Origin of the sequence: Dolichospermum sp. UHCC 0259, from assembly GCF_009711935.1 — a bacterium.
In the GTDB taxonomy this organism is placed as follows: domain Bacteria; phylum Cyanobacteriota; class Cyanobacteriia; order Cyanobacteriales; family Nostocaceae; genus Dolichospermum.
Genome location: NZ_VIKX01000169.1, coordinates 1 through 42211, shown reverse-complemented (window position 1 = coordinate 42211; position 42211 = coordinate 1). Strand labels below are relative to the sequence as shown.

Annotated in this window: 36 protein-coding genes; 26 read left to right on the top strand and 10 right to left on the bottom strand. The window is 38.0% G+C overall.

What is annotated here, in order from left to right:
• The first annotated feature begins 114 nt into the window (after positions 1 to 114).
• The 4 genes from ispF to FJR05_RS13330 are packed head-to-tail and all read left to right on the top strand — an operon-like array spanning position 115 to position 3642.
• Positions 115 to 597 carry a 2-C-methyl-D-erythritol 2,4-cyclodiphosphate synthase gene (ispF, locus tag FJR05_RS13345; RefSeq protein WP_174783692.1) on the top strand — a complete coding sequence of 161 codons (483 nt, stop codon included), beginning with the start codon at positions 115 to 117 and terminating at the stop codon, positions 595 to 597.
• A 26-nt stretch (positions 598 to 623) separates the two neighbouring features.
• A complete protein-coding gene (locus tag FJR05_RS13340; RefSeq protein WP_168644560.1) occupies positions 624 to 1169 on the top strand; it encodes a hypothetical protein in 546 nt (181 codons plus the stop codon).
• A 44-nt stretch (positions 1170 to 1213) separates the two neighbouring features.
• Positions 1214 to 1834: a PIN domain-containing protein gene (locus FJR05_RS13335; protein ID WP_168644559.1), complete on the top strand. Its 621-nt coding sequence runs from the start codon at positions 1214 to 1216 to the stop codon at positions 1832 to 1834.
• Positions 1835 to 1857: 23 nt separating this feature from the next.
• Positions 1858 to 3642, top strand: a complete 1785-nt coding sequence (locus tag FJR05_RS13330; protein ID WP_168644558.1) for an ABC transporter substrate-binding protein — start codon at positions 1858 to 1860, stop codon at positions 3640 to 3642.
• 302 nt (positions 3643 to 3944) lie between these two features.
• Here the strand turns inward: FJR05_RS13330 and FJR05_RS13325 are convergent, their stop codons facing one another.
• Together FJR05_RS13325 and FJR05_RS13320 are read right to left on the bottom strand one after the other, a co-directional pair.
• Positions 3945 to 4859 carry a mechanosensitive ion channel domain-containing protein gene (locus tag FJR05_RS13325; RefSeq protein ID WP_168644557.1) on the bottom strand — a complete coding sequence of 305 codons (915 nt, stop codon included), beginning with the start codon at positions 4857 to 4859 and terminating at the stop codon, positions 3945 to 3947.
• A gap of 36 nt (positions 4860 to 4895) precedes the next feature.
• Positions 4896 to 6575 (bottom strand): mechanosensitive ion channel family protein, encoded by a 1680-nt coding sequence (locus tag FJR05_RS13320; RefSeq protein ID WP_254446932.1) that lies wholly within the window; start codon positions 6573 to 6575, stop codon positions 4896 to 4898.
• 192 nt (positions 6576 to 6767) lie between these two features.
• Here FJR05_RS13320 and larB point away from each other — a divergent pair, with 192 nt between their 5' ends.
• The 3 genes from larB to argH all read left to right on the top strand — a co-directional run bounded on the left by larB (position 6768) and on the right by argH (position 9408).
• On the top strand, positions 6768 to 7553 hold the full coding sequence (gene larB / locus FJR05_RS13315; protein WP_168644555.1) for a nickel pincer cofactor biosynthesis protein LarB: 786 nt from the start codon (positions 6768 to 6770) through the stop codon (positions 7551 to 7553).
• 102 nt (positions 7554 to 7655) lie between these two features.
• Positions 7656 to 7868 (top strand): hypothetical protein, encoded by a 213-nt coding sequence (locus FJR05_RS13310; RefSeq protein ID WP_168644554.1) that lies wholly within the window; start codon positions 7656 to 7658, stop codon positions 7866 to 7868.
• A 151-nt stretch (positions 7869 to 8019) separates the two neighbouring features.
• Complete coding sequence (gene argH, locus FJR05_RS13305; protein WP_168644553.1) at positions 8020 to 9408, top strand: argininosuccinate lyase; 1389 nt, start codon at positions 8020 to 8022, stop codon at positions 9406 to 9408.
• Between the two features lie 110 nt (positions 9409 to 9518).
• On the opposite strand, the gene FJR05_RS13300 is transcribed toward argH, so the two are convergent.
• Positions 9519 to 9692: a hypothetical protein gene (locus tag FJR05_RS13300; protein ID WP_168465616.1), complete on the bottom strand. Its 174-nt coding sequence runs from the start codon at positions 9690 to 9692 to the stop codon at positions 9519 to 9521.
• A 548-nt stretch (positions 9693 to 10240) separates the two neighbouring features.
• Between FJR05_RS13300 and FJR05_RS13295 the strand changes: the two genes are divergently transcribed.
• Positions 10241 to 10801: a pentapeptide repeat-containing protein gene (locus tag FJR05_RS13295; RefSeq protein WP_168644552.1), complete on the top strand. Its 561-nt coding sequence runs from the start codon at positions 10241 to 10243 to the stop codon at positions 10799 to 10801.
• 726 nt (positions 10802 to 11527) lie between these two features.
• On the opposite strand, the gene FJR05_RS13290 is transcribed toward FJR05_RS13295, so the two are convergent.
• Positions 11528 to 13684: a polyribonucleotide nucleotidyltransferase gene (locus FJR05_RS13290; protein ID WP_168644551.1), complete on the bottom strand. Its 2157-nt coding sequence runs from the start codon at positions 13682 to 13684 to the stop codon at positions 11528 to 11530.
• Positions 13685 to 13969: 285 nt separating this feature from the next.
• On the opposite strand from FJR05_RS13290, the gene rpmI reads away from it, so the two are divergent.
• The 4 genes from rpmI (at position 13970) to FJR05_RS13270 (ending at position 16035) form a co-directional block, all read left to right on the top strand.
• On the top strand, positions 13970 to 14167 hold the full coding sequence (gene rpmI, locus FJR05_RS13285; RefSeq protein WP_168644550.1) for a 50S ribosomal protein L35: 198 nt from the start codon (positions 13970 to 13972) through the stop codon (positions 14165 to 14167).
• 20 nt (positions 14168 to 14187) lie between these two features.
• Complete coding sequence (rplT, locus tag FJR05_RS13280; RefSeq protein WP_015079973.1) at positions 14188 to 14544, top strand: 50S ribosomal protein L20; 357 nt, start codon at positions 14188 to 14190, stop codon at positions 14542 to 14544.
• 110 nt (positions 14545 to 14654) lie between these two features.
• Positions 14655 to 15437: a transporter substrate-binding domain-containing protein gene (locus tag FJR05_RS13275; RefSeq protein WP_168644549.1), complete on the top strand. Its 783-nt coding sequence runs from the start codon at positions 14655 to 14657 to the stop codon at positions 15435 to 15437.
• Between the two features lie 73 nt (positions 15438 to 15510).
• A complete protein-coding gene (locus tag FJR05_RS13270; protein ID WP_168644548.1) occupies positions 15511 to 16035 on the top strand; it encodes a tetratricopeptide repeat protein in 525 nt (174 codons plus the stop codon).
• Positions 16036 to 16285: 250 nt separating this feature from the next.
• On the opposite strand, the gene FJR05_RS13265 is transcribed toward FJR05_RS13270, so the two are convergent.
• The 4 genes from FJR05_RS13265 to FJR05_RS13250 form a co-directional block, all read right to left on the bottom strand.
• Positions 16286 to 17875: an HlyD family efflux transporter periplasmic adaptor subunit gene (locus FJR05_RS13265; protein ID WP_168644547.1), complete on the bottom strand. Its 1590-nt coding sequence runs from the start codon at positions 17873 to 17875 to the stop codon at positions 16286 to 16288.
• A gap of 119 nt (positions 17876 to 17994) precedes the next feature.
• A complete protein-coding gene (locus FJR05_RS13260; protein WP_168644546.1) occupies positions 17995 to 20988 on the bottom strand; it encodes a peptidase domain-containing ABC transporter in 2994 nt (997 codons plus the stop codon).
• A 56-nt stretch (positions 20989 to 21044) separates the two neighbouring features.
• On the bottom strand, positions 21045 to 21749 hold the full coding sequence (locus tag FJR05_RS13255) for a peptidylprolyl isomerase (RefSeq protein ID WP_168644563.1): 705 nt from the start codon (positions 21747 to 21749) through the stop codon (positions 21045 to 21047).
• Positions 21750 to 22288: 539 nt separating this feature from the next.
• Positions 22289 to 23053, bottom strand: coding sequence for a COP23 domain-containing protein (locus FJR05_RS13250; protein WP_168644545.1), 765 nt, complete (start codon positions 23051 to 23053; stop codon positions 22289 to 22291).
• Between the two features lie 731 nt (positions 23054 to 23784).
• Between FJR05_RS13250 and petC the strand changes: the two genes are divergently transcribed.
• The 4 genes from petC to FJR05_RS13230 all read left to right on the top strand — a co-directional run bounded on the left by petC (position 23785) and on the right by FJR05_RS13230 (position 26523).
• Positions 23785 to 24324: a cytochrome b6-f complex iron-sulfur subunit gene (petC, locus tag FJR05_RS13245; protein ID WP_168644544.1), complete on the top strand. Its 540-nt coding sequence runs from the start codon at positions 23785 to 23787 to the stop codon at positions 24322 to 24324.
• Between the two features lie 76 nt (positions 24325 to 24400).
• Positions 24401 to 24907 carry a rhodanese-like domain-containing protein gene (locus FJR05_RS13240; RefSeq protein ID WP_168644543.1) on the top strand — a complete coding sequence of 169 codons (507 nt, stop codon included), beginning with the start codon at positions 24401 to 24403 and terminating at the stop codon, positions 24905 to 24907.
• 82 nt (positions 24908 to 24989) lie between these two features.
• On the top strand, positions 24990 to 25790 hold the full coding sequence (locus tag FJR05_RS13235) for a type 1 glutamine amidotransferase (protein ID WP_174783691.1): 801 nt from the start codon (positions 24990 to 24992) through the stop codon (positions 25788 to 25790).
• 169 nt (positions 25791 to 25959) lie between these two features.
• Complete coding sequence (locus tag FJR05_RS13230; protein ID WP_168644542.1) at positions 25960 to 26523, top strand: GAF domain-containing protein; 564 nt, start codon at positions 25960 to 25962, stop codon at positions 26521 to 26523.
• A 37-nt stretch (positions 26524 to 26560) separates the two neighbouring features.
• Here FJR05_RS13230 and topA read toward each other — a convergent pair whose 3' ends face one another.
• On the bottom strand, positions 26561 to 28747 hold the full coding sequence (topA, locus tag FJR05_RS13225) for a type I DNA topoisomerase (RefSeq protein WP_168644541.1): 2187 nt from the start codon (positions 28745 to 28747) through the stop codon (positions 26561 to 26563).
• Between the two features lie 210 nt (positions 28748 to 28957).
• Here topA and cruG point away from each other — a divergent pair, with 210 nt between their 5' ends.
• The 5 genes from cruG to FJR05_RS13200 all read left to right on the top strand — a co-directional run bounded on the left by cruG (position 28958) and on the right by FJR05_RS13200 (position 36206).
• On the top strand, positions 28958 to 30160 hold the full coding sequence (gene cruG, locus FJR05_RS13220) for a 2'-O-glycosyltransferase CruG (protein WP_371416888.1): 1203 nt from the start codon (positions 28958 to 28960) through the stop codon (positions 30158 to 30160).
• 143 nt (positions 30161 to 30303) lie between these two features.
• Positions 30304 to 31797 (top strand): dolichyl-phosphate-mannose--protein mannosyltransferase, encoded by a 1494-nt coding sequence (locus tag FJR05_RS13215; RefSeq protein ID WP_168644540.1) that lies wholly within the window; start codon positions 30304 to 30306, stop codon positions 31795 to 31797.
• Between the two features lie 340 nt (positions 31798 to 32137).
• Positions 32138 to 34447, top strand: a complete 2310-nt coding sequence (locus FJR05_RS13210) for an ATP-binding protein (protein WP_168644539.1) — start codon at positions 32138 to 32140, stop codon at positions 34445 to 34447.
• Positions 34392 to 34838 carry a response regulator gene (locus FJR05_RS13205; RefSeq protein ID WP_168644538.1) on the top strand — a complete coding sequence of 149 codons (447 nt, stop codon included), beginning with the start codon at positions 34392 to 34394 and terminating at the stop codon, positions 34836 to 34838. Before FJR05_RS13210 ends, FJR05_RS13205 begins: the two co-directional genes overlap by 56 nt.
• A 204-nt stretch (positions 34839 to 35042) precedes the next feature.
• Positions 35043 to 36206, top strand: a complete 1164-nt coding sequence (locus tag FJR05_RS13200) for a hybrid sensor histidine kinase/response regulator (RefSeq protein WP_168644537.1) — start codon at positions 35043 to 35045, stop codon at positions 36204 to 36206.
• 39 nt (positions 36207 to 36245) lie between these two features.
• On the opposite strand, the gene FJR05_RS13195 is transcribed toward FJR05_RS13200, so the two are convergent.
• Positions 36246 to 37829 (bottom strand): B12-binding domain-containing radical SAM protein, encoded by a 1584-nt coding sequence (locus tag FJR05_RS13195; protein ID WP_168644536.1) that lies wholly within the window; start codon positions 37827 to 37829, stop codon positions 36246 to 36248.
• A 260-nt stretch (positions 37830 to 38089) separates the two neighbouring features.
• On the opposite strand from FJR05_RS13195, the gene FJR05_RS13190 reads away from it, so the two are divergent.
• From FJR05_RS13190 to FJR05_RS13170, 5 genes are all read left to right on the top strand, one after another.
• Positions 38090 to 38314, top strand: coding sequence for an addiction module protein (locus FJR05_RS13190; protein WP_168644535.1), 225 nt, complete (start codon positions 38090 to 38092; stop codon positions 38312 to 38314).
• Entirely contained in the window at positions 38307 to 38606 is a 300-nt protein-coding gene (locus FJR05_RS13185; protein WP_168644534.1) for a type II toxin-antitoxin system RelE/ParE family toxin, read from the top strand. The genes FJR05_RS13190 and FJR05_RS13185 overlap by 8 nt, the downstream gene beginning before the upstream one ends.
• Before the next feature lie 13 nt (positions 38607 to 38619).
• The gene (locus FJR05_RS13180) at positions 38620 to 38937 is read left to right on the top strand and encodes an RNA-binding protein (protein ID WP_168644533.1); all 318 of its coding nucleotides are present in this window, start codon (positions 38620 to 38622) and stop codon (positions 38935 to 38937) included.
• A 36-nt stretch (positions 38938 to 38973) separates the two neighbouring features.
• Entirely contained in the window at positions 38974 to 39249 is a 276-nt protein-coding gene (locus FJR05_RS13175; protein ID WP_371416887.1) for a DUF433 domain-containing protein, read from the top strand.
• 106 nt (positions 39250 to 39355) lie between these two features.
• Positions 39356 to 41935, top strand: coding sequence for an N-6 DNA methylase (locus FJR05_RS13170; RefSeq protein WP_168644531.1), 2580 nt, complete (start codon positions 39356 to 39358; stop codon positions 41933 to 41935).
• Positions 41936 to 42211 lie beyond the last annotated feature (276 nt).

The window sequence follows — 42211 nt, the reverse complement described above, 5'->3', positions numbered from 1 at the left end:
GGGGATTAGGGGGAGTAGGGGGAGTAGGGGAAGTAGGGGAGCAAGGGGGAGAAAGAATTTTTCTAATGACCAATGACCAATGCCCAATGCCCAATGACCAATGACTAAATAACTATGAACATCAGAATCGGTAACGGCTACGATATACACAGATTGGTGAGCGATCGCAATTTGATTTTAGGCGGTGTTCACATTCCCCATGCACTCGGCTTGTTAGGACACAGTGACGCTGATGTTCTTACTCATGCCATTATGGACGCGATGCTAGGAGCTTTATCTTTGGGGGATATTGGTCATTATTTTCCCCCGACAGATTCCCAATGGGCTGGGGCTGATAGTTTAGTATTATTACATCAAGTCCATCAACTAATTCGTGAACAAGGTTGGAAAATTGGCAATATTGATTCTGTAGTTGTTGCTGAACGTCCCAAATTAAAACCACATATTTCTAAAATGCGAGATAAATTAGCAGCAGTTTTAGAAGTTGAACCAAATCAAATTGGTGTCAAAGCTACAACTAATGAAAAACTCGGACCAACGGGGAGAGAAGAAGGGATTTGTGCTTATGCTGTAGTTTTGTTGGTAGCAGATGATTGATTCATAACTAATAGGAGAATAAGAGAATGTTTAGTTTAGACAAACCAGAAGAACTAATTAAAATCAGACTTATTTCTAGTATTTGGAATAATCAATTTGATTCACCAGAGAAAATAGAAAGTTTATTTCAACTATCTTCTCCAGATATTATTGTCTTAGATCAAAATCAGCAAATTGCATTATTAGTAGATATCACAACGCAAGAAATCCTGGAAAATCATGAAAATAATTTATCAAAAGTCAGCAACCTATATTTACAAAACTCTCAAGAAAGCCCGCGATTTGTTATGTTAGCAAATTTAACAGAAATTAATGTTTTTAAATCTAAAAATAATGTATTTTCTAAACCAGCTATATCATTAAATACAGGAAAAATTCTTAGCCATTATGATTCGGAATTTTGCGAAAAAACAATATTTAATTTCTACTTGAAAACCCTCATAGTATCTTGGTTAAGAGATTTGAATTATCACTGGAAATCAGAAATACCACCTGCTTCTGAAAAATTTGAAAAAATAGGTTTATTAGCAAAGCTAAAACATGGAGAAATATATTCACAAAATGATGAATAATAGTAGGTAATTTATATTTATTTACCAGTACCAGGAATATTAAAATGACCATACTTTATATAGAAACTAATTTTTTAATGACTATTGCTAAAGGACAGGATACACGAGCGGATAATTTGCTTTATAATCGTCCTAAGTCATTAAAAATATTTATACCCCATATTTGTTATATAGAAGCAATTACAGTTTATAAATTAGAGAAGCAGGAAAAACTTAATTTTAAAAGAGATATGGAACTAAAAATTAGAGAAATTGCTCGTGATCAAACTTCTAATTATGCTCCTCTATTAGTTCAACAGCTACAACAAGCTATCATTACTAATGATGGTTTACTTAATGACATTGAATCTCGCCTTGATAATGCTATTAATACTCGCATTAACATCATCAATGTAAATTTTAATAACCTTAAAAATATTTGTCAATCAGTGTTGACACAACCAGAAATATTACTAATTAAAAATGATATTATGGATAATATAATATTACAATCTATATTATATCATGCCCAATTATATCCTCAAGAAGATAAAGCATTTATTAGTAATAATAGTAAGGACTTTGGTAAATCTGAAGTCAAAGAAGTTTTACGCAATGCTGGAATTAAATATTTTACAATCACGCAGGATTTCCTCAATTGGTTTAATTCTCATTCATCAACTTAGATAACTGTTTAATTATTAAAACTATGACATTAACAAAAAAGATACTCAATTCCACAAAACGCCTTTTTTTATTAATAACTATTATTGCATTTGCAGCAATAGGACTTACCGCTTGTAACTCCACTAAATTAAAAACCAATGCGGCTCAAGTACCCCAATTAGTAACAAGCATTTTGAGTGATCCAAAAACATTTAATGCAGCGCTGAGTTCCGAATCACCAAATATTTTTGGTCTTACTTATGAAGGATTATTAACTCAAAATCCCATTGATGGCAAAATAGAAGGAGCATTAGCCGAATCATGGGAAATATCACCAGATAAAACCAAAATTACCTTTACCATGCGTGAAGGTCTAAAATGGTCAGATGGACAACCATTAACAGTTGATGATGTTGTCTTTACCTATAATGATATTTATTTAAATGAAAACATCCCCACAGATACTAGAGATGTTTTAAGAGTCGGGAAAGATCGCAAATTACCAACTGTCAAAAAAATAGACAATAGAAGGGTAGAATTTAGTGTCCCTGAACCATTTAGACCTTTTTTACTAAATACAGGAGCATCTATTTTACCTGCTCATATTTTAGAAAAATCAGTCAAAACAAAAAATAAAGATGGTAAAGTGGAATTTCTGAATAAATGGGGTGTTGATACTCCGACCGAAGAAATCATTGTTAATGGCCCTTATAAACTAGAAAGATATGATACGAGTCAACGGGTAATTTTTCGCCGTAACCCCTATTATTGGCGTAAAGATGCTCAAGGCAAACCCCAACCTTATATTGAACGAATAATTTGGCAAATTGTGGAATCAACAGATACTTCCTTACTCCAATTTCGTTCCGGTGATTTAGATTCTATTGGTGTTTCCCCGGATTATTTTTCTTTATTAAAAGTTCAGGAAAAACAAGGGAATTTTAAAATATATAATGGGGGTCCTAGTTCTAGCACTTCCTTTATTTCCTTTAACTTAAATAAGGGAAAAAGAAAAAATCAACCATTAGTTGATCCCATTAAATCTAAATGGTTTAATAATGTGCAATTTCGCCAAGCAGTAGCCTATGCTATTGATAGACAAACCATGTTGAATAATACTTTTCGTGGTTTAGGTACACCCCAAAATTCTCCTATTTCTGTTCAAAGTCCTTATTTTTTATCACCGGAAAAAGGCTTGAAAGTTTATAACTATAATCCTGAAAAAGCCAAAGAATTGCTAATAAAAGCTGGGTTTAAATATAATGCCAAAAATCTCTTAGTAGATGATCAAGGTAATGAAGTGAGATTTGCATTACTCACTAATGCAGGTAATAAGATTCGGGAGTCAATGGGTTCGCAAATTAAACAAGATTTAAGTAAAATTGGGATTCAAGTAGATTTTACGCCATTGGCTTGGAATACTTTTATAGATAAACTTTCTAATACTTTAGATTGGGATGCTTGTTTAATAGGTTTAACAGGGGGTTTAGAACCAAATGATGGGGCTAATGTGTGGTCTCCTGAAGGAGGACTACATATGTTTAATCAAAAACCACAAGCTGGACAAAAACCGATTGAAGGTTGGGAAGTTGCTGACTGGGAAAAGAAAATTCATGAACTTTATATTCAAGGCGCACAGGAGTTTGATGAGGCTAAATTAAAGAAAATTTATGGCGAAAGTCAACAATTAACACAGGAGTATTTACCTTTTATTTACTTGGTTAACTCATATTCTTTATCAGCAATCAGAAACCGTTTTCAAGGTATCCAATATTCTGCCCTTGGTGGTGCTTTTTGGAATATTCATGAAATTAAAGTTACGAAATAGGGAAATGGATATTACCTGAGTTCGGTGTTAGGAGTTCGGAGTTTCTCCTTCGGAGACGCTACGCGAACAGAGTTATGATTTTTTCAACGAGATCATAAGGGTTTGAGACTCATATTTGGGGCAGTTTTCCAAAAATTATCTTATGTCGAACTCAGGTGATATTGGCACATATTCTTCTGGGAAGTTAGGAATTTTTATAGCGGTTATCGGTTAAGTGAGATACAAAAACCCCACTCTCAACCCCCTCCCCGCTCTTCGAGAGGGGGCTATGATGTAGCGACTACAAAAGTTGGAGAACTTTTTTATGTGTTGTCCGTTAGTTTGACGTTAAATGCAGGTGTTTCTACTATGTGAATGGTGGTGGAAGCAATGCTTATACTTCCTTTTGTGTTGTCGAATTCGTCAAGAATTCGGCTAAAGATGACATCTTTTTTACCTCGACGTTGTTTGTAGTCCACTACATAACGCAGGGTAAATTCTAGCCAGTTGTCGTTAGCTGCTAGGGTGACAGCAGGTTCGATTCTGGCATCTTCAATTAAATATTTGTGTACCATATGTTGCCATTGTACCTGTGCTTGAGGCATATATTCCCCGACAACTTCGTTAGCTACCTGTTGCAGGATTTCTCTGGTTAAAGAGCGATCGCTCCCGTATTTTACTGGTACAGTAATTTCATCCCAGACAAAGGGAAAATCTGCTGAATAATTAAATACGGGTTCTTTAAACACAAAACTATTAGCAATTCTGACAATTCTGCCATTATAAAGATCAGCTTTTACCCAAGCACCGCACTCCATTAAAGTAGTCCGTAAAATACTAATATCTATAACATCTCCCATTATCCCACCCAGTAATACTCTATCTCCTGGTTTGTAAAATTGACCGAAGGAAATAGCTACCCAACCAGCAAAACTCCCAATTACTTCTTGTAATGCAAAGGCGACACCAGCACCAATTACCCCAAAAATTACTGTTAGTTTTCCCAGGCTATCACTAAATATCAAAACAATTAATAAAGCTATAATTGCATAACCAACAAAGGTAATGCCTTTGCGGATACGATAGCGTAAATCACTGTCTTGAACCTGACGCGGTAAAACTTGAGATAAAATTCGGAAAATAATGGCAACTATAATAATCCCTGAAGTTACTTCAATCAATTTGATAACTATAGCATCATCTAATAATTTTTGAATTGTCTTTAAAGCATTTTCCACAAGTTAATCCTTATTAAATAAACGGTTAATTTACATTCATAAATTTGGTGTATTTTTACTGTTATCAGGGTTGAAAAGGTTATTTAAAGAAGATAGCCGAAATCCTGGTGCTTTGTAATCTTCAGACAGATAGTTTTCTGGTATGGTGGTTTGATTACCGTCTCTGATCGCAGAATAATGAGGAGAAAGAATTTCAATCCCTGCTTCACTACATTTATCCTGAATATTTTGATGGAGTTCTGAATAAATGTTCGCCATTAGCATGGGTTTATTACTATAAGCATTTAATTCATAACTAACATAGAAATCATCTAAACTAGTTTGCAAAACAAAGGGAATAGGTTCAGTTAGTATATTATTTGTCGCTATTGCTGCATCAATTAAAACTTGATGAACTTTTCGCCAAGGCACATCATACCCAAGTGTGATTGTTGTATGTAATATTAGATAATAATTAGGGTCTTGAGATAGGGCTGTATAGTTGATAATTTGGCTAGTTAATACAGTTCCATTAGGAATAGTAATAATGACATTTTTGATGGTACGAATGCGCGTAACTAGCAGGGTTTTTTCTACTATATCACCTATAGCTTCACCAATTTTAATGCGATCGCCCATTTGGAAAGCACGGGTATAAATAAGAATAGTCCCCGCGACAACATTAGCTACAACAGCCGTTGAACCCAAGGAAAACAAAATCCCTAAAAATACTGATATACCTTGAAATGCTGGTGAACCAAATCCTGGTAAATAAGGAAATGCTAACACTAAGGCTAAAGCCACTATAATTAAAAATACCAGTTTATAGGTTGGCTCTGCCCAATCATTATAAAAGCCGGGAACGGATATAGTTCCATTTCCTAATTCTGTGAAAAGATAGCGAATAAATTTAAGACTATAGTAACTGATAAAAATAATTAATGCTAATGCAAATATATTGGGTAAATAATCTGCAAATGCTAACCAACTTTTATAAATTGTTGCTAGAAAATAACTAATAAGTCTAGAACTTATTTGTTTTGTCCAAGGAAAAAAACTCAAAACCAAAGAAATGTAAATATAGAAAATACTAATTACTAGAATTGTGCGGATAATTTTAACTAGCCTAGTCACAATATTACTGACTCTAGCTGCGGGTAAAAGTTCTATATTTTGAATTCTTAACTCAGGGATTCTAATTCCTGTCCAATTTTGTAATCTAGTAATAATTCTGGGATAAATTTGATTAAATACTTTTAAAAGTATTAATAAAACAAGGGTTGAAATAAAACTATAAATTATTCCTTTTAAAATATTGACTAGGCTACGTTCTTTTCGATATTGGATAATAGTATTTTTAATTATTTCTAAATATTCCTTGCCTAATATTTGTCTGGTTTGATTTGCAGCTTTAGCATCTTTATCTGTGAGTGTAAGTAACAGTTTATCCCCTACAACAATATTAGTGATATCCGCATTCTCTATAAGTTGTAGATTCTCTAGGGATGTTGATGGATCATTAGCAATTTTTTCTAGTCTATTGCTTACGGCTTCCGCTCTCTCTTGGGGAGAAAATGAACCCACATTCCTTTGAATTACAAATAGTGTGGTATCTCCTAACAATACAGGAGTTCCATCTATTTTATTCACAACGTCAGAATTTTGAGCAACAGGTGTGTCTCGATCTGGAACAGTTACAGTTTTATCTTGAGAGTAAGCTATAGATATGTTTATCATAAAAATAAAACATATTAGGCTAATCATAAACTTATGAAAAATATTTATATCCTTTGTTTTATTAATGTGTTTTTTCATGATTTGATTAAATTTATGGCTCTTCGTCAAGCCATGCTTGGTATAGTATCATAGATGTTAAAAATATAATCAGCCTAGAATAGATTTATAATTCATTTTTAATTCAAAATTGCAGTGACACAACCAGAAAATTTGCGATCGCTCTTAGAAGCCGTCGCCAATGGTAAAATAACCCCAGATATAGCCTTCGACTCCCTCAAAGACCTAGCCTATCAATCCGTAGGTGAGTTTGCCAAAATAGACCATCATCGTCAATTAAGAACCGGTTTTCCGGAAGTAATTTGGGGACCTGGTAAAACACCGGAACAAATTGCTCAAATCATGGAAGTCATGCGCCACCGCACTTCTGTCGTCATGGCTACCCGCATTGAACCACAAGTATATTCCGCCTTACAACCAAAAGTTAGAGGTATCCAATATTACGAACAAGCCCGAATTTGTGCCATTGTTCCCCCTGTAATTGAAGTCAGATTTCCCGGTAAAATTGGCATTCTTTCCGCTGGTACTGCCGATTTAGCCGTTGCCGAAGAAGCCGCTGTTACTGCGGAACTTTCCGGTTTTTTTGTACAGCGCCTCTGGGATGTAGGTGTGGCGGGAATTCATCGGTTATTAAGCAACCGTCATGTATTAGAATCAGCATCGGTTTTAATCGTTGTCGCGGGCATGGAAGGGGCTTTACCTAGTGTTGTAGCGGGTTTGGCAGATTGTCCCGTAATTGCTGTTCCTACCAGTATTGGCTATGGTGCAAGCTTTTCGGGTTTAGCACCTCTATTGACAATGCTTAACTCTTGTGCTGCTGGTATTGGTGTAGTTAATATAGATAATGGCTTTGGTGCAGCAGTTTTAGCTGGGCAAATTTTACGAACTTCAGAAAAATTACGTTTGGCGGCAGAAATATAGTAAAGTATGAAAGTAAATATTGCGTATAATTGCGGTAGCTTTTGATTTGATTAGTTACTTCAACTCTTGATAACAGGTAATAAACATTTTGGTAAAATTATTATGGAACATTTGAATGATTCACTATTGCCACTGCTAGGAAATTTACACGAACACATTACTCTTCTGGCTAATGTTGGTCATGTTAAAGACCCAGACCTGTTAGGTCAAGTACAAGCCTCTTGGAATCACTTTGTCAAAACTGGGCAAGTTTGGGCAATGTTGATTGGTATAATTGTGGGTTATCTGTTCAAAGGTTTTACTAGTTACGGTTAAAGTGATTTTAGATTTTAGATTTTGGATTAATTATTTAGATACTGAAGACCTTGTAATTTCGCTTATGAAACAACAAGATTTTTAACTCACATAGGGCGTATGATTCAAAATCTAACATCTACATATAATCTCTGCCTCTCCCTTCAGATTTATGACCGAAAAACAAACTTGGAGTCAGCGGTTTGAATCCGCGCTACATCCAGCGATCGCTCGTTTTAATGCTAGTATCAGTTTTGACATTGAACTTATCGAATATGATATTACCGGTTCTCAAGCCCATGCCAAAATGTTGGCGCATACAGGGATAATTTCCCGTGCAGAAGGGGAAGCACTGTTCAACGGTTTAGAACAAGTTCGTCAAGAATATCGTCAAGGACAATTCCAACCCGGTGTTGATGCTGAAGATGTCCATTTTGCCGTAGAAAAGCGCCTTACGGAAATTGTCGGAGATGTCGGTAAAAAACTTCACACCGCCCGTTCTCGCAATGACCAAGTAGGTACAGATACAAGATTATACCTCCGCGATCAAATTCAACAAATCCGCCAACAATTACGGGACTGGCAAACAGTCTTAGTTGATATAGCCGAAAAAAATGTTGAAACCCTCATTCCTGGTTATACCCACCTGCAACGCGCCCAACCAGTCAGTTTAGCCCACCATTTACTGGCCTACTTTCAGATGGCACAACGGGACTGGGAACGCTTAGAAGACGTTTATAGCCGAGTCAATATCTCTCCTTTGGGTTGTGGTGCTTTAGCGGGAACAACTTTTCCTATTGACCGCCACTATACAGCCAATTTATTACATTTTGACAATGTTTATGCTAACAGTTTGGACGGAGTGAGCGATCGGGACTTTGCCATAGAATTTCTCTGTGCTGCTAGTATTATCATGGTTCACCTCAGCCGTCTTTCTGAAGAAATAATCCTGTGGGCATCTGAAGAATTTCGCTTCATCACCCTTAAAGATAGCTGTGCCACAGGTTCTAGCATTATGCCCCAAAAGAAAAACCCCGACGTACCCGAATTAGTGCGCGGCAAAACCGGGCGAGTCTTTGGTCATCTGCAAGCCATGTTAGTAATTATGAAGGGTTTACCCCTGGCTTATAACAAAGACCTCCAGGAAGACAAAGAATGCATATTTGACAGCGTAAACACAGTCAAAGCCTGTTTAGAAGCAATGACAATTCTACTGCAAGAAGGTTTAGAATTTCGTCATCAGCGACTAGCAACAGCAGTTACAGAAGACTTTGCTAACGCTACCGATGTCGCAGATTATCTCGCCGCTAGGGGTGTACCCTTCCGCGAAGCTTATAACATTGTGGGCAAAGTCGTCAAAACCAGTATTGCCGCTGGTAAACTACTCAAAGACCTACAATTAGAAGAATGGCAACAAATCCATCCCGCATTTGCCGCCGATATTTATGAAGCCATAACTCCACGCCAAGTAGTTGCAGCCCGCAACAGCTATGGAGGTACAGGATTTGAACAAGTTAGACAAGCTCTTGTCAACGCCCGAACTCAAATCGGGGTGAAATAAAAGGAGCAAGGGGCAGTGAGCAGTAAGCAGGGAAAATTTTCTTCCTCCTGACTCCTGACTCCTGACTCCTGACTCCTACTATATGAAAGAGTTAAATTTAACCAGATACATTAATCAGCAGCGTCCATTGCTGCTGCGCCTGTTCCTTCTTCCTCTTCACTCTTGGGCGGTCTTTGTTGGAATCTTCTGCCCATTCTACCTGTGGTGGTCCGTTTACGAAACTTTCTGGCGTAGGCCTGGTTTCGTAGCGCCTTTTCTTTTTTCGGGTTACGGCGCTTTGCCATATTCACCTCATTAATAAACAACAAAAAATTGGCATCTAGGCCATATCAGCTACCGATATTATTGATATACTTTTTTAGCCTAGTGCAGCAATCAATACACTTTAAATAGCATACCATTATATCGCACTAAAAACTCTAATGTCAACCAGAATTTAGGTTGGTAATTGGTATTACCTGAGTTCGATGTAAGAAAATCAGCTATAAAATAAATAAGTTTTCAAAAGGGTTATCGCCAAAGTTCCAACTATAGGTGAGGTCGTTACCAGGGTCGGTGGCTGTGGATCTGAAGGCGCTGGTTGTTCCAAATTCGCTGTTATCGTAGGGGGTGGTGTCTATGAACCAGCCTGCGCCGTTAGCGTCGTTGTCTATGAGAAGCGTGCCGCCGTTGGGGCGACCTTGGGGTCGAATTGGGTGATTTGGGCTTCGGCTAGTTGTCCGGTGGGGAGGTCGGTGATTTGGAGGGTGATGTTGAAGGTTGGGTCGAAGAGAATGTTCCAGAGGGTTTGTGTGGTAGAGTTGATGGTAGTAATTGATTCGGGAGTTAAGTTATGGATGGAAACAAGAGACCCGAAATTTGTTTTATTGAAGAGTTCCTCAAGCTTTATGCTGCTGGAAGAAGGGATTTCTCTGGACTGAGCTTTAGCTATATTTACGGGGACTACTCTTTGCTGGAAGGAGCCGATCTCAGTGGAATTAACTTGGCTGGAGCTAACTTGGCTCAATGCGGTTTTATTGGTACTAATCTCAGCAATGCTTTCTTGGTTGGAATTGATGTTTCGGAAGGCTTTCTTTATGATTGTAACTTGAGTAGGGCTGATTTGCGAGGTGCTAATCTGATCAAGACTGGGTTGCATTCTGATTTGCGAAGTGCTGACTTGAGTTACGCAAACTTGACTAGGGCTAATTTGGCTGGTGCTATTGGTCCAGCCATCCTCAATCATACCAACCTGGCTGAAGCTGACCTCAGAAACACTGTTGGTTTTATGCACAACAATGGGTTGGAACTCCGTCAAGTCAGATATGGCAACATTGGTACTTTTTTCTGGAATACCATCATGCCCGATGGAAGTATCGAAACTGGACCTGTCTATATTGCTGACTGGCTGTGATAGGTTGTCAACATTATCTTGTGCTGCCATCAAAGGGGCAGTAGTGGAATGGCAATTCCTAGTAGATTGGGTTGAGGAACGTTCACGAAGTGTGCCGAAGGCATAACCCAAGATTAACGATATCTAAAAGAATTAATAACTATAAATTAACTATACAAATATTCCCATCATAATATATACTCACTTTAAAACAATATCTTGTCCAAATCGAAAAAAGTCTTAATTTATAGGTTGGTTTGTTCGCGTTAGCGTTGCCAAGCAAGGGAATGAAACCTAACGCATTTGTTGAGTTGCGAGATTCCTGCGGATCGCTTCGATATTGATACTGTTACCATAATTTTTACCTCTTGATAATTAGGGTCTGCTGAATAAACCTAGAACTGAGATATATCAAAAGTTTGAAGGTGAAAGGGGTGAATCAAGTGCAAGGAATAAGGGTTGAAATTAGCAAAAACCTATCACTTTACCAGATTCAATACTATTCTTCTCTTCTTCTAATTCTTCCTCCTGACTCCTGACTCCTAGCCCTCACAGACAACTTTTTAAGCAAACCCTAATTACGACATAAACTTACCTGTTGCCAAATTGGTTGTTAGCTTTTTTTGTATTGGTTTTATATAACTAACTTACTACCAAAATCACCGTAACGATGCCTACTAGCAAGGCATCGCGGATTTTAGATTTGCGATTTGTCCGTAATCTAAAATCTAAAATCCAGCCAGCGATTTAATTGTTTACTGCTGCTGCTTCCCGTGCTGCTGCGGCTTGATCTGGGTGAATACCTAAGCGTGTTAGATTAATTCGACCCTTATTGTCAATTTCTCGCACTTTGACAATCACCTCATCACCAACAGCTACTTCATCTTCAACCTTACCAACGCGATAGTCAGCAAGTTGAGAAATGTGAATCATGCCTTCTTTACCGGGCAAGAACTCCACAAAAGCACCAATGGGTATAACCCGTGTCACACGACCGATATAAACATCCCCTTCATGGAGTTTACGAGTCATGCCCTGAACGATGTTCCGCGCTCTCTTAGCTCGGTTTTCATCAACTGCGGAAATGGTGACAGTACCATCATCTTGGATGTCAATTTTTGCACCAGTTTCTTCAGTGATACCTTTAATGGTTTTACCACCAGGTCCAATAACCAGACCAATCATGTCAGGATCAATCTTAATTGTTAGCAGACGTGGGGCAAAGGGTGAAGTTTCTTCCCTGTGTGTATCAATCGTCTGGAGCATTTTTTCCAGAATGTGTAACCGGGCAGGTTTGGCTTGGTTGACGGCTTGGGCAATGACTTCTAAAGACAAACCAGATATTTTCATATCCATTTGCAAAGCTGTAATCCCAGTATCTGTACCGGCAACTTTGAAGTCCATGTCACCCAAAAAGTCTTCAATGCCTTGAATATCGGTAAGGATTCGCACTTCGTCCCCTTCCTTAATCAAGCCCATTGCCGCACCGCTCACTGGTTTGGTAATGGGTACACCTGCATCCATGAGGGATAAACTAGAACCACAAACTGAACCCATTGAAGTTGAACCGTTGGAAGAAAGCACTTCCGAAACGACGCGAATTACGTAGGGGAACTTGTCTTTTGGTGGTAGTACAGGTAACAATGCCCGTTCTGCTAATGCACCATGTCCGATTTCTCGTCTCCCAGGGGCGCGTAATGGCTTGGTTTCGCCGACGGAGAAGGGAGGGAAGTTATAGTGATGCAGGTAACGTTTGGTTTGTTCTAGTTGCAAGTCGTCGTTGAGATTTTGGGCATCTCCAGGAGTACCAAGGGTACACATTGATAGTACCTGAGTCAGTCCCCGGTTAAATAAGCCGCTACCATGCACTCGTTTGGGTATAATACCAACTCGACAAGAGATAGGACGGACTTCATCAAGTTTACGACCATCTACGCGCACGTTATCTTCAATGATTTGCAGACGCATGAAATATTTGGTAATGCTTTTGAATGTATTACCAAGAGCTTTGGAGTCGGATGTGGCAGCGATGCGAATGGGGTCTTCTTCTGGTAAAGCTTTGATTTCAGCCGAAATACTATCTTTAACTGCATCTAAAGCAATATCACGATCAGTTTTAGTTAACTCAAATTGCGCCAAGATTTTTTTGATCTCATCACTGGCGCGATCGCGGATATAGTTTTCTAATGTCTTATCTACTTCGGGTGGTTCTTCTTGCACCAGTTTTAGACCTAATTCATCCAGCAAATCTAACTGGGCTTGAATTAAATCCCGAACCGCTTCGTAGCCAAAATCAATCGCTTCAATAATATCTCGCTCTGGCAACTGATTTGCACCCGCTTCCACCATGATTACCCCATCTGGAGAACCGGCAACGATTAAATCCAAATCGCCCGCTTCAATTTCTGCGTAGGTGGGGTTAATAATAAAATCATCACCAACCAAGCCTACTCGCACTGCGGCCATTGGTCCATTAAAAGGAATTTGGGCAATGAGAGTAGCAATTGAAGCACCTGTGACTGCTAACACATCAGGGGGGACTTGCTCATCCATTGACATGGTTATTGCTACAACTTGCAAATCATCCCGCAACCATGAAGGGAATAAAGGACGGAGTGGACGGTCAATCAGACGACTGGCAAGAATTGCCTTTTCCGGTGGACGACCTTCCCGGCGCATAATTCCCCCAGGAATTCTTCCTGCTGCGTACAATCTTTCTTCGTAATCTACGGTCAGTGGCAAAAAATCAATGCCTTCCCGCGCTGCTGACCTTGTAGCCGTTACTAAAACAGTTGTATCTCCTGATTGTATCAAAACCGACCCACCTGCTTGGGGGGCTAGTAGGCCAACCGTCAGTCGAATATCCCGTCCATCAAAGGATATTGACTTTTCAAATTCTGCCATTCAGTTTTTTTTCCTTCTCTTACGCGATTCTCACTCTGTGGCAATCCTAACATTTATGCAGTCTAGACGGCTTCTGTAATGAACAAACATAAAACAAAATTTTCTCATTTAGCTGTACAACAGGCTTCATATCTGGGTTTGTGATCTCATTTCTATTTTTTATAACGATTTAATATCTGAATATGATGGTTATGTCCTGGGAATTTTTGGCGATCTTGCTGATGGGGCATACAATTTGCCTTTTCTCATATATAATAATAGATTGTGTTGAATTAAAGCCATCCCATGCCTAAACTAAAGACTCGCAAGGCTGCGGCGAAGAGATTCCGCGCCACCGGTAGCGGTAAAATTGTCCGCCGCAAACCTTTCAAAAACCACTTATTAGAGCATAAATCCTCTAGTAAAAAGAACGATATGTCAAAAATGGCAGTTGTTCATGAACGAGACGAACCTAACGTACGTTTAATGCTTCCATATTTGTAAAAGATCACAGGTAATAAGATATGACTCGGGTAAAACGCGGTAATGTAGCTCGTAAACGCCGCAATAAAATTCTCAAATTAGCTAAAGGTTTTCGTGGTTCTCACTCAACTTTGTTTAGAACCGCTAACCAACAAGTAATGAAGGCGCTTCGCAGTGCTTACCGCGATCGCAAAAAGAAGAAGCGTGATTTTCGCCGTCTATGGATAGCGCGGATTAATGCAGCTTCTAGACAACACGGTTTAAGCTACAGCCGTTTGATTGGTAATTTGAAAAAGGCCAATGTGGAACTAAACCGCAAAATGTTGGCACAATTGGCAATTCTTGATCCTGCAAGCTTCGCTAAAATTGCGGAACTGGCTAACTCGGTTAACGGATAAAGGTGGCAACGGATGAATAACGGATGTAACGGATGGCACTTCGGAGAATTGAAAATTAAAAATCAAGAAACTTTTTGGTATTTTTAATTGGAGTAAAACGCAGAGCAATTATGAATAAGTTACATCTGGTATTATCCGCTACCCTTTTTTTGATTTTTTGTCTGTATTTTATCAATGGAAACTTAACTGCATCTGCCGCGACAATGGCGGAAATTCAGCAACGAGGCTATTTAAATATGGCAGTTAAGGATAATCTTCGCCCTTTAGGTTTTAGGGATGAAAAGGGTACTTTACAAGGGTTAGAGATTGATTTAGCTAACCGTTTGGCTAGGGATTTGTTGGGTAAAGCTGATGCTGTGAAGTTGCAACCAGTAGCTAATAGCGATCGCTTACCATTAGTATTTAATCAGCAAGTTGATTTAGCGATCGCTGGAGTCACAGCCACAGAATCACGTTCTCGCATCGTTAGCTTCAGTGTTCCTTACTATTATGACGGAGCAGGAATAGTTACAAAAAATACAGCTATTCAAGCCTTAAAAGATGTCAACAAACGGAAAATAGCTGTTCTCAACTACTCCAGCACAATTGGATACCTAAAATATTTTACACCCTCTGCTGAGTTGGTCAGCGTAAATTCTTATGCTCAAGGGTGGGAAAAAATAGAAAGTAATCAGGTAGATGGTTTTGCAGCAGATATTAGTATTCTTAGTGGTTGGGTGCAAGCACATCCCCAATATCGCATACTGTCAACTAAATTATCAGCAGAACCGCTATCTGTAGTGATGCCAAAAGGATTACAATATGATGAATTAAGACGTAACGTGAATGAAGCGATCGCTCGTTACACGGTTACAGGTTGGCTAAAAGAGCGGATAGAATACTGGGGATTGTAGTAATTTAGTGAGAAATATACAACCTAATAACTGATAATAGATAGAGTATTTTAATAATTTGTATTTGTAGAAAATGGATAGCAATTTAGTCATCATTTATCTGTCACTTTTTGTTGTTTTACTGGCATTTGCCGGAGTGAATGTTTTTCGTCAAGTATTCAAAACCCGAAAACTTGAAAGCTCCTTGAATAAGTTAAAAAACAAATTAACTAAAGAAAAAGGTACGGCTCAAGAATATTATGAATTAGCTAGTATCTATTCAGAAAAAAAAGTATTTAGTCAAGCCATACCCCTATTCCAAAAATCTCTCAAAGCAGCCGAAGAAGAGGGAGAAGAATCTATTGCTCCTATTTACAACGGATTGGGATATGTTTACTTTGCTCAAGAGCAATATGACTTAGCAATTCGTCAATACAAAGAAGCCATAAAATTGAACCCAGACTATGTATCAGCCCTAAATAATCTCGGACACGCTTACGAAAAGAAAAAATTGAATGCTCAAGCTTTAGAAATGTATGAAGCAACACTCAAATTAGCACCCAATAACGCTGTTGCTAAACGTCGGGCTGAATCCCTACGTCGCTTAGTTTCTATATAAGTAGAGTAACGTAAATAATTAAAGGTTTGTAGTAAGGTCTTTAGACCTGAAAGTAGGGCTAAAGCCCTAACTACGAGCCAATTTCAGAATCTGTTAACTTACTTAACATAGGCACTTACAGATCCCCCTAACCCTCTTTAAAAAGGGGGATTTAGGGATATCTAAAAGTTCTTGATACATAAATAAGGACTTTTAAAAAATCCTCTAAACCTAAACCCCTACACTTCTAGGTTAAGTCTTTTAAAAATCCCTAACGGACTTCGTTTAAGCTCTCAATTTGCTTGGTAAACATTTCCGTAAATAAACTCATGACTGTCCGTTCTTCACGGACTTTGATATTAGCGGTAATAGACATACCCGATTGTAAAGATATCTTTCTCTCTTGATTGGTGAGACTTAATTGTTGTCTATCTAACTTGATTTTGGCTGGAAACCTGTAAAATTGATGGTTTTGGTCGGGAGGTAAAGCATCTGAACCAATACTAATTACTTTACCCTTAATATCACCAAATTCACTAAAGGGAAAAGAGTCAATTCTCACATCTACATTCATACCTTTCCTAACAAAACCAATATCTTTATTGGTGATGAAAACTTCGGCTATGAGGTTATCTTTAGGGACGATTTGCAGTAGCTTTTGGGTGGAATTGGCAACAAAACCCGGATTTTTAGCTTGAAGATCAAAAATTACACCTCCTACAGGAGCGCGAAGTTCTTGATATTTAACGTTTAATTGTGTTTGGGAGATTTTACTATTAATATCTGCTAAACGCTGTTCATTGTCTAGAATAATCTTCATGAATTGACTATCAATTTCCGCAATCCGTTGTTTGTTAGCACCGATTTTTTCCAAAATAATTTTATCAGAACTAGCAACTGTATTAGTTAATTGCTCTTTTCCCTTATCAATCTCAAATTGTAGCCGTTTTTCTTCTTCCTGCAATTGTGATATTTCTGCGGAAAGAGTTTGTACCTGTTGTTGCTGATTCAGATATTGCAGTTTAGAAATACCACCTTCTTCCGCTAAGGTTTTAAGACTACCTAAAATCTGACTTTGAATTGCTAAACCATTTTTAGTATCTTGCAGTCTAAATCTAGTTTGAGAAAGTTGTTTTCGGGTTTTTTCAACTTCCAAATCTGCGGCTTTGGAGCGAGATGCTAATTCTGTTTTTGCAACTGCTAATAGTTGTTGTTCATCAATTCCTGTACCTGCTGCTCCTGGTAAATTTCTTAATTGAGAACGTAATAATTCATTTTCTGCTACTAAGGAGGAGCGACTTTTGAGCAGAAAAGCCGATTCTCCGGGGAGTTTACTGCGTAAAAATGCTATTTCAGCATCTATTCCTGTACTTGCTCCCATTAAACGACGATAGATATTGTTTTCTTGAATTAAAGCTATCCGAATTTTATTCAATGAATTTAATTCAGCTAGGGTAGCAATGGAATCAAAAGTTAATAATAAATCTCCTGGTTTTACCTCTTTACCATCTTTGACATACAGTGATTTTACAACTCCATTGATGGGAGCTTGTACGTCTTTAACTGTTCCTTCTGGTTTTAATTGTCCTGTGGCAGGAACTACTTGCTCAATTTTCGCTAAACAAGCCCAGATAATTCCAAAACAAGCCAATCCCATGAGAGTAATCATGATGGTTCGTGACCAAATTGGAGATTGGCGGAGAACTACAGATTGCTCGAAGTTGTCGAAATTGAGGTCAGGTTTTGGCTGTTTAGGAGCGGGTTTTGGAGGTGTTAAGACTTGTGCATCTCTATAAGATCCTTTACCATTTCCGTTGCCGTTACCATTTCCGTTGGTGTAACTACCATTAAGTTGAGTCATAATAATTTCAGATTTTGGATTTTAGATTGAATATTTAATGGTGTGTAATTTTATCTTTAATTAGTTATCAGTTGAATTTTATAGGAACAACTGACAACTGATAACTAAGAACGAACGAATTACAAGTTTACTTCCTGTTGTTGATAAAGATAGAAATAATGACCTTTAGCTGCCATGAGTTCTTGATGACTGCCTTGTTCTATCATTCTACTATTATCCATGACGACGATAGTATCGGCATTACTAACAGTATTTAAACGGTGGGTAATGAAGAAGACTGTATTACCTTTAAAGGCGCGAGCTAAGTTCAGACAAATTTGCCTTTCTGTGGGATAATCTAGGGCGCTGGTGGCTTCGTCTAAAACTAGGATTTTAGGTCTTTGTAATACAGAACGAGCGATCGCAATTCTCTGTCTTTGTCCACCAGAAAGGGCTGATCCCCGTTCTCCAACTCTTGTATTATAACCATTTGGCAAGGTCATAATAAATTCATGGGCAACGGCAATTTGAGCAGCTTCAATAATTTCTTCTGTTGTGGCATCAGGATTAGTTAAAGCAATATTTTCTTGCACTGTGCCATCAAATAAGAGGGTATCTTGGGGAACTACACCAATTTGCCGCCGTAGTGAATAAAGTTCGACTTTGGCAATGTCGTAACCATCAACTAAAATTCTGCCAGATTCTGTGTCATAAAGTCTGAGCAGTAATTTCATCATTGTACTTTTCCCTGAACCACTTTGTCCGACAATGCCCACAAATTTACCTGCGGCAAATTCGACGCTGACATTGCTGAGTTGTAGTGGTCCACTGGCAGCAAATCGGAAGGAAACGTTTTCATATTTAACAGCACCGCTAATAGCAGGAAGGGGAATATTATTCCGATCTATTTCTGCTTCTTGTGGTGTGTCCACAATATCACTTAATCGTTCTAGAGATAACCCAGTTTCTTGGAAGTTTTGCCAGATTTGTGCCAAGCGTAAAATCGGGGTAGTAACGTAACTAGAAATAATCCGAAAGGCAATTAATTCTCCTAATGTTAATTCTCCTTGCAAAACTAAATAAGCTCCCACCCATAAAACTAATAAACTGCTAAGTTTACTGAGAAACTGACTGGTTGAATTAGCTAATGTGGAAGTGAGAACAGTTTTAAAACCGGCGGCGACAAACTTAGCGTATTTCTTTTGCCAAGAAAACCGGGAGCGTAATTCAATATTTTGGGCTTTAACTGTTTGAATACCTGACATAACCTCAACCAAATAAGATTGAGTTTCGGCATTCCGTTCAGCTTTAGTTCTTAATTGTCTACTGACTGTAGGAGCAGCAATTAATGTCACTACCACAAACAGAGGAATTGTCCCTAATCCGACGAGAGTTAGTTGCCAACTGTAAAACAGCATGACAACTATATAAACGACGGAAAATAGGGCATCTAAGACTACTGTTAACGCCGTACCGGTGAGAAACTGACGAATATTTTCTAATTCATTAATTCTGGTTGATAATTCACCAACTGGGCGTTTATCAAAATAGCGTAGTGGTAAGCGCAGTAAGTGGTCAATAATTTGTGACCCCAAACTCATGTCAATGCGGTTGGTGGTATCTACAAATAAGTAAGTCCGCAAGGTGGTTAATACTGCTTCAAACACACCCACTGCTAATAGTAATACCCCTAAAATATTCAGGGTACTAATACTATTCTGGACGATGACTTTATCAATGATTAGCTGAATAACTAGAGGATTAGCGAGGGCAGCTAATTGAACGAAGAAGGAAGCAATAAATACTTCTATCAGTACCCGGCGGTAACGTGATAAGTAAGGAACAAACCAAGATAAACCAAAGCGTTCTTTGGGTGTTTCTTTGGTTGCGCTCAGTAATAGAACTCTAACTTGTGGTTGCAGATTAGCGTCATCGGTTTCTAATTCTTCTACCAGTTGATTAATTTGGCAGTTGATAATGCCTTGAGATGGTAAACCCAAAACTACTGTTTTTCCATCTACTGCATAGAGGACAGCAAAACTGTCACGATAGCGAATTAATGCTGGTGTGGGAATGCGATTGATAGAAACAGCGGGAACATCAACTAGCTGAGATTTAAGTCCAATTAGTTCTGATAAATAAGCGCAAACTTGAAAAGATATACTACCTTGACGCTTAATTTGGTCGTTTAAAATTCGCCGGACTACTTCTTTCCGAAAGGGCATTTCTAAATGCTTGGATAGCATTTGAAAACAAGCTAGAGTGGCATCTAATTCCCCTTGTCCCCGGAAAAATGGATAGTTTTGATTTTTAAATTGCTTGTTTGATGTGGTGGGAGGAACAAATTCTGGTTCTTGGGCGTAGGGAATTTCTGAATCTACTCTGCTATCTGATATAGTTTCTAATGTTTCTGATTCAATGGTGACACCATCAAGTAATGATAGGTCTTGAGGATTAATTCCCAATAAGCGGAGAGGAACGTTATCTTTAACTTCAATTACGTCGGTTTCTAGGCGAGAATTGGGTGGAAAATTGGGGAGGGAACTACGACCACTAACAAACCATACGCGATCGCTGTCTAATTCTCTTAAAGCGGTTTTTCCTGGTGATAAATAATGAATTTTTGCTGCTAATTGAGCCTGTTGGGTAATCTCTTTGAGGTTGTGATTGACTAAAGCTTTTTGTGCTACTTGTGAACTCAAAATATCAAAGATTTCAATGAGGTGACTTTGGTTTTGACGAGCTTTAGCAAAGGCTGGATTGCGGTTGATAAATTGCAAATAATCTGCGGCTTTCCAGGTTAAACAGATGACTTCAGTGGAAGCGATCGCTGTTTCACAAGGCAATTCACGTAACCAAGAAATTTCGCCAATTGTTGCCCCTGGTTGCAGCAATTTTAAGGTAATTGGTAGTTGGTTTTGGGGATTATATCCCAATAGTCTGACGTTACCTTGATAAAGAATGGAGATCCTTTCTGGTAGTTGTTCTTTACCAATAATTTTTTGCCCTATTCGATAACGTAAAGGCTGAAGAATTTGTGATGATAAGAGGTTGTTAATTTCTTCGTCTGATAATTGATCAAATCCTTCAAGACTGGCAATGAATTCTTCAAAGGTACTCTGAGTATAAGTCATATTGATTGAGTTATTTATTTCACTTTATATTGGCGAAAAGGTTGATATTTGGCGATTTACATGGTCTGAATCTGACATTTTTTTTCTGTCATTTGTGTTTGTAACCACTGATTAAATCGTTCATTTAGTAACCGCTGTCGCATGGAACGATCTAGTTGGGCTGGTAGTATTTTTTCTAATCGAACAATTACTATCACGTTATTGATTTGAGTTGGTGGTGATAGTTGTTGTGGTTGACTTTTGGAGAGGATATTCACCAATGTGGGATGGAGGGATTGTAAATCTATGGGTCCGACTAAGCCATCTGTTTGGGATTCTGGGCCTTGGGCATATTCCCGTGCTAATTCCGCAAAAGATTGTTCACCCTCTTGAATACGGAAGTAGATTTCTTGAGCGATACCAATTTCTGAGGTGGTAATTAGGGAATAAATCACCCTATCTAACTGGCTTTTCCGTTGGAAAAAGTAGGAGTTTAAATCCCCTCCCCAGGTTTCCTCTTTGAACTTTTCCAGTTTTAATTGTCGTACCGCCATGATCTGCAATTTTTGGAAACTTTCGCTCTGTGGTTCTAGTCCCTGATATTGTTGGGCTAATTGTTCACAGGCTAGTTGTTCTTCCTCTGGGGTACAGACAATTTCTGCGATCGCTTGATCAATGAGTATTTCCTTAATTAATAGCGGTAATAGCTGGTATTCCGACAATAATGATAAAACCTCTGTGGACTGGAGGATGCGATCGCCCAATTGTAGAACTTGATTCATATTACTTGTAATCAGGTTTGTCACCATTGTTAATTTCTCTTAAAAAGATAGTAGAACTAGATTGTCACCAAGTTATATTTTGGTTAAATTATACAATTTATGACAAATTTACTCTGCATTGGTTTCAGTGTAGTATTTAAATACTAATTATTTGCCAATCACCAAAAGTTGATTTTTGGGAATTTAAGTAGTCAGAGTGTTGATATTTGGATATTATCGTACCAACGTACCATAAATTAATAAATTTGTCATATCGAACTTACTTTCTAGGAAATGGGGCATTATGACGAATTAGCAGCCTAAATTAGATAACCAGTCATTGCGGTTATTGCGTATTCTTCACTTACTAACTAATCTTCAAAAATCAATCCTGAGAAATAATTACAACACCTAATAAGTTAATACAGGACAAAATTATATAAAGGGTAAATTTAGTTTCTCTAAAAAGGTAAATATAATCACAAAAATATTGTAGGGGCAAACCCCCTGTGGTTGCCCGAAATCGGATGTCAACCCCCTGTGGTTGCCCGGAATTCTAATTAACGAAATCTGCCTGGATTTAGGCGACTAGGACTTTGGCGTGTGGTATTACCCTTAATTGCGACTCCATTTCTCAATTTTCCGCCTGTACCACCATCTTTAGGATCAAGGAATGGTTTCAAATTAATTCCAGCTTTAGTAGAAGTAACTTGATTCTTGCTACCACCTAAAAGCGTTTGTCCTAGACTGTATAAGCTATTGTTATTACCTCTGTTACGATTAGTGTAGGTATTAACAGCAATGGTTTGTTGTCCACCATCGGCATTAGTGAGGTTTTGGAATACACTATTCCGAATAGTATAGGGATCTTTACCACGAGGGACTGTTAAGACAATTCGACAACTGGGTTGGGATTCGGTGGTGACACAGATAATATTTTCGCTATTTTCTACCGCTATTTGCAGTTCTTGTAATCCATCGGGGCGATATGATTCTAAACGGGTGGCGATCGCCTGACAACGTTTTTGAGCATCCCAACCACCGCCTAAATTCTGAGGTGCAGCCCAAGCAAAGTATTGTCCTGGTTGACTTTGGGGCTGATACATGACTGTAAACTGTCCATTGTTAGACTGACAACTAAACCTGGCGCTACTGTCAACTGTGGTGGAAGTTGGCATAGTGGTTGATGAACCTGATGGTACTGTAGTAGATGAACCTGATGACTCTGTAGGAACAACAACTTGAGCAAAAGCTACAGGATTACCAAGAAATAAGGAACAGCCCAGACTACTCAACAATAAAACCCGCAGTGATTTTAATGACATAAATATAACCTTTGTTAGAAACAGGTAAATAGCTGATATCTCTATTGACGGAGAATATATTTTTTTGATTCATTCACAATACCTGTTTTTTTGTTTTTAGTATATACATCAGAAACCGCTACAAGCTACGAAGGATTATCAGCAGCTTACAGCGGTTTCTCGATTAGGTTGTGGTTCAATACAAAAATATAGGAGTGGACTGGACAAGCAATCAATTAAATTCGATTTAAGTTACGCTTCCCTTATTTCTAATGGGCAGACACTTCTGGCTGTGAGTTCAACACCTCCAATAACAATTTGGTGAGTTTTAGGCGAAAAAACTTTGACAGGAAGCTAAAATCTAAAATTGATTGCCGAGACACTAGAGCAGGAGGCACAAACTCTAATGAAAAGTTCGGATTTAAGGTTTGACTTTTAACCTTTTTGTACCCTGCCCTTAACCTAGCACGAGTTTTTTTATTTATGTTGTCTGTTTACTAAACTTGAAATTTATTAATATATCGAAATAATTCGGAAATTTTTCTGAGAAAGATAGCATGATCGCTGGGATTGATCCATAGCTAATTTTTTGAGAAAAAATTCCTCACACATCTAGTCCTCTTGATTTTCCATTTCCTACCTTGAGAGTGATTTCATGAATTAAATGGGAATGCTATAAGTAACAGCAATACAATCATATTTATCATTTCAAGCCACTCAACACTTGTACTAAAACTAAAAGGTATAAAATAATGACAAATAGTCTTCCTCTAGAAATAGAAAGTCCCTCAATTTCGAGGCGACAATTACTCAATTTTCTTACAGGTGCAGTTGTTGCCACTACAGCCGGCAGCGTATTGTATCCTGCGGCTAAATTCTTTGTTGCCCCCACAGAAGTGGGTGGAGATGGTTCTATCCTCGCCAAGGATATTCATGGAAATCTCATTCCTTCTAGCCAGATTTTAGCTGAACCCGTTGGCACTCGTGCTTTAGTTGCAGGTTTAGCAACAGAACCTACTTATCTCACAATCCAATCAGATGGGACTCTGCATCCTTGGGGAATTGTTGATATCTGTACTCATTTGGGTTGTACCTTTCCTTGGAATCCCAATGACAACCAATTTCAATGTCCCTGTCATGGTTCTCGCTATGATGCTGATGGCAGAGTAATACGAGGTCCTGCACCTCTTCCCCTCAAGCTTGTTGGCGTTAACTTGGAAGGTGAGTATATCCGCATTTCTCCCTGGATGGAAATTGATCCCCGAACTGGTAAAAAACCTTGGTGGGGTTAGTAATTATTGTTCAACAATAATATGGGGATAAAAATAATGGAACTTTCCCGGAAAAATCTTTAGCAAATCATCACTTATGAAAATCCAACGTTTTGTAAATGTACTTTTATTAAGTATTTTTGTATTTATTTGTACGTTTTATATTGTTAGCTATGACTTATCAGCAGTAGCATTGCCTTTATCACTAACGCAGAAAATCGCAGTAATAGATAATTCTAATGCTGAAGAGCTAACAATAGTGGATAATTACCTCAAATCCATACCTGGAAACTATTACACAGTAGGGAAAGTGGAAGAGTTGCAACAGTTGTTGAAACAAGATCATATTTTTCTGGTGGATGTCAGAGAGCCTTCTGAGTATGCTTCAGGTCATATTGGTAATGCTATCAATATTCCTCTACGAACCTTGGCGCAAAACCTCGACAAGATCCCGAAAAAACAACCTGTAGTAGTTTACTGTTCCGCTGGTTATCGTTCCGCAATGGCGGTTATGTCTTTACACTTGTTGGGCTATGATAATGTGCGAGGTTTCCCACCCAGCATGAATGGTTGGAAAGCAGCTAATACAGCATTGGCAAAATAACTAACCATTAAAAATTCCTAAAAAGCCTGTTTAACTTATTCCCTACTAACGTTATAGTAGAGGTTTTATAAGTTATAAACCGATGGAAATTATTATTGGTTGGCTATATCCTAAGTTGATGAGTACCTACGGCGATCGCGGAAATGTGATTACTATCCAACGTCGCGCCCAATGGCGGGGATATAATGTGATTGTTTTACCCTTGGATCAAGAATCTACCGCAGAGGATATAAAATCAGTAGATGTGATTGTGGGTGGGGGCGCACAGGATCGTCAACAAGAAATTGTCATGCGGGATTTACAAGGGGCAAAAGCGGAGGCAATGCGTGATAAAATCGAACATGGTACGCCGGGAGTTTTTACTTGTGGTTCGCCCCAATTACTCGGAAATTATTATGAACCAGCCTTTGGACAAAGAATTGAAGGTTTAGGAATCTTGGATTTAGTTTCCATCCATCCTGGTGAAAATACTAAAAGATGTATTGGTAATTTGGTGATAGAAGTAACAGCTTCTCGATTGGCACAGGAACTAGAAGCAATGACGGGAACAAAACCTTATTTAGTCGGGTTTGAAAATCATGGTGGCCGGACTACATTAGGAAAAGTGGAAGCTTTGGGGCGTGTGGTGTATGGCTTGGGGAATAATGGAGAAGATGGAACAGAAGGAGCATTTTATCAAAATGCGATCGCTACCTATTCTCACGGACCATTATTACCAAAAAATCCTTTCGTAGCCGATTGGTTAATTCAAACCGCGTTAAAGTTAAAATATCAGCAAGAAATTAAACTTTCACCTTTAGAAGATACTTTGGCAATGCAAGGACGGGAAGCGATATTGAAACGCTTAAAAGTTAATTTGCCCAGTGTAGCTGGCGTTAGTTAGGTAATGGGTAATAGGTAATGGGTAAAACATTCTTCCCAATTACCAATCACCAATTACCAGATTCATAAATTACATTATTTCTTTATTAAATAAGAATAATTTTCTGTACAATGTCTGATAAGTTTCTATAGAAACCTGAAATTGTTTAATTAGTTATTATTTTAAATCTGTGCAACTTCCTTTCGACTCCGCTCAAGGTAAACCTTCTTCTCCAGAATTTGAAAATCGTTCAAATCATCATCCTGATGAGGGGTTACAAAAATTACTGAATCGCCTTGTTAGCAGAATGGAACGAGATGAATTAGTGCGACAAACGACAAATCACTTGCGAGAATCACTTCAGGCTAATCGGGTAGTCTTGTATTATTTCTATGAACAATGGTATGGACAGGTAACATTTGAATCATTGAGTGCTGATGAATATTCGATCCTTGGTTCTACTGGACCCAGCGATTGTTTTAACCATGAATATGCTGCTTTGTACTTAGAAGGAAGAATTAGAGCGATCGCTGATATAGAATTAGAACCAATTCAGGATTGTCACCGTGATTTTCTTCGCAGTATGCAAGTTCGCGCCAATTTAGTAGTACCAATTCTCATACCGCGAGGATTATGGGGACTATTAGTAGCACATCATTGTCAAAATTCCCGTGATTGGACTGTAGCAGATATTGAACTGATGCAAACAGGAGCGCGAACTTTAGCAACAGATTCTAATATTTTAGAAAGTTAAAAATTAAACCCATTAATTCATCCTTCCTTATCTGCGTTCATCCGCGTTTATCTGCGTTCAATTCATTCAAATTCCCAAATTTAGGACTCCACCATCCCTTTGCAGTATGAAAATAAGCCACATCTTTATGTTTTGTATCCTTCCATGAATCCTGACCAGAACACCGCAGCATAGTTTTATTTTGCCCATCTTTAATATAACTGTATTCTTCCAAAGGCTTCTTGCATACAGGACAAGGATATGCAGTAATTTTTGCCGAAGGTTTGGGAGAATTTTCATTTGTAGATGTTTTAGTTTTTGGTGCTTCCCACTTCTTGCTAAAATCGCTCCAAAATAGAACAATGTTTTCGCAACCACTCACACATTTGAGGAAGTATTTCTTTTTAACTTTACTGCTGGGAATTTTAGCTAAACACTCCTTACATTCAGGACAACGAGTTTTAGAAGTTTCATATTTGCGCTCACCAAAATTATTATTTTTAGCTGTAGTTGATGAATTGATAACCACAGTTTTAGCCTTGGAAAGTGCAGGAACAAAATAACTTTGATTCCAATTAGTTAGGTAATGTTGCCAAGAGTTTTTTCCTTCAGAAATTGCATCTAGGGCATCTTCCATTTTAGCAGTAAATTCGGCTTCTAATAAATCTGGTAAAGCCTTTTGGAGAAATTCATCTACTTCTAAACCTAAATTTGTGGGTTGCAGATTGTCTTTTTTCAAATCCACATAATTGCGTTTCTTTAAAGTAGCAATTGTTGGAGCATAGGTGCTAGGACGACCAATTCCTTTACGTTCCATTAATTGCACCAATTTGGGTTCACTATATCTGGGTGGTGGTTGGGTTTGTTTCTGATCATGTCCAGCTTTGGCTAAATTCAGTTTTTGTCCCTGTTGTAATAAAGGTAAAACGGCATCTTTGCTCAGATTTAGCCAATATTTTGCATAACCGTAAAATTCAATTACTTGCCCTCTAGCTTGCCATAAAATATTACCTGATTTCGTAATTACCAAAGTTTTACGAAGTTGTGCGGGACGACATTGGGAAGCGATCGCTCTTTTCCAAATCATCACATATAGGTTAAACTCATCTTCAGGTAATTCTGCCCGCAATTGCACCGAAGGACGAAAAACATCTGTGGGACGAATAGCTTCATGTGCTTCCTGAGCCGTTTTACTACTACGCTGCTTGGCTACTTGCTGAGGCACATTTTCAGGATCATTTTGTTCCAACCATTGACGCGCACTAGCACAAAATTCAGGACTCAACATGACTGAATCTGTTCGCATATATGTAATTAACCCTGCTTCATATAGCTTTTGTGCCACCTGCATGGTTTTGTCAGGGGAAAATTTCAACTTTGAACCGGCAGCTTGTTGGAGGGTAGAGGTAGTAAATGGTGGAGGGGGTTGACGATAAACGAGTTTCCCTTCTAAGTGAATAATTTGATGAGGATGACGTTTTGCTTCTTCAACTAGTCTGTTTGCTTCTGCTTCCGAGAGAACGCGCTTAGATTCGGGTTTATCTGGGTTGTTACTAGCTGCATCATCATGAGTTTCCGTTTCCGGTTCTGATGTTTCTTTCTCAATATTTGCCGTACCTTTATAAAAAGCCCGAAATCCTTCTTGATAATCTACCCAGACACTCCAGTAATCTTGGGGAACAAAAGCCAGAATTTCTCTTTCGCGCTGACATATTAGGTGTAATGTGGCGCTTTGGACTCTACCTACGCTTTTTGCCCCGTTATTTAATGCCCAAACTAAGGGACTACCTTTGTAACCTACCAACTTATCAAGACAATCTCGACATAATCCTGCACCGATGAGATTGGTGTCAAGTTTTCTGGGGTGAGCGATCGCATTTCGCACCGCTGATGGTGTAATCTCAGTATAAACTACCCGTTTTGGGTCTCTTAATCCTAACGTTTCTTTAAGATGCCAAGCAATGGTTTCTCCTTCCCTGTCTGGGTCTGTAGCTAAAACAACTTCATCAACCTGCCTAACAGCCGCTTTTAATTGTTGAATTGTTTCTTTTGCCCGTTGGTCACGAGGTATATAATTACAGCGAACAGTATTACCATCCATTGTAAATCCTAGTGAATCATCACCGTCGTTACTGAGTTCACGGATATGTCCACAACTAGCGCGAACAATCCAATCTGCACCGAGAATTTGACTCAGTTTTTTGACTTTTCCGGGAGATTCGACGACTAGGAGACGTTTGGGCATGGAACTTGTTTTTTGAGATGCTTTATATAGGATAAAATAAATGGCAAGATTTTTATAGGAAGTTGGGAATTTGAATTGTCAGTATCAGCAGTAACTTGTAGAAGCAAAGAAGTTTTAACGATCGCTCTCCTACCCCCTGAACGGTTACTATTTAATTACATATAGCTGGATAATTTAGGTCAATTTGCCTAAATTGCGAGAAGATTTAGAGTGGCTAGTTTATACAAAAAGTCAGGGTTAAAATTGCTAAATATTATTCCGCTTTTATTGCTACTTATCCAAGTACCGGCAACGGCGATTTTGCTTTCCCGTTTGCTGAAGGGTCCAAGACGTGATCCAGCTTTGACACCACAACAGCCGACACCGGAACTTTTAGGAAGTGTGAGTGTGGTTGTACCGACGTTAAATGAGGCGTTGCGGATTGGTCCGCTTTTGGCTGGTTTGAGTCGCCAAAGTTATGAAGTTCGGGAAATTATTGTGGTTGATAGTCGGTCACAAGATGGTACTGCCGATTTGGTAAAGGCCGCAGCAGCAAGTGACCCGCGCTTTCGGGTGATGACGGATGATCCTTTACCTTCTGGGTGGGTGGGTCGTCCTTGGGCGTTGCATAATGGTTTTTTGTTCAGTTCTGAGGGGAGTGAGTGGTTTTTGGGTATGGATGCAGATATCCAACCTGATGCTGGTTTGGTGGCGAGTTTGGTGAAAACTGCGATCGCTAAAGGTTATGATTTGGTATCTTTATCACCGCAGTTTATTCTCAAGTATCCGGGGGAATGCTGGTTACAGCCGGCTTTGTTAATGACGTTGCTGTATAGATTTGATCCGACGGGGATTTATACTGAACAACCGGAACGGGTGATGGCTAATGGTCAGTGTTTTTTATGTCGTCGGTCTGTGTTAAAGGCTGTAGATGGCTACAGCAGTGCGAAAGGTTCTTTTTGTGATGATGTGACTTTGGCTCGGAATATTGCCTCTGCTGGCTTTAAGGTGGGCTTTTTGGATGGAGCTAAGGTGCTAAGGGTGAGGATGTATGAGGGGGCGTGGGAAACTTGGAACGAATGGGGACGCAGCTTAGATTTAAAAGATGCTGCAACTCCGGCTCAGATTTGGGGGGATTTATGGGTATTGTCGGCGGTGCAGGGTTTACCATTATTGATTTTACTGGGTTATTTGTTGCTTCCCAGTGTGGTGCTTTCACTGCCATTAATGCTGTTGTTAGGATTGAATATATTTTTGGTGGTGATTCGGTTTGCTTTATTATTAGCGATCGCTCCCTCCTATGATCGCAAAGATGCTACTGGTGGTTGGTTATTCTGGCTTTCTCCTTTGGCTGACCCTTTAGCAGTGTTACGCATCTTTTTATCTGCATTTCACACTCCCAAGCAATGGCGCGGGCGGAAATATGGTGATTAATGCTATCGCTCTTTATCTTGTTGGGGAGAGCGATCTTAATCATTAGAAATTTTAAACTGAATTATTCTACATTGGTGGACAACAAGATCCCCGACTTCTCTAAGAAGTCGCGGATCTAACTCGGAAAATACCTGAAGAACATCATGAAAAAAACTTGGTTTCGATTAGGCATAATGGGCATATTTCTACTTTCCTTTAGCTTACGTTTTTGGGGATTAAGCAGATTTAATACTTTAGTATTTGATGAAGTTTATTTTGCCAAATTTGGTAACAACTATCTAACCAATACACCATTTTTTAATGCTCATCCACCATTAAGCCAATATCTAATTGGGTTAGGGATTTGGATCAGTAAATACATTCCTATTGGTCGAGATACTGTCAATAGTCTCACCGATTCTTTATTATCCCCTTGGAATTATCGGTGGGTAAATGCACTCACTGGATCATTAATTCCCGTAATCGTGACTTTATTAACTTATCAATTTAGTTATCGTCATCGGTTTGCTTTATTAGCAGGATTTTTTACAGCTTGCGATGGATTATTTTTAGTAGAATCTCGTTATGCTTTAAGTAATGTCTATATAGTTATCTTTGGTTTACTTGGACAATGGTTATTATTATTAGCATTAGATCAGCAAAAACAAAATCGTTGGTCATGGCTAATTCTTTCTGGTATTAGTTTTGGTGCTTCTATTGGTACAAAATGGAATGGTTTATGGTTTTTAACTGGTGCTTATGGTGTATGGATATCAGCCTGGATAATTCGCTGGTTACAATATGAAGATCATACATCTCGCAGTCCACTATTTTCTTATTTACGGTTTTTTAACTCTGCCAATAATTCGCCGACTGATACTATAAAATCACCCTTACAAAATCTGACAAAAATAAATATTTGGCAAATGTTTTCCTATTTAGGAATTATTCCCGTAGTTATTTATAGTCTGATTTGGATTCCTCACCTCCAACTCGATAAAAGATATGGATTTATTGAAGTTCATAAACAAATTTTACACTTTCATCTGCAATTAGGTGGTAATAGTCCTAGCGTTCATCCTTATTGTGCTGCATGGTATAAATGGCCATTGTTAACTCGACCAATGGCTTATTATTATCAAACTGCTCAAAGTAGTAAAGATTCCTTACCTGTTTTTGGCCCACCCTTGCCCGCTGGTGCTGGTAAAGTAATTTATGATGTTCATGCTATGGGTAATCCTTTTTTATGGTGGTTTGGTTTAGCTGCGATGATCTTTTTAATTGGTATGGTAATCATCACAATTACAATGCCGGTAATAGAAAAAAAGCGGTTATTTATCCCTAAAAATCTCACCGTTGATACTTGGATTGGCTTATTTTTAGTCATAAATTATGGGGCTAATTTACTCCCTTGGGTAGAGGTAACAAGGTGTGTTTTTATCTATCATTATATGTCTGCGGTTGTATTTACATTTATAGCGATCGCTTGGTTTGTTGATCAATGTCTGCTGAGTTATTATCGGCAAATTCGGGCAGTGGGTGTGACTATAACTTTTATCATTGTCGCTGCTTTCATTTTCTGGATGCCTATTTATTTAGGTTTACCTATCTCTCCTGATGGTTATAGAATGCGGATGTGGTTTAGTTCTTGGATTTAGTTAGAACTAGGAATAATGAAAAATTGACCGCAGATAAACGCAGATAAAGACGGATGAATTAATGAATTAATTTCATGATTTTGTGCAGCCACACATAAAATTGAAATTGCTTAATATATATACACAAAAACTGCGGATTTAATCATTTTCTCTTTTACATTTCTTATCTATATATTTGGTAACGGCTAGTTCTTCTGTGTAAGAATGTTAGGTAAGAGCAACTATAATTATGGGCTTTACCACTATCACAGGTACTAAATCCAAAAGAATTTTTATAGGTGTGAGGAATTTAGATTAAATTTACATATTTTATGCTCCAAAATTATTGAGGAAAGACTCTATGGATATCAATGTTAAGCAGCAGCATATTAATATCACCAGCTTAAAAGAAGCGCCAATACATTTGGTTAGTGAAATTCAGCCGCATGGAATTTTGTTAGTCTTACAAGAGCCAGATTTACAAATATTACAAGTTAGTCGCAATACTTTCAGCACTTTTGGTATATCTCCAGAAGATATTGTCCAACAGGAATTAGAAGATTTACTAGATCCTTACCAAATCCAGAAAATTAAATTTTGGTTGTCAGAAGAAAATCTGGATTTTATTAATCCTACAAAAATTTGGATTAAGCAAAAAGGAGATGAATATACAATATTTGATGCCACTTTCTATCGTAACTCTGAAGGATTTTTAATCTTAGAATTAGAACCTACGGCATCTCAAGAAAATATTCCCTTTTTAAGTTTTTATCATTTAGCTCAAGCCTCAATTAATCGGTTAGAAAAAAGTAAAAGTCTAAGTGATTTTAGTCAAATCATTGTGCAAGAAATTCGCAAAATGACTGGATTTGACAGAGTAATGTTATATAAATTCTGTGATGATGGACATGGTTCTGTAATTGCTGAAGAAAAAATAGATGGTTTAGAGTCTTATTTAGGATTACATTATCCAGAATCAGATATTCCTCAGCCAGCACGACAATTATTTCTAGAAAACTCTATTAGAGTTATTCCCGATACCAGTGTTCAATTATCAGCCGAACTTTTTCCGAGAATTAACCCATTTACTGGCAAACCTATTGATTTAACTAATTCAATTCTTAGAAGTGCCGCACCGTGTCATCTAGAATATTTACATAATATGGGCGTGGCTGCATCTTTGACAATTTCCTTAATTAAGGATCACAAACTTTGGGGTTTAATTGCTTGTCATCATCAATCACCAAAATACGTTTCCTATGAATTACGAAAAGCTTGTGAATTTTTAGGAAGAATTATATTTTCAGAAATTTCTGGCAAAGAAGAAACTGAAGATTACGACTATCAGCTAAATTTAAAACATATTCAATCACTATTGGTTGAATATATGTCTCAAGAACCTAATTTTATTGATGGTTTAGTCAAAAATCAAATAAATCTGCTCAATTTAACTAGTGCTGAAGGTGCAGCCATCTATTTTGGGGGAAAATATACTCTGATTGGTAATACTCCTCAAGAAGAAGAACTAAATTTTCTAGAAGAATGGCTGAGAAATAATCTAAAAGACGAGGTATTTTTCACAGATTCTTTACCTCAAATCTATCCAGACGCGATTAGCTTTAAAAATGTTGCGAGTGGTTTATTGGCTATCCCCATTTCTGGGAAAAATTATATATTATGGTTTCGACCAGAAATGATTCAAACTGTCAATTGGGGTGGAAATCCCCATCAGGCTTTCTCCATTGATGAATCTGAAGAAAATGTCCGTTTGTGTCCCCGTAAATCATTTGACTTATGGAAAGAAATAGTTCAATTAACATCTTTACCCTGGCAAAATGTAGAAATTAAAGCTGCATTAGAATTACGAAAATCCATCATCAATATTATCCTGCGTCAAGCTGATGAATTAGCCCAATTAGCGGAAGATTTAAAACGTTCTAATGCAGAATTAAGAAAATTTGCCTATGTTGCTTCTCATGATTTGCAAGAACCATTAAATCAAGTCGCTAATTATGTGCAACTTTTGGAAATGCGCTATGAATCAGAACTAGACGCAGATGCAAAACAGTTTATTGGTTATGTTGTCGAAGGTGTAATTTTAATGCAGACGTTAATTGATGACGTACTCGCATACTCCAACGTAGATACATTAGGAATTGCTTTTCAACTTACCGAAGTAGAAACAGTTTTAAATCGGACTTTGAAGAATTTACGTCAACGCATTGTGGAAACCGGCGCAATCATTACCCATGATCCCTTACCCACAGTTATGGCTGAGGAAACACAATTAATCCAGCTATTTTTGAACCTCATTGGTAACGCTATCAAATTCCGCAGTAGTCAATCACCAAGGATTCATATTAGTGCGAAAAGATGGGAAGATGAATGGTTATTTTCAATTCAAGATAACGGAATTGGGTTAGATCCACAATTTAGCGATCGCATTTTTATCATCTTTCAACGTTTACACACCAGAGATGAATATCCGGGTACAGGAATAGGTTTAGCTATTTGTAAAAAAATTATCGAATGTCATCGGGGACGGATTTGGGTAGAGTCACAACTCGGTCAGGGTGCAACTTTCTACTTTACCATTCCCATCAGAGGTTGTGATCATGAGCGTCAAAATAGCAGAAACATCCAAAATAATCTTTTTAGTGGAGGACAATAAGGCTGATGTTCGTCTCATTCAAGAAGCATTAAAAACCAGTCTATTACCTCATCAAGTAATCACAGTTAGGGACGGTGTGGAAGCTATGAATTACCTCCATCAAGCAGGAGAATATGCTAACGCAACACGTCCTGATTTGATTTTATTAGACTTGAATTTACCCAAAAAAGATGGTAGGGAGGTATTAGCAGAAATTAAATCCGATCCTCAACTCAAACGCATTCCCGTCGTCATTTTGACAACATCAAAAAATCAAGATGACATTTTCCATAGTTATGACTTACACGCCAATTGCTACATTACTAAATCTCGTAATCTCAGTGAGCTATTCCAAATCATTAAAGGTATTGAGGACTTTTGGTTTTCAACCGCGACCTTACCACTAGAATAAAACTATAGCAGGAGTCAGGAAGTAGGGGCGCAGGCCCTGCGCCCAGTCAGTAGTCAGAAAGAAGAAAGAATCAGGAATAATAGTCTTTTACTTGATGGCTTTTACTGTAAATTTTATATCTCTTATAAGTGGATATTACTATATTCAATATATCCTCGAAAACTGTTTATCTAACCCAGAACTCGCAAGAGGTAAAACCAGGAAATGATTACCGCAACTTCTACATTAAAAATCCTACTAATTGAAGATAACTTAGCAGAAGCCAGGTTATTGCAAGAGTTTATTAAACTCACCAAATCTCAAAATTTTAGTTTAGTTCACGTTCAAACACTTGAAGACGGAATCAAACAATTAAATAGCGAAAAATACGACGTAATTTTATTAGACTTGACCCTTCCTGACAGCCAAGGATTATCTTCCATCTCTGAGTTACTCCAGCAAAATCCTAGCAATCCCATCATAGTTCTGACTAACACAAATGATGAAGAACTAGCCATTGAAGCTGTCAGACAAGGAGCGCAAGATTATCTAGTTAAAAGACACGTAAATCCAGATACATTGGTGCGGTCTGTGCGATATGCTATAGAACGCAAACAATTTTTAGAACAATTAAATCAAGTTAATCAAACATTAGAAACTCAAGTCGAAGAAAGAACAGCAGAGCTTTTGAAATCTCAAGAAATTAATCAGCTTAAATCTGAATTGGTTTCCACGCTTTCCCATGATATTCGTAATCCTTTAAATACTATCCTTCTAGCAGCAGGATTACTAGAAAGGCATAATCAAGGACTGACAAATGATCAAGAAATCAATCATTTACAACTAATTCGCTCTGCTATCAACAATGTATCAAATTTATTAGATGAAGCTTCATTAATTAGTAAATCGGATTCAGGTAAATTATTCTACGAACCACATATACTCAACTTAGAAAAATTGTGCTATGAATTAGTAAAACAATCTCAATTATCTGCCCAAGAAAAACAGTTGACTCTAACTTTTACCAGTTCTGAACACTGTTTAGAATATCTGGGAGATGAAACCCTCTTAAAGCATATTATCAGTAATTTACTCAATAATGCTATTAAATATGCAATTCCTGGCGGTACAGTCCTATTTGAATTAATCAAACAAGAAAAAACAGTAATTTTAAAATTTCAAGATCAGGGAATTGGGATTACAGAAGCAGACCAAAAACAACTATTTCAATCATTTCACCGGGGCGAAAATGTGGGGATAATTCCTGGTAGTGGTCTGGGATTAACAATCGTCCAACAGTGCCTTATAGCCCACAGAGGGGAAATTACAGTTAATAGTCAAGTGGGAGTAGGTTCAACATTTACAGTGACTTTACCGATCACAAAATAGATCACCGACTTCTCAAAGAAGTCGGTGATCTGGGTATTATTAAACTACAGCTTCGACTTTTTCCTTCACAGGTACATAAGGTGTTTCTGCACCTTGGGCTAAATACGCGGCTAATTGACTTTCGATTTCATCGCGGACAATTTGCCGATATTCCATAAAATGCTCAATGTGAGCGCAGGTAGAAACGTATTGTTCTATCACCTTGGGATTATGCTTGAGAATACTAAACAAATGATGCCAGAACTTCCAGCGAGTTTGGCGTTTAAATCCTTGTCGCCAAATTACAATTAGTAAGGCTCTGACAACTACCCATTCTGGCATTTTTGCCGGCGCTGTATATCTAGCTGGACCTAACATCATAAAACAGCGATAGGTGCGATCTAAATAGGCAGCAGGATCATATAAAGCACAGAAAGCTTCCACATATTCTCTAGCTAATTCTTCCAGAGGACGGGTAGGAATAAAATTCATCAATGTGGTTTGATTGATATTCCCGTCTTGGTTTTCCCGTAGTCTACCTTCTTTGGTCAGCCGATGCCACAGCGCGGTATTGGGTAACGCCTGTAACATAGCAAAGGTAGTGGAAGGAATAGCTGCGAGTTCGGCAAATCTAACAATGCGATCGCCCGCCCCCGCTTTTTCACCATCAAAACCAATAATAAACCCAGCCATTGGCCGCAGTCCAGCCTTAATAATGGTTTCCACCGACTCAGTTAAGGAACTGCGAGTATTTTGGAATTTCTTAGTTAGTTGTAAACTATCTTCATCTGGGGTTTCAATCCCCAAAAATACCGCTTTAAAGCCACAATCAACCATCAACTCCATCATCTCTGCGTCTTGCGCCAAATCAATGGAAGCTTCGGTGTCAAAATTGAACGGATATTGATGTTCTTCCATCCAAACTTTTAACTCTTTCAGCAACAACTTCACATTTCGCTTGTTGCCAATAAAGTTATCATCCACCATAAACACACCCCGCCGCCAACCCAAATCATAGAGATAATCTAACTCGGCTAAAAGTTGTGCAGGTGTTTTGGTTCTCGGTTTGCGTCCATATAATACAATGATGTCGCAAAATTCGCATTGGAAGGGACAACCCCGCGAAAACTGCACCGACATCATATCATAGGCATTAAACTCTAGTAAATCAAAGCGGGGAATGGGTGTACTGGTAACATCAGGCTTTTCAGTAGCGCGGAAAACTCCAGATTTTTCGCCCCGTTGCACAGCTTCCACAAACATGGGTAAGGTGATTTCCCCTTCATCCAGAATCAGGTAATCTGCCCCTGCTGCTTCGACTTCATGGGGTGTAGAGGTAGGATAGGGACCACCCAAAGCCACCAGCTTACCCCGTCGTTTCGCTTCCCGAATTTGCTCAAGTAAGTCTTGTTTTTGGACAATCATGGCGGAGAAAATCACCATATCTGCCCATGCCCACTCTTCTTCTGTAGCAGCGCGGATGTTACGATCTACAAGCTTAAACTCCCACTCTTGGGGCAAAATTGCCGCTACCGTCACCAAACCCAATGGTGGTAACAATACCTTTCTGTCAACTAGCGCCAGAATTTTCTCATAAGACCAAAAGGTGCTTGGAAATATTGGATAAACTAGCAAAACACGCATAGTATCACCCCTCACGATTTATTTGTGATCTAACTGTAACCAAAATTCAGACTAATTGACTTTTTTCTCAAGCCTGTTGTATGTGAGAATGTCAGAATCAGGATGACCTGTTACTGAGCGAAGTCGAAGTACAGGATTTAAGGATGAACAGGATGAAGACTGGGATTTCAGTTTAAAGATTATTAATCCTTTTAAATCGCGTTCTTAAAATCTGTGTTGTGTGTAATAATAGAGCAATAATTTTGATCGCTTAGTTGATTATGAAAGTAGACTTTGCACCGATTTTTGAACTAGGGTTGTCAGAAAAGCTACAACTTCTAGAAGATTTATGGGATGATATTGCTACGAAATCAGCTAATCTTCCTGTATTAGACTGGCAAAAAGAAGAACTTGCTCAAAGAAAAGCTCTCCATTTACAAGATCCCAGTTTAGCTAGTTCTTGGGAATCAGTAAAAGCAAGAATCCGTAGTCGCAGCAATGGTTAAGAGTCTCATCACTTTAGCACAAGCAGAACAAGATATTGCTGATGCTTATGACTGGTATCAGGGGCAAGAAATCGGATTGGGTGACGAGTTTCTGCGGTGTGTTGATGCTTGCATCCAATTTATTGCCAAAAATCCTGAAATGTATGAATTTGCTCATGAAACTTACAGACGTGCTTTAGTTCGTAGGTTTCCTTATGCTATTTTCTACGAATACTTTGAAAATGTAACAACTATATACGCGGTGTTTCACTGTTCTCAAGATCCTAAAAAATGGCGCGATCGCTTAAAATAATATAATTTTTATTATGTATAGGACAAGTTGGGAAAATATTAAATCTAAGTATAAGCTAGGTCAGTTTGTTCTGGGAAAAGTTGAATTTCATACACCCTTTGGCGTTTTTGTCAATATTGATGAGTCTTTAGTTAAGGGGTTGATCAAAATCCCAGATTTTTTAGATGAAGGGGGGATGAGTCCAGAAATGTATCCAGAAATTGGTACAACTGTAGGCGCGGTTGTGGTTGGATACAATGAGAGTAATTGCCACGAGGTGTATTTAAGTGCTAAACCTAGTGTACTGCATAAAGCTCTTGTACCTTTGAAAATTCCTGCTTTAGCTGGTTAAAGCTAATTGACTTTTTTCTCAATTTGCCTGTTATATGTGAAAATAGAGAAAGAATTTTTATATTTCAGGAGTCCTACAGTGCTGGCTCAATTAGATCGCATTACTGTTAATCCTAACGTTTGCCTTGGACAACCAACAATTCGAGGAATGCGGATTACTGTGGGCTTTATTTTGAAATTGCTTGCTAGTAACCTTTCGGTTCAGGAAGTTTTAGCAGCTTATCCAGAATTAGAGGATGAAGATATCCGACAGGCTCTTAATTACGCAGCTTGGACTGTTTCAGAGAAAATTGTAGGTATTCCTTCAGCATGAATAACCTTCGCTCTCTTGCTGATCGATAATAATGTATACTGATTTCGACATCTAATATTCAATAATTCTAGGTTAAATGAGAAACATTTTGTGCGATTTATCGGATTTGTCTAATGAAGCAAGTGTAGAGAGTTGGTTTATTAACCCATTACTGGAAATATTAGGTTATGTTGCTTCTGAGATAAAACTTAAAACTTCTATTGATTCTATAAAGGTTGGACAAGGCAGAAAAAAAGTTTCTTACAAGCCAGACTATATTGTTTCAGTAGATGGCTTGCCAGTAATTGTTATTGATGCCAAAAGTCCAGATGAAAATATAGATAATTGGGTATCTCAATGCTCATCCTACTGTTTAGAAATTAACAGGCTTTTTGATGGATTTAATCCTGTTAAATACTTTGTTTTAACCAATGGAATATTAACTAAATTATTCAGATGGGATCAGAGTGGTGAGATCATCACTCTTGAATTTATTAATTTTCAAGAAGCAGATGAAAAATATATAGAACTGACTTGCTTTATAAGTAAGGAAAATATTGCAAAAATTACAGAAGACGAACAACAAGAAGTTGGTCAATCTCTTTTTGAATTTGCACCTACTTCATTAGATAAACTATCAAAACTTTTTGAAAATATTCATCAAAGTATTTGGCAAGAAGAAAAGAAAACGCCAAGTGCTGCTTTCATGGAATTAATTAAGATAATTTTTGTAAAGCTTCAGAAGGATAAAGAATTACGAGCAAGATTAAGAGAAAAGCCGCCGAAGCTAGAGGATATTATTTTCTCTAAGTATTGGATTTCTAGACAGACAGAAGTTGAAAATCCAGTCAATGATATCTTATTTAAGAATTTAGTAAGTGGTCTTGAAAGAGATATAACAGAAGGAAATAAAAAGAGATTCTTTGACGCTAATGCGGAAATTAACTTAAACCCAAAGACTATTGAAAGAATTGTCGAAAAGTTAGAAAATATTGACTTATACAGCATGGAAGAAGACATACATGGACGTATGTTTGAAACCTTCCTCGATGCAACTGTTCGTGGTCAAGAGTTAGGGCAGTATTTTACACCTAGAGATATTGTTACACTAATGGTTAAAATAGCTGATCTAAAAGTCTCAAAGGATAGGTGTGACACTGTTCTAGATGCTTGTAGTGGTTCTGGTGGTTTTTTAATTGCAGCAATGCTTGATATGCTAGGCAAAGCAGACAATCTTGTGGGAATTTCCAATAGAGAGAAATCAAGGATTAAAGAGCAAATAAGAAACAAGCAAATATTTGGAATCGACGCAGGAAGTGATCCACCAATTTACAGGATTGCTCGTATGAATATGTATCTTCACGGTGATGGAGGTAGCAATATCTTCTTTGCTGATTCTTTGAACAAGTCAATTGGTCAAATTGGCAGAGGAAGTATCGAGTATGACAGAGAAATTAGAGAATTAAGAGAAATTTTTCCTGTAAAGAAATTCGATGTTATACTCTCAAACCCGCCTTTTTCTCTTAGGTATGATTATAAAAATACAGACCAAGCAGCAGTTTTAGATCAATATGAATTAGCTACTATTTCAGGCATTCGAGGTTCTTCTCTTCTCAGTAGTGTCATGTTTTTAGAGAGGTATAAGGATCTTGTTTCTGAAAATGGAAAAGTATTAGCAATAATAGATGAATCAGTTCTGTCTGGAAGCAATTATCAACCAATTCGGAATTACATTAGAAATAATTTTATTATCAGAGGTATCATTTCTTTACCTGGAGATGCCTTCAAAAGATCCGCTTCGAGAGTGAAAACCTCTATTTTAATTTTGAGGCTAAAACAACCAGAAGAAGTACAGTCTGACGTTTTTATGTCCAAATCTGTATATCTAGGCTTAGGCGAAAAAATAGCCAAAAGACTTGGAATTAGCAAGCAAGAACTTGATTCTGGAAAGGAACAAGAGCTTCAAGCAATAGTCGATAATTTTAAGAAATTTGAACAAGGCATTTCAGGTAATTATGTTGTTCCTATTTCTAGAATTGAAGATAGATTAGATCCTAAGTATTGCTTCAATGATAATGGAAGAAGAAAAGGGTATTGGACAAGCCAAAACTTATCTATTGTGAAATTAAGACAGGTTTTACATGAAGATAAAAATCGAGGAATTAGTGTTGAAAATGAAGAAGAATATCAGATGTTAAAAATTAATTATGGAGGAGATATCTTAGATGGAGATTTGAAAGAAGGCAATGACTGTTCATATCCTAAGCTTTATAGGGTCAAAGCTTGGGATATTCTGTTTTCTAATATGGGTGTTGGAAGAGGTGCGATTGGAATTGTACCTCCTTATCATGAAGGTAAGTTTGTATCAAATGAATATACTATTTTAGAGGCAGATTCAAAAGAAGAAGCTGTTTACTATACTACCATTTTAAGATCAAAAGAAATTTTGGGTGATATACTGTCTAGCACAACTGGAATGAACCGTGGAAGAATTAAGTGGGAAAATATGGCAGAGGTGGAAGTCCCTCAATACAATCCCAATAGAAATAATATGACGAGTAGTGTGTCAGCCTTGGAAAATTTGTGGCAAGCTTATGCAAGCTATTTGGAATCTCAGTCCGAATTCGCCCACAATTTGACTTATAACTTGCATTTAGAAGATGAAGATGCAAAGATTCGTTGGTTATCCAACAAGCCCCCTGAATAATACAGTAAAATCGCCCCTCTTGTAGAATTACATTTTATTAACCCACCTTTTTTGTTTGTATGAATGGGATGTTTGCGACAAGGAAAGTGATCTTTATGCTTCATGTAAGATGATCAGGCGATCGCATGGGATAAACTGGAGGAGTGCGATCGCTATTGATATTATCTTAGAGGTTTAAATATATGACAAACCGTGAGCAATTAAGCCAAGAACTCGAAAAAACTCCCGATGATATTGTGCAAATGTTACTAGTACACTACGGCGTAAGTGAACGAA

What these genes read in the sequence shown, in the direction of transcription:
- ispF (WP_174783692.1), top strand. Translation starts at nt 115, where the DNA reads ATGAACATCAGAATCGGTAACGGCTACGATATACACAGATTGGTGAGC.
- FJR05_RS13340 (WP_168644560.1), top strand. Translation starts at nt 624, where the DNA reads ATGTTTAGTTTAGACAAACCAGAAGAACTAATTAAAATCAGACTTATT.
- FJR05_RS13335 (WP_168644559.1), top strand. Translation starts at nt 1,214, where the DNA reads ATGACCATACTTTATATAGAAACTAATTTTTTAATGACTATTGCTAAA.
- FJR05_RS13330 (WP_168644558.1), top strand. Translation starts at nt 1,858, where the DNA reads ATGACATTAACAAAAAAGATACTCAATTCCACAAAACGCCTTTTTTTA.
- FJR05_RS13320 (WP_254446932.1), bottom strand. Translation starts at nt 6,575, where the DNA reads ATGATAAACATATCTATAGCTTACTCTCAAGATAAAACTGTAACTGTT.
- FJR05_RS13310 (WP_168644554.1), top strand. Translation starts at nt 7,656, where the DNA reads ATGGAACATTTGAATGATTCACTATTGCCACTGCTAGGAAATTTACAC.
- argH (WP_168644553.1), top strand. Translation starts at nt 8,020, where the DNA reads ATGACCGAAAAACAAACTTGGAGTCAGCGGTTTGAATCCGCGCTACAT.
- FJR05_RS13300 (WP_168465616.1), bottom strand. Translation starts at nt 9,692, where the DNA reads ATGGCAAAGCGCCGTAACCCGAAAAAAGAAAAGGCGCTACGAAACCAG.
- FJR05_RS13295 (WP_168644552.1), top strand. Translation starts at nt 10,241, where the DNA reads ATGGATGGAAACAAGAGACCCGAAATTTGTTTTATTGAAGAGTTCCTC.
- FJR05_RS13290 (WP_168644551.1), bottom strand. Translation starts at nt 13,684, where the DNA reads ATGGCAGAATTTGAAAAGTCAATATCCTTTGATGGACGGGATATTCGA.
- rpmI (WP_168644550.1), top strand. Translation starts at nt 13,970, where the DNA reads ATGCCTAAACTAAAGACTCGCAAGGCTGCGGCGAAGAGATTCCGCGCC.
- rplT (WP_015079973.1), top strand. Translation starts at nt 14,188, where the DNA reads ATGACTCGGGTAAAACGCGGTAATGTAGCTCGTAAACGCCGCAATAAA.
- FJR05_RS13275 (WP_168644549.1), top strand. Translation starts at nt 14,655, where the DNA reads ATGAATAAGTTACATCTGGTATTATCCGCTACCCTTTTTTTGATTTTT.
- FJR05_RS13270 (WP_168644548.1), top strand. Translation starts at nt 15,511, where the DNA reads ATGGATAGCAATTTAGTCATCATTTATCTGTCACTTTTTGTTGTTTTA.
- FJR05_RS13265 (WP_168644547.1), bottom strand. Translation starts at nt 17,875, where the DNA reads ATGACTCAACTTAATGGTAGTTACACCAACGGAAATGGTAACGGCAAC.
- FJR05_RS13260 (WP_168644546.1), bottom strand. Translation starts at nt 20,988, where the DNA reads ATGACTTATACTCAGAGTACCTTTGAAGAATTCATTGCCAGTCTTGAA.
- FJR05_RS13255 (WP_168644563.1), bottom strand. Translation starts at nt 21,749, where the DNA reads ATGAATCAAGTTCTACAATTGGGCGATCGCATCCTCCAGTCCACAGAG.
- FJR05_RS13250 (WP_168644545.1), bottom strand. Translation starts at nt 23,053, where the DNA reads ATGTCATTAAAATCACTGCGGGTTTTATTGTTGAGTAGTCTGGGCTGT.
- petC (WP_168644544.1), top strand. Translation starts at nt 23,785, where the DNA reads ATGACAAATAGTCTTCCTCTAGAAATAGAAAGTCCCTCAATTTCGAGG.
- FJR05_RS13240 (WP_168644543.1), top strand. Translation starts at nt 24,401, where the DNA reads ATGAAAATCCAACGTTTTGTAAATGTACTTTTATTAAGTATTTTTGTA.
- FJR05_RS13235 (WP_174783691.1), top strand. Translation starts at nt 24,990, where the DNA reads ATGGAAATTATTATTGGTTGGCTATATCCTAAGTTGATGAGTACCTAC.
- topA (WP_168644541.1), bottom strand. Translation starts at nt 28,747, where the DNA reads ATGCCCAAACGTCTCCTAGTCGTCGAATCTCCCGGAAAAGTCAAAAAA.
- FJR05_RS13215 (WP_168644540.1), top strand. Translation starts at nt 30,304, where the DNA reads ATGAAAAAAACTTGGTTTCGATTAGGCATAATGGGCATATTTCTACTT.
- FJR05_RS13210 (WP_168644539.1), top strand. Translation starts at nt 32,138, where the DNA reads ATGGATATCAATGTTAAGCAGCAGCATATTAATATCACCAGCTTAAAA.
- FJR05_RS13205 (WP_168644538.1), top strand. Translation starts at nt 34,392, where the DNA reads ATGAGCGTCAAAATAGCAGAAACATCCAAAATAATCTTTTTAGTGGAG.
- FJR05_RS13200 (WP_168644537.1), top strand. Translation starts at nt 35,043, where the DNA reads ATGATTACCGCAACTTCTACATTAAAAATCCTACTAATTGAAGATAAC.
- FJR05_RS13195 (WP_168644536.1), bottom strand. Translation starts at nt 37,829, where the DNA reads ATGCGTGTTTTGCTAGTTTATCCAATATTTCCAAGCACCTTTTGGTCT.
- FJR05_RS13190 (WP_168644535.1), top strand. Translation starts at nt 38,090, where the DNA reads ATGAAAGTAGACTTTGCACCGATTTTTGAACTAGGGTTGTCAGAAAAG.
- FJR05_RS13185 (WP_168644534.1), top strand. Translation starts at nt 38,307, where the DNA reads ATGGTTAAGAGTCTCATCACTTTAGCACAAGCAGAACAAGATATTGCT.
- FJR05_RS13180 (WP_168644533.1), top strand. Translation starts at nt 38,620, where the DNA reads ATGTATAGGACAAGTTGGGAAAATATTAAATCTAAGTATAAGCTAGGT.